At 69.9% G+C, this 57072-nt stretch carries 51 protein-coding genes, 3 tRNA genes and 1 pseudogene (2 of these 55 cut by a window edge); 36 read left to right on the top strand and 19 right to left on the bottom strand.

Features of this window, described 5'->3' with window-relative positions; all coding sequences use genetic code 11:
- A protein-coding gene (locus tag HD594_RS01360; protein WP_184749228.1) for a helix-turn-helix domain-containing protein crosses the window boundary here: on the bottom strand, window positions 1-1505 show its 5' portion. Its footprint begins 232 nt before the window's first position; the window shows 1505 of its 1737 coding nt (coding positions 1-1505); it begins with the start codon at window positions 1503-1505; its stop codon lies off the left edge, out of view.
- Window positions 1506-1764: 259 nt separating this feature from the next.
- Between HD594_RS01360 and HD594_RS01355 the strand changes: the two genes are divergently transcribed.
- Entirely contained in the window at window positions 1765-2427 is a 663-nt protein-coding gene (locus tag HD594_RS01355; RefSeq protein ID WP_184749227.1) for a winged helix-turn-helix transcriptional regulator, read from the top strand.
- Between the two features lie 61 nt (window positions 2428-2488).
- Here the strand turns inward: HD594_RS01355 and HD594_RS01350 are convergent, their stop codons facing one another.
- Window positions 2489-3292, bottom strand: coding sequence for an MBL fold metallo-hydrolase (locus HD594_RS01350; protein ID WP_184749226.1), 804 nt, complete (start codon window positions 3290-3292; stop codon window positions 2489-2491).
- A 220-nt stretch (window positions 3293-3512) separates the two neighbouring features.
- Between HD594_RS01350 and HD594_RS01345 the strand changes: the two genes are divergently transcribed.
- Together HD594_RS01345 and HD594_RS01340 are read left to right on the top strand one after the other, a co-directional pair.
- Window positions 3513-3938, top strand: a complete 426-nt coding sequence (locus tag HD594_RS01345) for a PAS domain-containing protein (protein WP_184749225.1) — start codon at window positions 3513-3515, stop codon at window positions 3936-3938.
- Window positions 3939-4226: 288 nt separating this feature from the next.
- Window positions 4227-5654 (top strand): MFS transporter, encoded by a 1428-nt coding sequence (locus HD594_RS01340; RefSeq protein WP_184749224.1) that lies wholly within the window; start codon window positions 4227-4229, stop codon window positions 5652-5654.
- Between the two features lie 76 nt (window positions 5655-5730).
- Here HD594_RS01340 and HD594_RS01335 read toward each other — a convergent pair whose 3' ends face one another.
- The 3 genes and pseudogenes from HD594_RS01335 to HD594_RS01325 form a co-directional block, all read right to left on the bottom strand.
- On the bottom strand, window positions 5731-6480 hold the full coding sequence (locus HD594_RS01335; RefSeq protein WP_184749223.1) for an ABC transporter permease: 750 nt from the start codon (window positions 6478-6480) through the stop codon (window positions 5731-5733).
- 23 nt (window positions 6481-6503) lie between these two features.
- A pseudogene (locus tag HD594_RS01330) lies at window positions 6504-6719 on the bottom strand (tautomerase family protein); the annotation flags it as partial.
- 21 nt (window positions 6720-6740) lie between these two features.
- Window positions 6741-7613 carry a siderophore-interacting protein gene (locus tag HD594_RS01325; protein ID WP_184749221.1) on the bottom strand — a complete coding sequence of 291 codons (873 nt, stop codon included), beginning with the start codon at window positions 7611-7613 and terminating at the stop codon, window positions 6741-6743.
- A 224-nt stretch (window positions 7614-7837) separates the two neighbouring features.
- Here HD594_RS01325 and HD594_RS01320 point away from each other — a divergent pair, with 224 nt between their 5' ends.
- From HD594_RS01320 to HD594_RS01305, 4 genes are all read left to right on the top strand, one after another.
- Complete coding sequence (locus HD594_RS01320; RefSeq protein WP_184749220.1) at window positions 7838-8737, top strand: amidohydrolase family protein; 900 nt, start codon at window positions 7838-7840, stop codon at window positions 8735-8737.
- Window positions 8738-8742: 5 nt separating this feature from the next.
- Window positions 8743-10440: a thiamine pyrophosphate-binding protein gene (locus tag HD594_RS01315; RefSeq protein ID WP_184749219.1), complete on the top strand. Its 1698-nt coding sequence runs from the start codon at window positions 8743-8745 to the stop codon at window positions 10438-10440.
- 125 nt (window positions 10441-10565) lie between these two features.
- On the top strand, window positions 10566-11603 hold the full coding sequence (locus tag HD594_RS01310) for an Ldh family oxidoreductase (protein WP_184749218.1): 1038 nt from the start codon (window positions 10566-10568) through the stop codon (window positions 11601-11603).
- Between the two features lie 3 nt (window positions 11604-11606).
- Window positions 11607-12548 (top strand): NADP-dependent oxidoreductase, encoded by a 942-nt coding sequence (locus tag HD594_RS01305; protein WP_184749217.1) that lies wholly within the window; start codon window positions 11607-11609, stop codon window positions 12546-12548.
- A 64-nt stretch (window positions 12549-12612) separates the two neighbouring features.
- Here HD594_RS01305 and HD594_RS01300 read toward each other — a convergent pair whose 3' ends face one another.
- Window positions 12613-13050: a cupin domain-containing protein gene (locus tag HD594_RS01300; protein WP_184749216.1), complete on the bottom strand. Its 438-nt coding sequence runs from the start codon at window positions 13048-13050 to the stop codon at window positions 12613-12615.
- Window positions 13047-15848 carry an alpha-L-rhamnosidase gene (locus tag HD594_RS01295; RefSeq protein WP_184749215.1) on the bottom strand — a complete coding sequence of 934 codons (2802 nt, stop codon included), beginning with the start codon at window positions 15846-15848 and terminating at the stop codon, window positions 13047-13049. Before HD594_RS01295 ends, HD594_RS01300 begins: the two co-directional genes overlap by 4 nt.
- A gap of 127 nt (window positions 15849-15975) precedes the next feature.
- Between HD594_RS01295 and HD594_RS01290 the strand changes: the two genes are divergently transcribed.
- On the top strand, window positions 15976-16560 hold the full coding sequence (locus HD594_RS01290) for a carboxymuconolactone decarboxylase family protein (RefSeq protein ID WP_184749214.1): 585 nt from the start codon (window positions 15976-15978) through the stop codon (window positions 16558-16560).
- Between the two features lie 110 nt (window positions 16561-16670).
- On the opposite strand, the gene HD594_RS01285 is transcribed toward HD594_RS01290, so the two are convergent.
- The gene (locus HD594_RS01285; RefSeq protein ID WP_184749213.1) at window positions 16671-17579 is read right to left on the bottom strand and encodes a LysR family transcriptional regulator; all 909 of its coding nucleotides are present in this window, start codon (window positions 17577-17579) and stop codon (window positions 16671-16673) included.
- Between the two features lie 280 nt (window positions 17580-17859).
- Between HD594_RS01285 and HD594_RS01280 the strand changes: the two genes are divergently transcribed.
- Genes HD594_RS01280 through HD594_RS01265 form a run of 4 tightly spaced genes read left to right on the top strand, consistent with a single transcriptional unit; the run spans window position 17860 to window position 23335 of the window.
- Window positions 17860-19380 carry an ABC transporter substrate-binding protein gene (locus HD594_RS01280; RefSeq protein WP_184749212.1) on the top strand — a complete coding sequence of 507 codons (1521 nt, stop codon included), beginning with the start codon at window positions 17860-17862 and terminating at the stop codon, window positions 19378-19380.
- A 57-nt stretch (window positions 19381-19437) separates the two neighbouring features.
- Window positions 19438-20382, top strand: coding sequence for an ABC transporter permease (locus HD594_RS01275; RefSeq protein WP_184749211.1), 945 nt, complete (start codon window positions 19438-19440; stop codon window positions 20380-20382).
- Window positions 20379-22463 carry a dipeptide/oligopeptide/nickel ABC transporter permease/ATP-binding protein gene (locus tag HD594_RS01270; RefSeq protein ID WP_184749210.1) on the top strand — a complete coding sequence of 695 codons (2085 nt, stop codon included), beginning with the start codon at window positions 20379-20381 and terminating at the stop codon, window positions 22461-22463. Before HD594_RS01275 ends, HD594_RS01270 begins: the two co-directional genes overlap by 4 nt.
- Window positions 22460-23335, top strand: coding sequence for an ATP-binding cassette domain-containing protein (locus tag HD594_RS01265; RefSeq protein ID WP_184749209.1), 876 nt, complete (start codon window positions 22460-22462; stop codon window positions 23333-23335). The genes HD594_RS01270 and HD594_RS01265 overlap by 4 nt, the downstream gene beginning before the upstream one ends.
- 95 nt (window positions 23336-23430) lie before the next feature.
- Here HD594_RS01265 and HD594_RS01260 read toward each other — a convergent pair whose 3' ends face one another.
- Window positions 23431-24999 carry an arylsulfatase gene (locus HD594_RS01260; RefSeq protein WP_246413793.1) on the bottom strand — a complete coding sequence of 523 codons (1569 nt, stop codon included), beginning with the start codon at window positions 24997-24999 and terminating at the stop codon, window positions 23431-23433.
- A gap of 225 nt (window positions 25000-25224) precedes the next feature.
- Between HD594_RS01260 and HD594_RS01255 the strand changes: the two genes are divergently transcribed.
- From HD594_RS01255 to HD594_RS01215, 9 genes are all read left to right on the top strand, one after another.
- On the top strand, window positions 25225-25701 hold the full coding sequence (locus HD594_RS01255; protein WP_184749207.1) for a MarR family winged helix-turn-helix transcriptional regulator: 477 nt from the start codon (window positions 25225-25227) through the stop codon (window positions 25699-25701).
- Between the two features lie 13 nt (window positions 25702-25714).
- Window positions 25715-26656 (top strand): VOC family protein, encoded by a 942-nt coding sequence (locus HD594_RS01250; protein WP_184749206.1) that lies wholly within the window; start codon window positions 25715-25717, stop codon window positions 26654-26656.
- Window positions 26653-28128, top strand: coding sequence for an NAD-dependent succinate-semialdehyde dehydrogenase (locus HD594_RS01245; protein ID WP_184749205.1), 1476 nt, complete (start codon window positions 26653-26655; stop codon window positions 28126-28128). The genes HD594_RS01250 and HD594_RS01245 overlap by 4 nt, the downstream gene beginning before the upstream one ends.
- A 25-nt stretch (window positions 28129-28153) precedes the next feature.
- Complete coding sequence (locus tag HD594_RS01240; RefSeq protein ID WP_184749204.1) at window positions 28154-28975, top strand: fumarylacetoacetate hydrolase family protein; 822 nt, start codon at window positions 28154-28156, stop codon at window positions 28973-28975.
- The gene (locus HD594_RS01235) at window positions 28972-29442 is read left to right on the top strand and encodes a VOC family protein (RefSeq protein ID WP_184749203.1); all 471 of its coding nucleotides are present in this window, start codon (window positions 28972-28974) and stop codon (window positions 29440-29442) included. Before HD594_RS01240 ends, HD594_RS01235 begins: the two co-directional genes overlap by 4 nt.
- A gap of 71 nt (window positions 29443-29513) precedes the next feature.
- A complete protein-coding gene (locus HD594_RS01230; RefSeq protein ID WP_184749202.1) occupies window positions 29514-30302 on the top strand; it encodes an alpha/beta fold hydrolase in 789 nt (262 codons plus the stop codon).
- A gap of 1 nt (window position 30303) precedes the next feature.
- The gene (locus HD594_RS01225) at window positions 30304-30771 is read left to right on the top strand and encodes a GlcG/HbpS family heme-binding protein (protein ID WP_184749201.1); all 468 of its coding nucleotides are present in this window, start codon (window positions 30304-30306) and stop codon (window positions 30769-30771) included.
- Window positions 30772-30785: 14 nt separating this feature from the next.
- Window positions 30786-31841 carry a hypothetical protein gene (locus tag HD594_RS01220; protein ID WP_184749200.1) on the top strand — a complete coding sequence of 352 codons (1056 nt, stop codon included), beginning with the start codon at window positions 30786-30788 and terminating at the stop codon, window positions 31839-31841.
- Window positions 31838-32125: a putative quinol monooxygenase gene (locus tag HD594_RS01215; RefSeq protein WP_184749199.1), complete on the top strand. Its 288-nt coding sequence runs from the start codon at window positions 31838-31840 to the stop codon at window positions 32123-32125. The genes HD594_RS01220 and HD594_RS01215 overlap by 4 nt, the downstream gene beginning before the upstream one ends.
- A 92-nt stretch (window positions 32126-32217) precedes the next feature.
- On the opposite strand, the gene HD594_RS01210 is transcribed toward HD594_RS01215, so the two are convergent.
- Genes HD594_RS01210 through HD594_RS01195 form a run of 4 tightly spaced genes read right to left on the bottom strand, consistent with a single transcriptional unit; the run spans window position 32218 to window position 36625 of the window.
- On the bottom strand, window positions 32218-33456 hold the full coding sequence (locus HD594_RS01210) for an MFS transporter (RefSeq protein WP_184752420.1): 1239 nt from the start codon (window positions 33454-33456) through the stop codon (window positions 32218-32220).
- Between the two features lie 53 nt (window positions 33457-33509).
- Window positions 33510-33956 (bottom strand): flavodoxin family protein, encoded by a 447-nt coding sequence (locus HD594_RS01205; RefSeq protein ID WP_184749198.1) that lies wholly within the window; start codon window positions 33954-33956, stop codon window positions 33510-33512.
- A gap of 18 nt (window positions 33957-33974) precedes the next feature.
- Window positions 33975-35177 (bottom strand): L-2-hydroxyglutarate oxidase, encoded by a 1203-nt coding sequence (gene lhgO / locus HD594_RS01200; RefSeq protein WP_184749197.1) that lies wholly within the window; start codon window positions 35175-35177, stop codon window positions 33975-33977.
- Window positions 35177-36625, bottom strand: coding sequence for an aldehyde dehydrogenase family protein (locus tag HD594_RS01195; RefSeq protein WP_184749196.1), 1449 nt, complete (start codon window positions 36623-36625; stop codon window positions 35177-35179). Before HD594_RS01195 ends, lhgO begins: the two co-directional genes overlap by 1 nt.
- Window positions 36626-36870: 245 nt before the next feature.
- On the opposite strand from HD594_RS01195, the gene HD594_RS01190 reads away from it, so the two are divergent.
- Window positions 36871-38046, top strand: a complete 1176-nt coding sequence (locus HD594_RS01190) for a tyrosine-type recombinase/integrase (RefSeq protein ID WP_271171240.1) — start codon at window positions 36871-36873, stop codon at window positions 38044-38046.
- A gap of 118 nt (window positions 38047-38164) precedes the next feature.
- Here the strand turns inward: HD594_RS01190 and HD594_RS01185 are convergent.
- The 3 genes from HD594_RS01185 to HD594_RS01175 form a co-directional block, all read right to left on the bottom strand.
- A tRNA-Phe gene (locus HD594_RS01185) sits at window positions 38165-38237 on the bottom strand.
- A 65-nt stretch (window positions 38238-38302) separates the two neighbouring features.
- A tRNA-Asp gene (locus HD594_RS01180) sits at window positions 38303-38376 on the bottom strand.
- Between the two features lie 30 nt (window positions 38377-38406).
- A tRNA-Glu gene (locus tag HD594_RS01175) sits at window positions 38407-38479 on the bottom strand.
- A 221-nt stretch (window positions 38480-38700) separates the two neighbouring features.
- On the opposite strand from HD594_RS01175, the gene HD594_RS01170 reads away from it, so the two are divergent.
- Entirely contained in the window at window positions 38701-40098 is a 1398-nt protein-coding gene (locus HD594_RS01170; protein WP_271171239.1) for a M23 family metallopeptidase, read from the top strand.
- A gap of 24 nt (window positions 40099-40122) precedes the next feature.
- Here the strand turns inward: HD594_RS01170 and HD594_RS01165 are convergent, their stop codons facing one another.
- Both HD594_RS01165 and ppa read right to left on the bottom strand, forming a co-directional pair.
- Window positions 40123-41472, bottom strand: coding sequence for a DUF2254 domain-containing protein (locus HD594_RS01165; protein ID WP_184749193.1), 1350 nt, complete (start codon window positions 41470-41472; stop codon window positions 40123-40125).
- 9 nt (window positions 41473-41481) lie between these two features.
- On the bottom strand, window positions 41482-42015 hold the full coding sequence (gene ppa / locus HD594_RS01160; protein ID WP_184749192.1) for an inorganic diphosphatase: 534 nt from the start codon (window positions 42013-42015) through the stop codon (window positions 41482-41484).
- Window positions 42016-42088: 73 nt separating this feature from the next.
- On the opposite strand from ppa, the gene tilS reads away from it, so the two are divergent.
- The 13 genes from tilS (at window position 42089) to HD594_RS01095 (ending at window position 56688) form a co-directional block, all read left to right on the top strand.
- Window positions 42089-43114 carry a tRNA lysidine(34) synthetase TilS gene (gene tilS / locus HD594_RS01155; protein WP_184749191.1) on the top strand — a complete coding sequence of 342 codons (1026 nt, stop codon included), beginning with the start codon at window positions 42089-42091 and terminating at the stop codon, window positions 43112-43114.
- 9 nt (window positions 43115-43123) lie between these two features.
- A complete protein-coding gene (hpt, locus tag HD594_RS01150) occupies window positions 43124-43675 on the top strand; it encodes a hypoxanthine phosphoribosyltransferase (protein ID WP_184749190.1) in 552 nt (183 codons plus the stop codon).
- Between the two features lie 142 nt (window positions 43676-43817).
- Complete coding sequence (gene ftsH, locus HD594_RS01145) at window positions 43818-45827, top strand: ATP-dependent zinc metalloprotease FtsH (RefSeq protein WP_184749189.1); 2010 nt, start codon at window positions 43818-43820, stop codon at window positions 45825-45827.
- A 9-nt stretch (window positions 45828-45836) separates the two neighbouring features.
- A complete protein-coding gene (gene folE, locus HD594_RS01140) occupies window positions 45837-46427 on the top strand; it encodes a GTP cyclohydrolase I (RefSeq protein WP_184749188.1) in 591 nt (196 codons plus the stop codon).
- The gene (gene folP, locus HD594_RS01135) at window positions 46424-47260 is read left to right on the top strand and encodes a dihydropteroate synthase (protein WP_184749187.1); all 837 of its coding nucleotides are present in this window, start codon (window positions 46424-46426) and stop codon (window positions 47258-47260) included. Before folE ends, folP begins: the two co-directional genes overlap by 4 nt.
- Window positions 47233-47619 carry a dihydroneopterin aldolase gene (folB, locus tag HD594_RS01130; protein ID WP_184749186.1) on the top strand — a complete coding sequence of 129 codons (387 nt, stop codon included), beginning with the start codon at window positions 47233-47235 and terminating at the stop codon, window positions 47617-47619. Before folP ends, folB begins: the two co-directional genes overlap by 28 nt.
- Complete coding sequence (gene folK / locus HD594_RS01125) at window positions 47616-48149, top strand: 2-amino-4-hydroxy-6-hydroxymethyldihydropteridine diphosphokinase (protein ID WP_184749185.1); 534 nt, start codon at window positions 47616-47618, stop codon at window positions 48147-48149. Before folB ends, folK begins: the two co-directional genes overlap by 4 nt.
- The gene (locus HD594_RS01120; protein ID WP_184749184.1) at window positions 48146-48640 is read left to right on the top strand and encodes a DUF3180 domain-containing protein; all 495 of its coding nucleotides are present in this window, start codon (window positions 48146-48148) and stop codon (window positions 48638-48640) included. Before folK ends, HD594_RS01120 begins: the two co-directional genes overlap by 4 nt.
- Window positions 48585-49172, top strand: a complete 588-nt coding sequence (locus HD594_RS01115; protein WP_184749183.1) for a PH domain-containing protein — start codon at window positions 48585-48587, stop codon at window positions 49170-49172. Before HD594_RS01120 ends, HD594_RS01115 begins: the two co-directional genes overlap by 56 nt.
- The gene (locus HD594_RS01110; RefSeq protein ID WP_271171238.1) at window positions 49169-50782 is read left to right on the top strand and encodes a PH domain-containing protein; all 1614 of its coding nucleotides are present in this window, start codon (window positions 49169-49171) and stop codon (window positions 50780-50782) included. Before HD594_RS01115 ends, HD594_RS01110 begins: the two co-directional genes overlap by 4 nt.
- A gap of 106 nt (window positions 50783-50888) precedes the next feature.
- Window positions 50889-51596 (top strand): DUF2520 domain-containing protein, encoded by a 708-nt coding sequence (locus HD594_RS01105; protein ID WP_184749182.1) that lies wholly within the window; start codon window positions 50889-50891, stop codon window positions 51594-51596.
- 77 nt (window positions 51597-51673) lie between these two features.
- Complete coding sequence (lysS, locus tag HD594_RS01100; protein ID WP_184749181.1) at window positions 51674-53197, top strand: lysine--tRNA ligase; 1524 nt, start codon at window positions 51674-51676, stop codon at window positions 53195-53197.
- Window positions 53198-53319: 122 nt separating this feature from the next.
- Complete coding sequence (locus HD594_RS01095; RefSeq protein ID WP_184749180.1) at window positions 53320-56688, top strand: ExeM/NucH family extracellular endonuclease; 3369 nt, start codon at window positions 53320-53322, stop codon at window positions 56686-56688.
- Between the two features lie 60 nt (window positions 56689-56748).
- Here the strand turns inward: HD594_RS01095 and HD594_RS01090 are convergent, their stop codons facing one another.
- A protein-coding gene (locus HD594_RS01090; RefSeq protein WP_184749179.1) for a DUF4192 family protein crosses the window boundary here: on the bottom strand, window positions 56749-57072 show its end. Its footprint extends 840 nt past the window's final position; 324 of the gene's 1164 nt are visible here — the last part of the coding sequence; the start codon falls outside the window, past its right edge; its stop codon occupies window positions 56749-56751.

Raw genomic sequence — 57072 nt, 5'->3', positions numbered from 1 at the left:
TCGAGGTCGTATCTCGACAGCGGTTCGAGTGCGCGGATCTGTGTGCGGACCGCGGGAATGAGTTCGCCGATGGTCACATTCAGAGGAAGCACATCGCGGACGTCCGCATAGACCGCGAGTGACACGGCGTCGGCGGAGTCGTAGGTCTCGGTCCAGTGCATCGCCTGCCGAGCGTGGGCGATGGCCTGACGGATCTGCGCGGTGGTCTGAGCGACGCTTCCCATCCCGATGGACGCGGTCATCCCGACATCGCCGGCCAGTCGCCGAGTGGACTGCAGGATCTTGGCGGGAAGCTCGCTGCTGACACGGCCTCCCGGAGCATCGACGAGCACCATGCCCCAGGTGGAGTGCAGAAGCACGACCGAGCGAGACCCGGCGGCGGCGGCGAGTGCGTCCTGCAGCATGCGGCTCGCGGCATCCCAGTCCCCGCGAACGCTGTGCACGCGGATCAGAATCGGACAAACCGGGCCCTCGAGGCCGAGTTCCTCGACGATCCGCGCGGCCTCCGCGTCATCCTGCGTGTAGCGCAGACGCGTCGCGAGTGTGGAGCCGACGGAGTTGAGGTCCACGGCCTCGAGGAGGACGCCGAGCTGCATCGCGAGCGCGCTGAGCCGGTCGAAGTCGTCCGCCCGGAATCGAGCGCCCCGGTAGCACGACAGGATGCCGCGCGACGCGCCCATGCCAAGCGCGACCGACGCGCGCTCCATTCCCGCGCAGTGCTGATCGATGCTCGCCTGCGCAGAAGCGCGCGCGTGGGTCGACCACACGCGGTGCGCTCCGTGCTCCGACCGGAACGCGAACATGATCGGCGCCGCACCGCTCTCACGACGGCTCATGTACTCGAGCATGCAGACGTCGACCTCGAGGATGTCCAGCAGCCGGCGGGCGGCGAACTCGAGCGCGGGAACCAACGCGGTCCGGGACGCGGTGGGGAAGTCCTGGAGGAAGTGCGAGCTCGCCGACTGGCGGTCGAGATTGGCGACGGTCTCCGCCCGCACCAGCCCTGAGGCGAGCAGCCGACCCACCTCGACCGCGATCGCAAGCTCGTCGTCGCCGAAGGCGTTCTCCTTCTTGGAGTAGAGGGCGAACACGCCGCGCAGCTGGTTCTGCTCGTCGGCGATCGGTGCGGCAAGAACTGAGTTGAACTCCGCTTCATCGATGGTGTCGACGCCGAGGTAGCGTGGGTCGTCCTGCGGACGGCGATCGATGATCACCGACTTCTGGCGCAGCGCCACCCAACCTGCGATTCCTTCGCCCAGACGCAGGCGGATCTCATCTACGCCGGTCTGCTGAGGCACGGCACTCGCCACTCGCAGCACGAGGCGTTCCTGCTCGTCGTCCCACAGGTACACGAAGACAGCGCCGGTGTCGGTCGCGGAGGCTACGAGTCGAACAGCCTCGTCGGCGAGTTCCACGGGTTCGCGCCCTTGGGCGAACAGCAGCACGAGCTGCGAAAGCACTGCGGCCCGTCGCTCGGCCAGGTGGCCGCGGGTGACGTCAGGCATGGTGGTTCCCTCCGGGTGCCTCCGGGTGCAGGCATGACGGCGAATCTAGGTCGCCGCCCACGAATGGACGTGTGCGCATCACACCGGAGCACAACTGGGTATGTGCGACATGCACATGCTACTCCTCGGTTCATCGTGAGAGTCTCGAAGACCAGGCTCCGCAAACGAATCAACAGCCCGAAAGCTCGCCCGAGAGAAGGCTCGTATGAACGGATCACGAGACGTCGTTCCTCGCCTGGCCGGGACCCCGGACGGCTGGGTGCCGCCGACCGAGTACGGCCCCGTGTCGGTCGGAGCGCGTCTGATCGGCGACCGCTGGACGATGCTCATCGTCCGCGAGATCCTCACCGGGGCTTCCGGCTTCAACGCCATCCATCGCGGGCTTCCCGCGCTCTCTCGCACACTGCTGTCCTCTCGACTGAGGTATCTCGAGCGCATTGGCGTCGTTTCACGGCATGGCAGCCGGTCGCCCGGGAGCCGCAGCGAGTACCGCCTCACCGCGTCCGGGCTCGCTCTTCGCCCCGTGCTCGAAGCATTGGGCGTGTGGGCGCGGGATTGGCAATTGGCCCCGACCGCCGACGGCGAGGTGAACGTCGCCACCCTGATGTGGCAGATGCAGCAGGGAATCCAGCCCGAGCTCCTGCCCTTGCGGGAACTCACGCTGGCGTTCCAGTTCCCTGACTCGCATCCGTCCCACGCGTGGATCCACGTGGGCCCGGAGGGCCCGCGGGCGTCCATCGGCGCACCGGAACACCAGCCGGATCTCACGGTGATCGTGGAGCCCGAGGTCTTGAACGAGCTGTGGTGGGGCCGGCGCGCGTGCGCCGATGCCATCATGCGTGGCGATGTCGGGTTCGAGGGGCCGGCGCAGCTGGCCGCCTCGTATCCTGGCTGGTTCCGTCCGGCCTCGTTGTCTGCGTGAGTATCTCCTCCCCAGCTATGCGGCTGCAGAGGAGATACTCACGGGATCAGCACGTCCGGGGTCAGAAGGTCAGTGTCTCGCCATCGGCCGGGATGAGCACCCGGTGCGACAGGCCGACGCCCTCGAGGTACTCGCGCAGCTCGGCGCGCGTGGTGGTCGCGTGCGCGACGGCATCCATGTGGCTGGCGATCACGACGGCGTCGGGCGCCGCTTCGCACACCTTCACGACGTCCTCGGGCGACATGATGATGCCGTCGTCGATACCGGGGAGCTTGGCGTTGCCGGCGTTGACGACGATGATGTCGGGCTGGTACTCGGTGATGTTCGCCTCGACGTACTCGTTCCAGTTCGTGTCGCCGGCGATGTAGAGCGTCTTCTCCCCCGGGGAGGTGAGGACGACACCCATCACCTCACGGAGGATGTCGTAGGCGGCCTGGATCGCGAAGTCCGAGCCGTGCTGACCGGGGACCTTGTGCAGCTTGACGCCCTTGAACTCGGGGTTTCCGGTGAGCACGCCGACGTTGTTGAACGTCTTGCCCTCGACGACGGCGAACCAGACCTCGCCGGTCGCCTCGACGATGAGGACCTCGCCGGCCTTGACGCGGTCGCGGTCGGCGCCGTGCTGGGTGAAGATCGGGATGTCGCTGTCGAGCTCGGCGACGGCGGTGGTGTCCCAGTGGTCGGGGTGAAGGTGGGTGAGGATCACGCCGTCGACGTTGACGATCTCGTTCATCGGGACGGTCAGCGGCGCGGTCGGGCCGGGGAACGCCGTGGTCGCGTTGGGCTCCAGCCACGGATCGACGAGGATCTTTGCTTCGCCGATCTCGAGGACGAGCGTCGCGTTGCGGATCTGACGGATCTTCATTTGGTGCTCCTCAATTGCGTGTCAAGGGTGGGGCGGGTCGGGCCGGTCCCATGTGGACGCCACGCGTCAGGCCCGGTGACGACATTCCAGCCCCCGCAGCGCGCTGCGTGGAAGTGCATGATCTGTACTGCGTGAGGGGGTACAGATTCGCGACTGGAATGGCTGGTGCGCCTCGGGGAGTGTGGGATCACCACGAACCTCGAACGGAAAAGGAACCACCATGGAGACGACCACTGTGAACTCGGCCGAGCTCGGCCGGATCTTCAACGCCCTTCCTGAGTCCTACGTGGTCGTCGACCCGGCGGGCGTCATCGTCGCCGCGACGGACTCGTTCCTCGCCGCGACCGGTGCCACGCGCGAGCGGGTTCTCGGCATCGACATCACGGTCGCCTTCCCCGACAACCCCGACGACCCGGATGCGAACGGCACGACGGTGCTGCGCAACGCCATCAACGGCGTCGTGTCCTCGGGTGAGGACGCAGAAATCCCGCCGCAGCGGTACGACATGGAGCAGCCCGACGGTTCGTTTGACACGCGCTACTGGAAGCCCACCTTCCTCCCCGTGTTCGCCGCCGACGGTTCGGTGGAGTTCGTCCTGCATGGCGCTGTGGACGTGACGGCTCAGGTCGTCGCCGACCAGGAATGACCGAGGGCGCCGGACCGGCGCTGCCACGCCGCGACCGCCGCGACGAGCGTCCCGATTCGGCGGAGCCGCGGCGCCGAGAGCAGGCTGCTCGGTCGCGGCGGACGGGGCGCCGCGGTGCGGCGTGGTGGCACTTTCCCGAGAACGCAACCTGGGTTCTGTAGTCTCGATTTCCCAGGGAGGGAATACCCCTGGGGGGTATTGTCTTCTACTCGTTGCGCCCGGATTCGACGGGCGCTGGTGAGCAGGTGATCGCCTGGATCCACACCGCCGACGAGGAGAAGTCATCCGATGACGCCCGAGAGCACGCCCCGTGGGGTACTCATCCCCCTGCTCGTAATCGCCACTGCACAGTTGATGCTGGTGCTCGACGATTCGATCGTGAACATCGCGCTGCCGAGCATCCAGACCGAGTTCGCCGTGGACCCCGTGCACCTGCCGTGGGTGGTGAACGCGTACATCGTCGCGTTCGGCGCGCTTCTGCTTCTGGGCGGTCGTGTGGGGGATGTGTGGGGACGGCGGCGGACCCTTCAGATCGGCATCGCCGTATTCGTCCTCGCATCGCTCGTCGGCGGGCTCGCCCAGGGGACCGAGGTGCTCGTGGCCGCGCGGGCGGCGCAGGGAATCGGTGCCGCAATGGCCGCTCCGAATGCGCTGGCGCTGATCGCGACGACCTTCGCCGACCGCAGGACCCGCGACTCCGCGCTGTCGCTGTATGGCGCGATGTCCGGTCTCGGGATCGTGGTCGGGTTGCTGCTCGGCGGTGTGCTCACCGGGACGCTCGGCTGGCGTTGGGTCTTCTTCATCAACATCCCGATCGGGCTTATCGTGCTTCTGGGCAGCCGCACCTTGGCCACGCCCGATCGCCAGGGCGGGCGCCTCGGGTTCCTCGACGCCGTGTGGGGGACCGCCGGCATGCTCGCACTGGTCTATGCGATCACCCGCTTCGGTGAGAACGGCTTCGGCGACCCGGTCGCCTACGCGCTGGTCGCAGGGGCCGGGGTGCTGCTGACCTTCTTCGTGCTGACTCAGCGGGCGAGTCACACGCCGCTGGTCCCGCTGAGCCTGTTCCGTGACCGCAATCGGGTCGGCGCCTACCTGACGATGCTGGGACTCGCGATCGGCCCGATGGGCGCCTTCTACGTCATCACGCTGTACCTGCAGCAAGTGCTGGAGTACAGCCCGCTGCGCACAGGCCTGTCGTGGCTGCCGTTCGCGGCCGGCCTGGTGGTCGGCGCGGGGGCGGCCCCGAAGCTGCTCGCTCAGCTCGCGCCCCGGGTCGTCGCGGCGGCCGGTGCGCTGATCGCCGCCGGGTCGGTGCTGTGGTTCTCGTCAATCTCGACGACAACCGGCTACTGGCTGCACCTCGCCCCGGCGATGATACTGCTCGGGCTCGGGTTCGGCCTGGGAGCGATCACCCTCACCCAAGCCGCGGTGTCGCACGTGAATGCGGACAAGGCCGGCATCGCGTCGGCCCTACTCAACTCGGCGCAGCAGATCGGCGTGGCGCTCGGCCTGGCGATCCTCGCCGGCGTCGCCGCGGGTGTGACGGCGCAGACGCAGGAGGTCGGCGGCGAGGCGCTCGTCACCGGCTACGGCGCGGCGCTGCTGGTCGGCGCGGTCATCCTCGCGGCCTCGGCCGTCGTCGCCGCGATGGCGCTCGACAAGACTCCCTGGCACGTCGACGAGCCCGCGGTGAGCGCACTGTCCCAGAGCTGAGGAGCGGCATCGCGTTGTCGGCGCCCGTTGGGTTCGCCAGCGACTTCCACGAAGACATCGAGACGGTGGGCCGCCGCTAGCTCGGCGGCCCGGGTTTCGTCGTCACGGCGCCGAACCACAGCGCGACCATGACCGCCGTCACGGAGCCCGCGGCGAGGATGGACGCGAGGACGACGATCTGAAAGCGGCCCGCTTCGAGAGGCGAGATGCCGCCGAAGATCGCGCCCACGAACGCGCCCGGGAGGACGACGAGACCGGTCGTCTTCGTCTGGTCGACCGACGGGACGAGCGCGTCGCGGACCGCCCGTCGAGCCAGATCCAGTGTCGACCTGCGCGGAGGGGCACCGAGAGCCAGCCAGCCCTCGACGTGGTCCCAGTGATCGTGGACCGAGGTGGTGAGGTTCCTTCCGGTCAGGGTCGCGATGCTCATCGCGTTGCCGATGATGATCGCGCCGATCGCCAGCGCGTACCGGGAGGTGAGCGCGAGCGCGCCCGAGGCGAAGACTGTCACCGCGGCCACGAGCACGCCGGCCGCGATCGACGTGGACATCGCCGCGACGTGCCGCCCGCTCCACCCCACCCGCGCGGTCGCGACGGCCGAGGCGACGGTGAACATCACGAGCAGCGCGGCGGCGATCAGGACCGGGCTGCCGATGATCCCGGTGAGGATGACACTGATCACGGCCAACTGGACCGCGCCGCGCGCGATGGCCGCGGCCGGCGCCCAGCGGTGCGGAACACGGAACACCGCCAGCACCGCCGTGGCGACCGCGGCGAGGACGGCGACGCCGAGCAGGCTCGGCACCAGGTCGGCAAGAATCGCCATCGCCTCGAGCGGTGCCGGGGGAGTCAGCCGGCGGCCGCCTCGCGTGCGGCCTTCTTGTCTGCCAGTGTCGTGCCGCCGTTGGCCCAGTGGGTTCCCTCGACCTGTGTCACGATGACGCTGACGGCCTCCGGTCGCGCGCCGATCGCACGCACGGTGGCATCGGTCAGCTCGGTGACTAGAGTCCGGACCTGGTCGTCGGTGCGGCCTGCGCCGATCGATATCTGGATGAGAGGCATCCTGTTTCTCCTTCTGGCGGGGTCTCAGTCGGGGTCGGACGGATCGACCGGTGAATGGTGGTCGAACGCGGTGGCTCCGTTCTTCCAGTAGCCGCTGAGCGCCACCTGCTCCGGGGGCAGTTCGAGCGTCCGTCGCAGGTGCCGGCGCACGGGCACCAGAGCGGATGCCTCGCCCGCTGCGAACACGTACGTGCTGTCGTCGATGGCGGCGGCGTCGATCGCGGCGAGCAGGCCGGCGGCGTCGCCCGCCGTGACGTGGGCGACGCGGACATCCTGGCGTCCCGATGTGGACGACAGGTACTCCGCAACCCATCCGCCGTCGTCGCCGGTGACCGCGATCACGTCGACCCCCGCGGCGGAGGGCACCTCGGCGGCCCACCGCGTCGCGGACGGCAGCGCCGTCTCGTCGCATACGAGCAGAACCCTGCTCACACCTTGCGGCGCGCGCTTGGAGCCGCGCGGGCCGACGACCACGAGCTCCTGGCTCGGCGATGCGTGCGTCGCCCAGGCCGACGCGGGTCCCGGCGACGGATGCAGGAAGAAGTCGATGTCCACCGCGATGCCCGGGCCGTCCCAGTCCGCAGCCGGCAGTGGTGTGAAGTCGCGGGCGTGCGTGGGACGGTCGGGGCGGACGATGCCGTCCTCGCCGGAACCGACCGGTTCGGGGGCGACGAGCTCGCCGGTGGCCGGGTCCGGGAAGAAGACGCGGATGTGGTCCGAGGGACCGGCGCTGACGAAGTCGGCGAAGTCGGGCCCGGTGACCCGCACCCGCGTGATCGCGGGGGCGACCTGGGCGACATCGACGACCTGTGCGCGGCGGGCCGTGAACCGGTTGCGTCCGCCCTCGCGGCGGAATGGGCTGTCGACGGCGGAGTCGCCTCGGAATGGCGTGGTCATAGTGTCTCCCTGGCCCTCGCGTGTCTTGGGGCTCGGTTCCCACCCAATCACGCGACGCCGGCCGGAACCGTGCACGATCCGTCAACCTAAACGTGCGCTCGCGACCCTGGCCGGGCCCCGGTCGGCGGGATACCTTCGCTTGCACTGGAGCCGAGTGGCTCAGCCGGAGACGGTCGCCGCAGACCGGGGGCCGGCTTGCAGCAACACGAACGTGAGGAAGAGCTTTGTTCATCGTCGATTCGCAGATCCACCTCTGGAAGGAAGAGACGCCGGACCGCCCCTGGGTCCCCGGCGCTCGTGAGCGCATCCGTCTCAACGGCCACCGCGAGGAGGCCTTCCTCGCGGAAGAGGCCGTGTCCCTGATGGATGAGGCCGGCGTCAACCGCGCCCTGATCCTGCCGCCGTCGTGGGAGGGCGACCGCATCGACTACGCCCTGGAGGCTGCCGAGCAGTACAACGGGCGGTTCGGCATCATGGCGCGCATCCCGCAGAACGACCCCGAAGAGGGCGAGCGGCTGCTGCACGAGATCAAGGACAATCCGCACATCCTCGGCACTCGCCTGACGTTCCACCGTCCGCAGGACCGCAACTGGATGATCGACGGCACCAACGACTGGTATTGGCCGATCGCCGAGAAGCTCGGCATCCCGACGATGGTCCACGCTCCGATCTGGAAGCGCGAGCTCGGCCAGATCGCGGAGAAGCACCCCGACCTGAAGATCATCATCGACCACATGGGCATCATGGCCCGCTGCGTGGACGACGCCATCGGCTACTGGGTGCAGGAGACCGCCGACCTGCACGTGTACCCGAACATCTCGGTCAAGGTCTCGGCGATCCCCGGCTACTCGACGGCGCCGTTCCCGAACCTCAACATCGAGAAGTACGTCCGCGAGGTCGTCGACAAGATGGGTCCGGAGCGCGCGCACTGGGGCACGGACATCACACGCCTGCTCGGCCACGGCCTGACCTGGACCGACACGATCGAGCAGTTCACGAAGTACTTCAGCTTCTCTGCCGAGGAACTCGAGTGGATCATGGGGAGGGGCATCTGCAAGGTGCTCGACTGGGACATCCCCGAGACGGAGAAGGTCGCGGCAGGCGCGGCGGCCGCGGAGAACTGACACCCATGACGCAGACGTACGACGGCGGTGAGCTTCTCATCGATGCGCTCACCGACCTCGGCGTCGACGTCGTCTTCTGCTCGTCGGGGTCCGAATGGGCCCCGGCATGGGAGGCGTTCGCTCGTCGCCAGGAGGCCGGTGAACCCGCTCCCCGCTACATCGATCTGACGCACGAGACCGTAGCCGGCGGCATGGCCACCGGCTACGGTCTCGTGACCCGCCGCACCCAGGCGGTGCTGCTCCACGCCACCCCGGGCCTGCTGCAGGGCGCGATGGCCGTGCACGGCGCGCTGCTCGCCGGCGTTCCGATGGTCGTCGCCTCGTCCGAGTCGACGACCTACGGCGACGGACCTGGGCAGGACCCCGGTGGCCAGTGGTACCGCAACCTCTCGATCGTCGGCGGCACGCATCCGGTCGCCCAGCCCTGGACCAAGTGGTCGCAGCAGGTCGGCTCGGTCGACGTGCTCTACGAGCTGGTCAAGCGCACCGGCGAGCTCGCCGCGCGCCAGCCGGCGGGCCCCACCTACCTCAACGTGCCCCTCGAGATCCTGCTCGAAGAGACCGAGCGCCCGGTGCGCAAGGACGTCGTCGCGCGAGGACGCCGCATCAGCGCCCCCGAGGACGTCGCCGCGGTGGCCGAGCTGCTCGCCACCGCCGAGCGCCCGATCGTGATCACCGAGACCGCGGGCCGCGAAGAGGGCGGCTACGACGCGCTCATCGACCTGTGCGAGAGCCTCGGAATCGGCGTCATCGAGCCGAGCTCGGCGGTGTGCGCGAACTTCCCCAAGGACAGTGCGCTGCATCTCGGCGGGGAACTCGACCCGTACGTCGACGAGGCGGATCTGATCCTGCTCGTCAACTGCCGTGCGCCGTACTATCCGCCCAGCCGCAAGCCGGCGAAGGCGAAGACGGTCGTCATCGACGAAGTGCCCCAGCGGCCGCACGTGGTGTACCAGGTGCTCAACGCCGATCACTATCTCGAGGGCGCCCTGCCCGAGACCCTCGCTCAGCTGCGCGAGGCGACCCTCGCACTGACGGATCAGTCCGCGATCGCGACCCGGTCCGCGTACTTCGCCAGCGCGCACGGACGGTGGGCCACGGCAACCGCGGATGCCGAGGCGCGGGCCGCGGCATCCGATCGCATCGACCCGGTGCTGCTGGCCACGAAGCTGCGCGAGATCGTTCGAGCCGAGGGCGCGACCGTCGTCGACGAGACGATCACCCACAGCCGTCTCGTGCAGCGTCACGTCGGCTGGGACCGCCCCGACTCGTACTTCTACGTCCAGGGCGGCCTCGGGCAGGGCATCGCGGTGGCGCTGGGCGTGAAGCTCGCCGTCCAGGATGGCATCGTGATCTTCACGGTCGGCGACGGCGCGTTCCTGTACAACCCGATCGTGCAGTCGCTCATGGCCGCGAAGGACCTCGGACTGCCGGTGCTCATCGTCATCTTCAACAACAAGAAGTACCTGTCGATGAAGATGAACCACCTGCGCTTCTACCCGCAGGGCGCCGCGGTGCAGACCGAGAACCACCTGGGCGTGGACCTGTCGACACAGCCGGAACTCAGCGCCTTCGCCGCTCCGTTCGACATGTACCACGCCGCCGTGGACGACCCCGCCGAGCTCGATCGCGTGCTCGGCGAGGCGCTCGCCGCGGTCACGTCCGGGACGACCGCCGTGCTCAACGTGGCGGTCTCCCGCTGAGACCCGGGGCGGGCCGGGCGTGCTTCCGGCCCGCCCCGCACCACCCCGTCACTTCCCGAACCGAAACCCGGGCGCTGACCGAGCGAAGCAAGACCAAGCGCCCCCGCCCCCGAAAGGCCCATCTCATGCCCGTCAAGATCTCACCCTCGGCCTTCGAGGACTTCGCCCGCGACATCTTCGTCGCCAAGGGCCTGTCGCCCGAGGACTCGGCGGCGCTCGCGCACTCGTTCGTCTGGGCGAGCCTGCGCGGCATCGACTCGCACGGCATCGCCCGCGTGCCCCGCTACGTGGAGATGTTCGAGAACGGCATCGCGAACCCCGCCGCGACCATCACGGTCGACGACACCCGACCCGGCACCGCGGTGGTCGACGCCGACTTCGCTCCGGGTCCCATCGCGCTCACCCGCGCGGCCGAGCTCGCCGTCGAGAAGGCGAAGACGCAGGGCGTCGCGATCGTCTCGGTGCGCAACACCGTGCACACCGGCGCCATCGGCTACTACCCGTCGCTCATCGCCGAGCAGGGCCTGGTCGGCATCGGCATCGCCGCGGGTTCGCCCATGATGTCGTACACCGGCGCGGTCGGCGCCTCCGTCGCCACGAGCCCGCTTGCGATCGGCGTTCCGGCCGGCGAAGGTCGACCGACGGTGCTGCTCGACATGGCGACCTCGCTCATCGCGATGGGCAAGATCGCGCAGGCCAAGCGCACCGGCACGCCGCTGCCCGAGGGGTCGGCGACCACCGCCGACGGCACCCCGACCACCGATCCCGAGCTCGCCAAGGTCCCCACGCCGCTCGGCGGCGCGAAGGGGTCTGGCCTGTCGCTCATGTTCGAGCTGATCACGAGCGTCCTCGTCACCGCTCCGATCCTCACCCCGTACCACGCGGGCACCAAGAAGCACCGCCAGAACGCGACGCTCATCGTCGTCGACCCGGCCGCGTTCGGCGACGTGACCGACTTCGTGGCGAACGTCGACGCGACGGTCGACACCATCCACGACCTGCCCAAGGCCGAGGGCGTCGACGCGATCCTCGTCCCCGGCGAGCGCAGCTCGGCGGCCGCCACGGCGCGTGCGGAGGCGGGCATCCCGGTGGGCGACAAGCTGTGGACCGAGCTCGTCGAGGTCGCCGGCGCCCTCGGTGTCACCCTCCCGGAAGCGGCCTGAGCCATGGTGCGTCGCTGGGAGCTTCCCGCCTACGACGGGATCGACGCGCTGGAGCTGGCCGAGGGCGACCTCGCCGCGCCCGAGGCCGGTGAGGTCGCGATCCGCGTCACCGCGATCGGCGTCAACCCGTCCGATGCGAAGTCGCTCGCGGGTGGCTGGAACGCCGACCCGTCGAAGCTGCCCCTGCCGGTCGGACAGGAGGCGGCCGGGGTCATCACCGCGGTCGGCCCCGACACGGCGATCGCATCCGGGCCCGTCCGCGTCGGTGACCGGGTGGTCGCCTTCAAGATCGCCGGCGCCTTCGCCGATGCGGTCGTCGTGCCCGCGAAGGATGTGTTCGCGATCCCCGCGGGGCTGGACGACCACACCGCGGCCGGCATCCTGCACGTCGGGGTCGTCGCCGCCGAGCTGCTCGCCCTCGCCGGCGCGACCGCCGGCGACACGCTGCTGGTGCACGGGGCATCCGGGTCGGTCGGCGTCCTGGCCGTGCAGCTCGCGCGCCGCGCGGGCATCCGGGTGATCGGCACGGCCTCCGAGGCGAACCAGGACAAGGTGCGCGCGTTCGGCGCGGACGCGGTCGTCTACGGCGACGGCCTCGCCGATCGCGTGCGCGCGCTCGCCCCCGACGGAGTGCAGGCCGCCATCGACGCCGCCGGCACGCCCGAGGCGCTCGCGGTCTCGCTGGAGCTGGTCGGCGACCCGTCCCGCGTCGCGACGCTTGCGCCCGGCAAGCCCGCGCAGGAAGCCGGCGTGAAGATCTCGGCCGGCATGCGCCCCGAGAGCATCGCGTTCCGCGAGCCGGAGCGCGCGGTGATCCTGGCGCTGGCCGCCGAGCGCTCGCTGACCCTGCCGATCGCCGCGACCTTCGACCTCACCCAGGCGAAGGACGCGCTGCGCCTGGTGGCCACCGGCCACCCCGGCGGCAAGGTGGTGCTGACCGCCTGACACGCGCACAGAACACGAGGGAGGGAGGCCGGAGCCGGCATCCCTCCCTCGTCGTCGGTGCAACTCAGCGGCCGCCCATGGCGTCCTCGGCGGTCAGGTGCTCGACGGTCTTGCCCGTGTCGCCGAACGTGCGGGTCACGTAGGCCTGCGGATAGATCCACAGGATCCGCATCGGGGTGTCGCCGGTGTTCTGATAGCGGTGGAAGACATCCGCCTTGACGTATGCCGTGTCGTCCTTGACGAGCTGGCGGCGCAGGATGCCGTCGGCGACGTCCTTGCCGGCCTCGTGCACCTCGACGAAGCCCTCGCCCTCGAGGATCAGCACCTGCTCGTCGCAGTTGTGGGAGTGCAGCGGTGCGCCGGCGCCCACCGGGTACACGCTGATGCCGGTTGCCAGATCGTTCTCGCCGCCGCTGGTCTCGGTGGTGATGAGCGGCCACGTCTTGACGGCGCCGCCGCGGTCGAGCACCTCGATCTCGTCGAAGATGCGGATCGTCGTCATGGGGTACCTCCTGGGTTCGGATGGGTGGTCGCCAGCGCGGCCGAGACGGCGGCGAGCGCCGCGTCGTCCGCGAAGATCAGGGCGTCGCGGATGCTGCGCCCCGGCGTGTACAGGGCGTTGGCCCGCACGCCGGCGGCGAGGAACCGGTTCGGCTGCGCGGCGAGGGCCGCGTGGAAGGCGCGGTACGCGGCGGGGTCGTCCGCGAGGTCGGCCATCGACGACTCCAGGTCCACCGGGGCCGGGTCGGATGCCGGCGCCTCGGGGCACAACCACTCGTGCGTGCCGGAGCCGACCTCGGTGCGGCGACCGTCGGGCAGGGCGACGACGGCGGTGGTGTTCGGCGGCACCTCGGCAAACACGCGCACACCGTCTGTGGCGCGCTCCCAGCCGGCGGACGCGTGCCCGTACGGCGTCAGGTGCCGTGCCTGCGCGTGGGAGAGCCGCCGCAGCGGCGTCGGTGCGATCCGGATGCGACGGTAGCCGGGCTCGTCGGGTTCGAGCCCGGCCACCGTCGTGTGGAGCCATTCGGCGACCGCGCCGAACGCCACGTGATTGAACGAGATCATCGCCCCGGGGTTTAGCGAGCCGTCCTCGCGCAGTCCGTCCCAGCGCTCCCACACCGTCGTCGCCCCCACCGTCACCGGGTACAGCCACGAGGGCGACTCGGTCTGGAACAGCAGCCGTTCGGCGGTGTCGAGGTGCCCGGCGGCCGTGAGCGCCTGCATCAGGACAGCGGTGCCCACAAGCCCCGTGGCGATGTGGTGTCCGTCGCGGCGCACGGCGAACGCGAGCCGGTCGCCGACGAGCCGCCGCAGCTCGGCATCCTCGATCAGGTCGAAGGCGATCGCGACGGCGTACGCGGTCTGGGTGTCGCACATCATGCGCCCGGAGGGGGTCACGAACGCGTCGGTGAACGCCAGGCGGGCGGATGCCGCGGCCGCCGCGAACCGGGCGGCGTCGGCGTCCTCGCCGAGCGTCTCCGCGATGTCGGCGGTCAGCTGCGCGGTGCGGGCGAGGTAGGCGGTGGCGACGACGTCGCTGTCGGTGCGCGTGCGCGACGGCGCGTTCGGCGGCGCGTTCGGGTCGAGCCAGTCGCCGAGCTGGCGTCCGCTGGTCCACAGCCCCTCGTCGTCGGCTTCGGCGAGGACGACCTCGAGCCACGCGCGCATGCCCGGGTAGAACTCGGCGAGGAGTTCGCGGTCTCCGCTGCTGCGCGCCAGCACATCAGGGACGATCGCGATCGCATCGCCCCAGGCGGCCATCGGGCCGCGGTCGGCGAAGTCGGGCAGCACGTCGGGCGCGAACAGCGGCACGACACCGCCCAGGCGATCCTGCTCGATCCGCAGGTCGCGCAGCCACGAGCGCAGGAACGCGTGCGTGTCGAACAGGAACTGCGCCGTCGGCGCGAACAGCTGCGTGTCGCCGGTCCAGCCCAGTCGCTCGTCGCGCTGCGGGCAGTCCTGCGGCACGGCCAGGTAGTTGCCGCGCTCGGTCCACACGACGTTCTCGTGAAGCCGGTTCAGCAGGTCGTCGGACGACGAGAACCACCCGGTGCGCTCGAGGTCGCTGCCGAGGATGACCGCTTCGACGGCATCCGCATCGAACTCTCCCGGCCACCCGTCGATGTCGGCGTAGCGGAAGCCGTGGAAGGTGAACCGCGGCTCGAACTCCTCGACGCCGTCCCCCGCCAGGGTGAACGAGTCGGTCGCCTTGGCGCTCTTGAGGGGGCGGAGGGCCAGCTCGCCGTCCTGCAGCACCTCGGCGTGCCGGACGGTGATCGTGGTGCCCGCGGCGCCGCTCACCCGCAGCCGCAGTCGGCCGACGAGGTTCTGCCCGAAGTCCAGCAGGATGCGGCCGCTCGGGGTCCGCGTCACCGACTGCGCCGTGCGCGACCCGGTGCGTCGGACCGGCGGTGCGTCGCGGGCCTCGAGTCCTCGCAGCGGCTCGCCGGTGACGACGGCGGGCGCCCAGGCCGAGTCGTCGAAGCCGGAGCGGTCCCACCCGTGGGGGGTGAGGCGCGCGTCGACGTGCTCGCCGTCGTAGACCCCGCTGGAGAGGATCGGTCCGGCCGCGGCACGCCACGACGGGTCGGTGGCGACGACCTCGCGCGACCCGTCGGCGTATTCCAGCACCAGCTGCCCGGCGAAGCGCGGCTGATCGCCGTAGAAGCGCTTGGGGGCGGTGAGCACCTGATACCCCTCGGTGTACCACCCGCCGGCGAGCAGCGCGCCCAGCGCGTGCGGGCCGGCCGCGAGGATGTCGGTGACGTCGGCGGTCTCGTAGACGAGGCGCTCTCGATAGCTCGTCCATCCCGGGGTCATCACGGCGTCGCCGACGGGCGCGCCGTCGAGGACGAGGTCGACCACCCCGAGGGCCGTCCAGTGCAGCGTCGCGCGCGCCAGACCGGCGCCGACCGTGAACTCGCGCCGGAGCAGGGCCGGCTGGGCGATCCCGCGGGGATCGGCGAGGGCGATGGGGCGCGCGGTCCACTCGGCTGCGAACGCGGCCCACACCTGGAGAGGCGAGCTCCATGGGGTCACCGTGCCCTTCGTCGAGGCGGCGCGCACCTCGACGTGCGCGCGCTCGCCGGCCGCGAGCGGTGCGAAGGGCCAGTCTGCGAGGACGCTGGCGCGGCCGTCGATGCGGCGCACCTCATCGCCGCGGCGCAGTTCCGCCCACTGTTGAATCCATCCAGGGTCGTCCGACGCGACCGTCCAGGACAGTCGCGGGGTGGCGACGGCGACGGCGGCGGAGTCCGAGCGCAGCTCGGCGGTGAGCGTGGCGATACGTGCGGGCACGTTCCCACGCTAGGCGGGGCGATCCTTCACGGGGTGCACGCTAACGTTGCGACGCCGACCCTCGTGGACGCGCGTCGGCGCACCTAGTGTCTCGGACGTATCGAACATGCGTCATATGGAGGCACACATGCGACTCGACGTCACGCCGTACGAAGACATGACCGAGCGCCAGCGGGAGCTCGCCGACCGCATCATCGCCAAGCGCGGCAAGATCGGCGGGCCGTTCAAGGTGTGGCTGCACAGCCCGGACCTGTGCGACCGCACCGAGTCCCTCGGGGCGTTCGTGCGCTTCGACTGCAGCATGCCCGAGCGGATCCGCGAGTACAGCCTGCTCGTGGCGGCGCGCTACTTCGATGCTCAGTTCTCGTGGAACGCCCACGTCCAGAAGGCGATCGAGACCGGCGTCCCGGCCGAGGCGATCCAGGCGCTCGCGAGGTGGGGAGAGCCGGACTTCGGCGACGACGCCGAGCTGAAGGCCTTCCACGACTTCGCCGTCGAGCTGCTGACGACTCACTTCGTCTCGGACGAGACGTTCGCGCGGCTCAAGGAGCTGTTCACCGACCAGCAGCTCGTCGACGCGATCGGCCTGCTCGGCAACTACACGATGCTGTCGATGTGCCTGAACACGTTCCAGGTCGACCTGCAGCCGAACAAGGTCCCCCCGTTCCCCGACGTTCGCGGCTACGCGAAGGTCGAACCCGCGGAGGCCTGACGATGATCGTCATCCTGCCCGAGCGACGTCAGGAGCAGGCGGAAGACTCGTGGTGCTGCGAGGACCTGTCGTGCGACTACTGCCAGGGCCCCGAAACCGACTGACGACGGTCACACCTCGGTCGACTCGTTGGCGCGGCGGAACCAGTCGGTCATGAAGTCAAGGAAGACCTTCACGCGCTCCGGCGTGCGTCCACCAGGCCCGTGAACAGCGTAGAGCGACCGGGCGGGTGGTGCGTGCTCGGGCAGCAGCTCGATGAGTGAGCCCTCTGCGAGCCGCTTCATCGCGGGGCGTCGCGGAATCAGCGCGATGCCGCAGCCGGCCTCGACGAGCTTCTCGATGACGAGGTACGAGTTCGCGACCACGGCAGGGTTCTGCACCTTGTGGTGGATCGTGTCCGAGCCGGAGCCGAGCCGCCACACCGGGTCGTTCGGATGCAGGATGCAGTCGAAGTCGGCCAGCTCGGCCACCGATGCGGGACGCCCCTTGCGGCGGACGTAATCCTCGGAGGCCACCAGCAGGAAGGGCAGCTCGGACACTCGGCGGATCAGCACGTTCGAGTCGCGGAGATCCCTCGTGTGGAAGGCAACATCGTAGCCGCGGTCGAGAAAGTCGTAGTTTCGATCCGACATGCCGCCGAGCTCGAACTTGACCGTGATCTTGGGATGATCGCGGGCGAAGGCGGCGATGGCGGTGCCGAGATCGAGCGTGCCGATCCACTTCGGGCAGATCACCGAGATCGGACCCTCCGGCGCGTCCTGCGAGTGGGACAGTGCGTGGTCCTCGGCGTCGATCTCGTCAAGGATCCGCTCGGCGAACTCGGCGTACTGATGGCCTGCGTCGGTGAGGCTCACCGAACGGGCGGTGCGGTTGACCAGCCGCACTCCCACCTGGCGTTCGAGGTCCGCGACGTGGCGCGATACGAGCGACCCCGAGATGTTCAGTTCGCGGGCTGCGCCGCTGAAGCTCGACGACTTCGCCACTGTGACGAACGTCCGCATGACGACCAGGCGGTCCATCCGATGCCTCCTCCACACCGACGAGGACGGCGCCGGCACCGCCTTCCAGCCTAGCCCGAGGCGGATCGACGCGTTGGATGCGAGGATGCCGCGAGCGTCTGATCCCAGGAGCACGAGCGTGCACCATTAGCTTGCGCTTCCGGAGATATCTGGATTCCGAGCCGATATGTACCGTGATGGCACAGCAACACCGGTGGCTCGCCGAAATGCGACCGAGACCACCACATGAACACGCAGGGCCCGACGGACGGGTCCGAACGCAAGGAGGCGTCAGCGCATCATGAAGTTCACTGCACTGAGGGCGACGATCCCGCTGGGGATCGCTGCTCTCGTTCTCACCGGTTGCACCCAGAGCGGCGATCCGACACCGACCGACTCGGGCTCGGAGGCATCGGGCACTCTTCGCCTGAACTTCGGGGCCTTCCCCGAAACCTGGGCGCCCGGCTACGAATTCGAGGGCGGTCCGATGCGGATCGTCTACGAGAACCTCATCACGCGCGACGACGCCGGGGATCTCGCTCCCGGGCTCGCCGAGTCGTGGGAGCTGAGCGAAGACTCGACGTCCTTGACCCTCAACCTGCAGCAGGGCGTGACGTTCCACGACGGCGAGCCGTTCAACGCCGAGGCCGTCGCAGTGAACATCGACACCGTCAAGAACACGCCTGGTCCATTCGGTGCGCAGCTCGCCGTGATCGAGTCGGTCGAAACTCCCGATGAGAGCACGGTGGTCCTGAACTTCACAGGACCGACTCCCTCAATGCCGACGACGCTGTCGACGCGGGTGCTCCCGATCGCGAGCCCCGCGGCGATCGAGGATGGGAGCATCGCAACGGACCCGATCGGCACCGCGCCCTGGGCGTACGACGCCGACGGCTCGACCGCCGGCACGGTGATGAGCTTCACGCAGTTCGAGGACTACTGGGGCGATGAGCCCGGATTCGCAAACGTGGAGCTCTACGCGATCCCGGACGATGAGGCCGCGGCCGCTGCCGTGATCAACGGCGAGATCGACGTCACCGACACCGAGGAAGAAGTCCTTCCCCGCTACGACGGCACCGTCGTCGAGACTTTCCAGTACCCGGCGATCCGCAACAACGTCATGTTCTTCGATCGGGGTCCCGGCGGCCTGTTCGCGGACGTCGAAGTCCGCCAGGCGATCTGCTACTCCCTCGACGTGCAGCAGATGGTCGACGTGAACGGCGGGGAGGCCGCGACGCAGCACTTCCTCGAGGGCTCGCAGGGCTACAACCCGGACATCACCGGCTACCCGACCGACGTCGACGAAGCCACGTCGCTGTGGGAGTCGGCCGGAAGCCCGACGATCGACGGTGAGATGATCGCGGCGCCGTTCACCACGACGCAGTCGACCATCTACATGGACCAGGCGAGCCAGCTGCCCGGGTTCGGCATCGCCGTGACGACGGTTCCGCCGCCCGAGTGGTTCCAGGGATGGAACAGCGGCACCTACCCGATCGGGCTCGGCTCCAACGACGAACTGACGCCGTTCGAGTGGTACAAGGCCTGGTTCGCTGCCGACGCGGGCGGCAACCCGTCGGGCGTCGAGAGCGATGAGCTCAAGGCAGCCGCCGACGCCGCGATCGCCGCCGGCGACAGCGAGGAGGCCGACGCCCTGTGGGCGGACGTGACCAAGATCATCGCGGACGAGGCGCTCACCTGTGCCCACGCTCGCGGCTTCGAGGTCATCGCCTACAACGCCGACACCGTCGCGAACGTGTCCGCTCCGTCGTACCCGTTCGAGGCGAACAACCTCAACCTCCGAGAGATCACTCCCGCGGGCTGACCCGAACACACGGATACTAGTGACGAACATGCAGTACACGGCGGGGCGGGAGGACTGATGGGCAAGCTCATCGCCTTCCGCCTCGCCCTCGTGGTCCCCCAGCTCATCCTGGTCGCCCTGGTCGTCTTCCTGATGACCTACCTCGTGCCCGGCAGCCCCGCGGCGGCGATCCTCGGCACGTCGGCCAATCCTGAGCGCATCGCTCAGGTCGAGGCTCAGCTCGGCCTGGATCAGCCCTTCTTCACCCGCATGATCACCTGGTTCGCTGCCGCGTTCCAAGGAGACCTCGGGACGTCGTACGCCATCGGCCGGCCGGTCACCGACATGATCCTCGAGCGGATGCCGGCGACGCTGTCGCTGGTATTCGGCGGCCTCGTCGTCGCCGTGCTCATCGGCCTGGCGCTCGGGCTGCTCGGCGGCACTCGCCCCGGGTCGACGACCGACCGCACGACGACCACCATCACGGCGATCACGGTCGCCATCCCCGAGTTCTGGCTCGGTATCGTCCTGCTGCTGGTCTTCTCGGTGCAGTTGAGGTGGGTGCCCGTCATCGCCTACGTGCCGTTCGAGGTGGATCCGGTCCGCTGGGCGCAGGGACTCATCCTCCCCTCGATCGCACTCGGAGTCGGATCCGCCGCGTTGATCGCGCGGTCGATGCGCACGTCGATGGCCGAGACGCTGTCCGCCCGCTGGGTGGACACGCTGACGGCGACCGGCATGTCGCGCGGACGGGTGATCTTCCGCTACGGCCTCAAGAACGCACTGATCCCCGTGCTGGCTTCGACGGGCCTCACGGTCAGCATCCTCATCGGCGCAAGCTTCGTCGTGGGGCAGGTGTTCGCGTTCCCCGGCATCGGCGACCTCATGCTCCGCAGCGTCATCGGCAAGGACTTCCCCGTCGTACAAGGCGGAGTTCTCATGATCGCCCTGATCGTGATCCTCGTGAACTTCGTCCTGGACATCTGCTATGGCCTGCTCAACCCGAAGGCGCGCCCCCAATGACCGACACCTACACCATCAATCTCACTCGCGTGGGCAAGCCCCAGAAGGGGCAGAAATCGCCGTCCAGCGCACGCCGCATCTTCGATCGAGTTCGCCGGCAGCCGCTCACCGTCGCTGCCTTCTGGACGATCGTGTTCCTCGCCGTCGTTGCGATCTTCGCTCCGGTTCTCGCGCCCTACGACCCCAACCAGTCCGACTACGCCGACCTGCTCTCCGGTCCGACGGCGGCGCACTGGCTGGGGACGAATGACCTGGGTCAAGATGAGCTCAGCCGCCTCATCTTCGGCACACGGGTCGCCCTCGTCGTCGCGCTCGGTTCGGTTGTGATCGCCGCGCTGCTGGGCGTGCCGCTCGGCCTCCTCCTCGGGTATCGCGGCGGATGGACCGACCGGCTGGGGTCTCGCCTCGTCGACGTCGCCCAGGCGCTCCCGGGCATCCTGGTCGCGCTCGCGGTGATCGCGATCCTCGGAAGGAGCCTGTGGACGCTGATGCTCGCGATCGGGCTCATCTTCACGATGGGCTTCGCCCGCCTCACGCGCGCGGTCACGCTCTCGGAGCGCCACAAGCTCTACGTCGAGTCCGCGTACGTCGCGGGTATGAAGGAGCGGGTGATCATCTTCCGGCAGGTGCTGCCGAATCTGATCGGCCCGATCATCATCCAGGCCGCCGTCTTCTTCGGCTCGGCCATCATGATCGAATCCGGCCTCAGCTTCCTCGGCGTCGGCCTGGACCGTGACACGCCCACCTGGGGTGGCATGCTCAGTGGCGCGGTGGAGCATCAGGCACAGCAGCCGTTCCTCGTCTTCCCTCCGGGCATCGCGATCGTGATCACCGTGCTGGCGTTCAACTTCTTCGGCGACGGGCTCAACGACGCGATCACGGGCGGCGTCCGGAAGTCACCGCGCAAGCGCCTGACGACGGCCGAGCTGCCCGGGATGAGCAACGCCCCGACGGCGGCGTCCGCGACGTTGCCCGGTCAGACATACTCAATGGGCGCACAGAGCGCCGATGATGCGGCGCCCGATGCGGCCAGCCCGTTCCCGCAGAAGGTGAAGGAGATCGAGACGCCCACGGGCGCCACCGAGGTTCTCCCCGAACCGGTTCCCGGGGCTGTGCTGGACGTGCGCGGGCTGTCGGTGGCGCTCGAGAGGCCTGAAGGGGATGTCGTCCCACTGGTCTCGGGAGCGCATCTGGCCATCGGCCAGGGGGAGATCGTGGGACTGCTCGGTGAGTCGGGCTCCGGCAAGTCGATGTTCGCCAAGGCGGTCATGGGGCTCCTGCCACCGCGCACGCGACTGTCGGCAGGCTCGATCCTGTTCGACGGTACGCAGCTGGCATTCCAGTCGCAGACGATGCTTCGCACAGTCCGCGGTGCTGGGATCGGCGTGGTGTTCCAGGACCCGCTGTCGGCGCTCTCCCCGGTGCACACCGTCGGCAAGCAGCTCATCGAGCCGTTGCGCGAGCACAAGGGCATGTCGAAGCCGGAGGCGCGGGAACGCGCTGTCGAGCTGCTCGACCGGGTCGGAGTCACGAACCCGCGCGAGCGTCTCGACCACTATCCGCATCAGTTCTCGGGCGGCATGGCGCAGCGTGTCGCCATTGCGATGGCCCTCGCCGCCGATCCGAAGCTGCTGATCGCCGACGAGGCGACCTCGGCGCTCGATGTGACCACACAGGCTCAGGTCCTCGACCTGATCATGGACCTGCGCGACGAGTACGGCATGGGGGTTCTGATGATCACCCACGACCTCGGTGTCGTAGCCGAGACCTGCGACCGTGCCGCGATCATGTACGCGGGTGAGATCGTCGAAGTCGGCACGACGACCGACCTGTTCCACAACCCACGCCATCCGTACACGTCCGCGCTGCTGGCGGCCAACCCGGCCTCCGAGGCCCAGGTGGACCGCCTGCCGACGATCTCCGGGCGGGTGCCGCTCGCGGGGGAGTGGCCGAAGGGCTGCCATTTCGCCAACCGGTGCGCATTCGCCACCGACGCCTGCACATCCTCGCCCGTACCCCTCGTCGACTCGGTCCGCTGCGTCCGCGTCGACGAACTGACCCTCGAGGCGGTGGCGCGATGACCGATTCCTCTCAGAAGCCGCTCTTGGCGGTGAAGGACCTGGCGGTCGAGTACGAGGCCGGCGGTGGACTGCCGTGGAAGCGCAGGGTGTCGCGGGCGATCGACGGAGTGAGCTTCGAGATCTTCTCAGGCGAGACTCTCGGCCTCGTCGGCGAGTCGGGGTCGGGAAAGAGCACGACCGGACGCGCGATTCTCCGCCTCAGTCCGGCCGCCGCGGGGTCGATCGACTTCGACGGCACGGAAGTGACCGAGATGGGCCGCCACACGCCGCTGTCCTATCGACGGCACGTGCAGGCGATCTTCCAGGACCCCAGTTCGTCGCTGAACCCGCGGCACGTCGTCGGCCGCTGCGTCGACGACACGCTGCGCACGCACGGCGTCGCCGATCCGACCGAGCGCCGGTCCCGAGCGATGGAGGTCTTCAACCAAGTCGGACTGTCGACCGACCACATGAACAGATTCCCCGCTGAGCTGTCGGGAGGCCAGCAGCAGCGTGTGGCGATCGCGCGGGCACTCGTGCTCCGCCCGAAGCTGGTCGTGTGCGACGAGGCGGTGAGCGCCCTCGACCTGTCCACGCAAGGCCAGATCATCAACCTGCTGGCGGATCTCCAGAAGGCCACCGGCGTGAGCTATCTGTTCATCGCACACGACCTCGGCATCGTCCGGCACATCTCCGACCGCATCGCCGTGATGCAGCGCGGGCGCTTGGTCGAGGTCGGGGACGCCGAGGAGGTCTTCACCCACCCTCGTCACACCTACACGCGCAAGCTGCTCGGAGCCACTCCCGCTTCCAAGCCCGAAGGCCGCGAAGAGCGTCGTGCTCGCCGCGCTGCCTTCCGGCAGATCCACGAGGCCGAGACGGCGCTGGCATAGCACCCGAAGCACGCTGGGGACGGCGACGGGCTCCGATCACGATGATCGGAGCCCGTCGCCGTCCGGTCTCGTCAGACGTGCGGCACTCTCTTTGGCTAGGACTTCGCCTGCCAGCGAGGCAGTCCACGCTCCTCGTACATGTCCTGAAGACGCGGGAACGGAATGACCCCGTGCGCGTCCGCCCACTCGTGCCACCTGGCGGCGAGGGACTCCACGATCTCGGGATACCGGGTCGAGAGGTCGTCGAGCTCGGCGCGGTCGGCCTCCATGTCGTACAGCTCCCACGCGGAACCGTGCTCGCGCGTGAGCTTCCATCGACCGTCGCGGACCGCGCCGTTGCCGATGTGCTCCCAGAACAATGGCCGCTCCGGGGACGGGCCGCCGCGGAGCGCGTCCAGGACGTCGACGCCCGCGATCTCGTCGGGGGCCGTCGCGCCGACCGCCGAAGCGATCGTGGGGAGCAGGTCGATGACATGCATCGGAGAGTGCAGGACCTCGCCCGACGATATGCCGCCCGCCGGCCACGAGACGATGAGGGGAGCGGCGATGCCGCCCTCGTGCACCCACTTCTTGTACATCCGGAAAGGCGTGTTGGACAGATTCGCCCAGGGTCGGCCATAGCTGGTGAACGTGTGCTCCGGTCCCGGTTCGATGTCCGGGGCGTTCCCGATCGTCACATCGTCGCCCTGGCGCGTGACCTTGGGCGTCACGTGCGGAGACAGGAATCTTCCCACCTGCAGTTCCTCGGCCTCGGCGCCGTTGTCGGAGAGGAAGAGCACGAGCGTGTTCTCGAGCTCACCCCGCGACTCGAGATCGTCGAGGATCCTCCCGATCCCACGATCCATGGCGGTCACCTGCGCCGCGAAGACCTCCATGCGGCGCTGTTGCCAATCCGGGTCGTCGGTGGCGCTCCAGGCCGGTTCTTGCGGGTCGCGCGGGGACGGTCTGAAGGGTGCGGGGAACAGATCGAGTTCGGCCTGGCGCGCCTCGCGGGCTTCGCGGGCGGCATCCCAGCCGACGTGGTAGCGCCCGCGGTGCACAGCGATGTCGTCGTCCGGCGCCTGCAGCGGCCAGTGCGGTGCCGTGTAGGCGAGGTAGAGGAAGTACGGGCGGTTCTCGCGACCTGCCCAGTCGATGACCTCGAGGGCATGGTCGCTCAGCGCGTCCGTGAGGTAGAACGCATCGTCGGCGGGCGCCTCGATGGGATCCTCGTTGCGGTAGAACGCGCGGGGGTTGAAGTAGCTCGTTCCTCCGCCCAGGATCCCGTAGAAGTCCTCGAACCCGCGCCGAGTCGGCCACGTCTCATTCGGCTCGGACACATCCGCCGACAGGTGCCACTTGCCGGTGAGGCTGGTGAGATAGCCCTGCTCGGCAAGAACACCGGCGAGTGTCGGGACGGCCGGATCAAGCGACCCGCGATAGCCGACCGTGCGCGTGAGCACCCCGATGCCCACATCGTGGGAGTAGCGACCGGTCATCAGCGAGGCGCGGGTCGGACTGCACCGCGGCGTCGTGTAAAAGCTCGACATACGGATGCCGTGCGCGGCGAGGCGGTCGAGATTCGGGGTCGGGATCTCGCTGCCGTAGCAGCCGGCGTCCGAGAATCCGAGATCGTCGGCGAGGATGAGCAGCACGTTGGGGCGATCGGCGGGTGGGGGCGTCAACTCTGCCTCCGGTGAGTGAGCGGGGAACATGGCCCTCCAGCCTGGCGCAGGACGCCGTCCGATGGGTGCACGCGGAGGTTGCGGATGCCTCATCGTCCACGGCGCCCACGCGTGCACAGGACGCAAACAATGCCGACCGCGGCGGTAGCGACGAATCGGTTGTCGCTAGGAAGGGAGGCGCCTATGGTTATGAATGCATAACTACTTAGGCCAAGGAGGACTGTGGTGGACGAGGGCGCCGAGGTGGTGTTCGTCGAACTGGCGACAGTCGTCAATGACGTCGTCCGTGAGATGCGGGTGCGCAGCAGCGCGAACGGCCCGGCGATCCCGCTCACCCAGAACCAGAGCCAGATCATGAGCTGCGTCCACAGTGCACCTGGCTCGACGCCCTCGCAGATCGCGGCCCGCACGGGACTGCAGCGAGCGAACGTCAGCACCGCGCTGCGCGACCTGCGCGACCGCGACTACATCGAGTCGGAGCCCGACGCACACGATCGGCGCGCCGTACGCATCTACGCGACGGCCCGCGCCGACGAGACTCTCGCCGGGCTGAGAGCCGGATGGGCCGGCGTACTCGCCGAGGCCTGGCACGACGATCCCGAAACGCTGGCGAGCGTCACCGAGACCCTCGCGCTCCTGCGCAACCGACTGATGGCGATCGTCCCTCAGCCCTCCTCCGCTCCCGTTCCCACCGCACGCTGAAAGGGACATCGACATGTCGATCGAGCGCATCGAGTCCGTGACGTACGGCGTCGAGGACGTCGACGAATGCGCCCGCTTCTTCTCGGACTTCGGACTGACCCTCCAGGAGCAGAGCCCCGAGCGCGCCGTCCTCACGACCCAGGTCGGCCAGACCGTCGTGCTGCGGCCGATCGACGACCCGGACCTGCCGCCCTCGGTCGAGCCGGGCAGCCCCGGGATCCGCGAGGTCGTGTGGGGCGTCGACTCCCAGGCCTCCCTCGAGGCGCTGGTGGCGGACCTGAGCACCGACCGCGAGGTCGCGATCGATGCCGATGGGGTTGCCCACACGCTCGACGAGACCGGGTACGGCGTCGCGCTTGCCGTGACGAAGCCCGAGGACATGAACTTCGACGTCCGCAGGTACAACAGCCGCGGACGTGTCGAGCGGTGGAACGAATCCCACACCGCGATCCCGCAGATCCGCCCGATTCGCATCTGCCATGTGGCGCTGAACATCCCGAAGGAGGGGCGCTGGGAGGCCGTGCACTTTTACCTCGACCGGCTGAACTTCCGCGCCACCGACATCGTCAAGCCGATGGGGGTGTTCATGCAGATCGAAGGCGACGACGACCAGCACAACTTCCTGCTCTGCCACCGCCCCGACCGCGCCGGCACCAACCACACCTCGTACGAGGTATCGGGGTTCGACGACGTCATCGAGGGCGGCAACCACATGATCGAGAAGGGCTGGCGCGAAGCGCGCCGGCTGGGTCGCCACACCGTCGGCTCGAACGTGTTCCGCTTCATCCACTGCCCGGCAGGCGGGCGGGTGGAGTACGCCGCCGACATGGACCGCGTCGACGACACGTACGGCCCGAACGTGCACGAGACCACCCCGCCGCATCACATCTGGGTGCTCGAGACCAATCGCGATGCCCGCGTGCCCAACACCTCGGAAGGATCAGCACTCGCATGACCATCATCACCGAACCCACTTCCCGCGCCGCCGAGGCGTACGCGGGCGCCCGCCTGGGACTGTTCATCGACGGCGAGTGGCGCGAGGCCGCGGACGGCCGCACCTTCGATGTCTTCAACCCCGCCACCGAAGAGGTGATCGGTCACGTCCCGCGCGCCGGAGCGCCCGACATCGACGACGCGCTCGCCGCGGCGGAGCGCGCCTTCCCGCTGTGGCGCGACACCTCGGCGTTCGAGAAGAGCCGCATCCTGCTGAAGACCGTAGAGCTGCTGCGTGAGCGCGCCGAGGCGATCGGCGAGCTCATGGCCATCGAGCAGGGCAAGCCGCTCAAGGACGCGATCAACGAGGTCAAGCGCGTCTCGGGAACCCTCGAGTGGTGCGCGCAGGAGACCCGCCGACTGTACGGCCGCATCATCCCCACCGACGTCGACACCGATCTCACGGTCCGTTACGAACCCGTCGGCGTCGTCGGCGCGATCGTGCCGTGGAACTTCCCCGCCGGTTCGCCGATGCGCAAGATGTCGGCCGCGATCGCCGCCGGCTGCGCGCTAGTGATCAAAGCGTCCGAGGAGGTGCCTGCGACCGCGTGCGCGCTCGCACAGGCGTTCCACGACGCCGGGCTGCCGAAGGGCGTGCTGAACCTCGTGTTCGGTCGCGGCGCCGAGACCAGCGAGCGCCTCATCGACGCCCCGCAGACCCGCCTCATCGCGTTCACCGGCTCGGTCCCGGTCGGCAAGATCCTCAACGCCCGCGCCGGCGCGCTGATGAAGCCCACGATCATGGAGCTCGGCGGTCACGCCCCCGTGATCATCGCTGCCGATGCCGACCCGATCCAGGCCGCCCGCCGCACGTCGGCCGCCAAGTGGGCGAACGCGGGACAGGTGTGCACTTCGCCGTCGCGCATCTTCGTGCACGAGTCCATCGCCGAGGAGTTCATCGCCGAGATGGTGCGCCTGGCCGAGGCGCACACCGTCGGCGACCCGCTCGATCCCGACACCACGCTGGGATCGCTCATCAACGCCAAACGCGTCGCGGCGACCGATCACCTCGTGCAGGATGCGGTCGCGCACGGCGCCACGGTCGCCGCCGGGGGCCGGAAGGTCGGCGACCGGGGCCACTTCTACGCGCCCACGGTGCTGACGAACGTGCCGCTGGACGCCGAGGTCATGAGCGAGGAGCCCTTCGGCCCCATCGCCCCGATCACGACGTTCACCGACCTCGACGAGGCGATGCGCATCGCGAACTCGCTGCCGTTCGGTCTCGCCGCCTACGGCTTCACTGAGTCGGCGTCGACTGCGAACGTCATGGCACGCGGCTTCGAGGCCGGCATCCTCTCGATCAACCACTGCGGTGGATCAGTCACCGAGGCTCCGTCCGGCGGGTTCAAGGAGTCCGGCATCGGCAGGGAGTCGGGTCCCGAGGGCGTGCAGGCCTACGTCGTCACCAAGCGCGTCAGTCACAAGTTGCGCTGATCCCAGAGACGAGAGGAGAGAGCGAATGCGGTACGCACGGTGCGTGGCCGACGGTCGCGAGTTCTACGCGATCGTCGAAGGCGACGAGGCCGTCGAGATCTCGGACGCCCCGTGGCTCGCGCACGAGCGCGGCCGGCGGCATCCGATCTCCTCGGTCTCGTGGCTACCCCCCGTGCTGCCGCCGACGTTCTATGCGGCGGGGTTCAACTACAAGGCCCACAACCGGCACCACGAGGAGCTCGGCTACGATCCCGTCAAGGTCGGCGACCACCCCGAGGTCGGCTACCGGGCGCAGTCGGCGCTCGCCGCGCACGGCGATGCGATCGTCAAGCCCGACGGCGTCGAGGGCCGGTTCGAGACCGAGGCGGAAGTGGTCGCGGTGATCGGCACGACCCTCAAGCACGCCACCCGCCACGAGGCGAAGGCCGCGGTCTTCGGCTGGACGATCGGCAACGACGTCTCGGCCCGCACGTGGCAGCACGCCGACCGCACGTTCTATCGGGCGAAGAACGCCGATACGTTCAAGCCGATGGGCCCGTGGATCGAGACCGACGTCGACCCGATGGCCTCGACCACGACTGTGCGCCGCAACGGCGTCGTCGACGCGGTCTTCGCCACCGGCGACATGATCTTCGATCCGTACGACTTCATCGTCGAGATGACGAAGTACATCACTCTGCGTCCGGGCGACGTTCTCTGGATGGGCGCGGACGGCAACACCCCGATGGGCGTGGGCGATGTCATCGACATCGAGATCACGGGCATCGGGACACTCACCAACACCGTGGCGGCCGAAGGTCGCCGCACCGACACCCTCGTCGGCATCCAGAAAGGACACGGACGATGACCACCGTCGATTCCACCGCACCCGACACCGACGCCGGCCCCCGGCACGTCGAGAAGGGCTTCAGCCTGCCCGAACCCAAGTTCGACGAGCAGGGCCGCAGCATCGAGCCGAAGTACATCCACCACGTCAACTTCCCCACCACCAACGTCGACCGCACCGTCGAGTGGTACACGAAGGTCTTCGGGCTCAAGCGCGTCATGCCGAAGTCCAACTCGCGCGTCGTGCTCATGACCAAGGGCCGCTTCGACCTGCACTTCACCCCCGTCGAGGAGATGGACCGCATGGCGCCGTACCACTACGCCATCGAGGTCGAGGACTGGGACGGCTTCATGGGGCACCTCGACAGCCTCGGCATCCGCCACACCCGCGAAGTGGAGCGGCCCGAGAACCAGTCGAAGTTCTGCTACATCCACGATCCCGACCACACGATGATCGAGATCGTGTTCCACGGGCGGCGTCCCGCCTAGGACCCCCTCCCCCCCCCAACACACCCGACCCGGGTGCGACCAGTCGCGCCCGGAGACAGCAAGGACGCTTCATGCCCACAGTGGACAACAACGGCACATCCATCTACTACGAGGTGCACGGCGCGGGGTCGCCGGTCGTGTTCGTGCACGGCTCGGGTGGCCACCACGCCGCCTGGTGGCAGCAGGTGGTGGCGCTGCGAGACACCCACACCGTCGTCACGCTCGACTTGCGCGGCTTCGGCAACTCCGACTCCGACGAGACCTACGACAGCCTTAGCTTCCCGGGTGACATCGTCGCGGTGCTCGAGGACGCAGACCTCACCGACGCGGTGCTGGTGGGGCAGTCGATCGGTGCCGCGGCGGCGCTGAAGGCCGCGCTGCGGGTTCCCGAGCGCATCCGCGGCGTCATCCTCGCCCACTCGCTCGGCGGCATCGACGCCCCCGAGGTCACGCCCCTGGTGAAGGCCGATCGCGCCGAGGCTGAGAAGCTGCCGGTCATCGACCGCCTGCTGACCAAGGAGTTCCGCGCAGAGCAGCCCGCGAAGACGTTCCTGTTCACGCAGCAGGGCACGTTCAACAAGGCGCGGATGCAGGACCTGCGCAACCTCGCCACCGACGGTCCGACCGTCGCGGACCTTGAGGCCGTGGGCGTGCGCGTCGCGTTCCTCGCGGGGGAGAAGGACGCGGTCATCAGTCCGGCGACGGTCACCAAGGCGCACGAACTCGTCGCAGGATCCCTGCTCGAGATCGTTCCCGGCGCGCCGCACTCGATGTACTGGGAAGCCCCCGAACTGTTCAACACCGCCGTAGCGAAGCTCGTCGACGCGCTGGAGCGTGTCGAGGTTCTGGAAAGGAACTGAGATGCCGAAGAACGTCATGCAGGAGGACGCCGAGAAGATCATGGCCGTGGCGGAGCGCGAGGCGCTGCGCATCGGCAAGGGCCTGTCGATCGCGGTCGTCGACTCGGGCGGCTTCATCGTCAGCATCCGCCGCTTCGACGGCGCCCGTCCGATGACGCCGATGATCGCCCTGTCGAAGGCATATACCTCGGCGGTCATGCAGCGCCCGAGCGCCATGCTCAAGCCGTGGTCGAACTCGGACCCGGCTTTCTTCAGCCAGGTCTCGACGATGGGCCACTTCCCGATCGTCGCGACCGGCGGCGGGGTGACCCTCAAGCGCGACGGCGAGTTCGTCGGCGGCGTGGGGGTCTCTGGCGGCACGCCCGGCGAAGACGAGGAACTCGCCCAGGCGATCCTGACCGAACTGGGCTACGACACTGATTTCGCCGAGTGGGCGGGCGCCAAGGGCGCCGCCGCCGGCAAGGACTGAGAGGACGGCCGACGATGGCCAACTACTTCGCATACCGGATCGACAACCACGGCGACAACGTCCGCCCGTCCGACATCCAACGCGCACGCAAGGAGTTGCGTGCCGGCGAGATCACCGCGGACGAGCTGCGCGAGATCGAGGACGCGGCGATCATCGACTGGATCAAGGCCCAGCGTCACCTGACGCTGTCGTGCTTGACCGACGGCGGCTTCCGCTACGGCGACTATCGCAGCCCCGTCCTGCACTCGGTGGCCGGCTTCACGCGCGACCCCGAGCGCATGGGACCGGGCGGCTTCGGGACGTGGATCGTCGATGCGCCGCTGAAGCTGAAGAAGCCGATCGCCTCGGACGACGCCGCCTTCCTGCTGGAGCAGACGCAGCTGCCGGTGAAGGTCAAGCTGCCCTCGGCCGCGCACCTCGCGGCGCAGTGCTACGACGAGCTCAAGACCGTGCGCGCCTACCCCGGCGCGGCGGCGCTGGGCGACGCGATCGCCGAACTGCTCCGCGACGAGATCGAGCACCTGCTCGAGATCGGCGTGCAGTTCATCCAGCTCGACAACCCCGACTACTCGGCGCACCTCGTGGGCCGCGGCGGCGAGCTCCTCACCTTCGACGAGGCGGTTCAAATCGACAACGCCGTGGTCGCGGGACTCCAGAAGGAGGAGTCGCAGAAGGTGGGTCTCACCGTCGGCTGGGGCGACGACCTCGACGGGGCGGTCGACTACGACCGTGTGGCCGTGCTGTTCGCCACCGACTACGACAAGTTCATCGTGCCGTTCCACAACGAGGCCGCCGTCGCGCAGGATCTGCCGCGGCACGTGCCCGACGACAAGCAGGTCGGCATCGGCATCGTGGACGCGACCGTCGCCGAGCTCGAGGACATCGACACCGTCGTCAAGCGCATCGAGGACGTCGTCGAGGTGCACGACTACGACCGCATCGCGCTCCTCCCGCAGAAGGGGTTCCAGCAGGCGCACTACATCCCCGCCGCTCTGACGGCCGAGGAGCAGCGCAAGAAGCTCGAGCACGTCGAGACCTTCGCCACCATGATCTGGGGCAACGAGGCATGAGCGGCCCCGTCACCGTCGTCGCCCGCCTGCACCCCGACCCCGCGTCGGCGGAGCAGGCGGCCGCGGCCGTGCGGGCGGCCGTGCCCGGCATCCTGGCCGAGGACGGCTGCGAGCAGTACGAGCCGCACCGCGCCGACGATGGCACGTTCGTCATCGTCGAGCGGTGGTCTTCCCGCGAGGCGCTCGCCGCCCACAACACCGGCGCCGCCGTGCAGGTGCTGCGCGACGGCGTGAAAGGTCTGATGGCGGCGCCGACCGAGGTCACGGTGGCCGAGGCGCTGTAATCGCCTGCACGAACGCAGGAGAATCGAGCGGATGCGGCCGCTGTCGGCCGCAAGGCAGGCGGCTCTCGTGCATTGCTGCATCCCTACGGCGCTCACCGGTGGTGCGGCACGTAGCGGGGGACGAACACCGCGAAGCCGACCGCGCCCGCCAGTCCCGCGACGCCGATCACGGCGGTCGCGACCGGAAGAGACACCGCCGCCGTCACCCCGGCGATGAGCAGCGGTGCCGCGGCCGCTCCAGCATCCGTCAGCGTGCGCCATGACCCCAGGAACGGCGCCGGGTTGCCCGGCGGGGCGACGTCGGCGCCGAGCGTCATCAGGATGCCGCTCGAGAGGCCGTTCCCGACGCCGACGACGATTGCGGCCGCGATGAACCAGGACATGGCGTTCGACAGGTCGTGCGTGAATGCCAGGCCGAGGAACGCGCCGCCCATGAGGATCATCGACGGCATCGACGCCCACAGCCGTCCCCAGCGGTCCATGATCTGGCCGCTGGAGTAGAACAGGGCGAACTCCAGGGCGCCGGTGATTCCCACCACCAGCGCGATCGTCTCGGCGTTCAGCCCCAGCGAGACCCCCCAGATCGGGAGGAGGTAGACGCGCGCCTGCCGGAGTCCCGAGAGCGCCGCTGTGGACGTGCCCAGCCTGAACAGCACGCCGCGGTGCGCCCACATGGTGCGGAACACGCCGTCGGGCGCTGCGCGGTGCGTCGTGCCGGACCCGGCTGCGCGCGCGGGCGTCGAGCCGGACCCGGGGAGTGACCCCTCGGCGCGCAGCTCATCTTCGGGATCGCGGCCGACGAGCACCAGGATCACGAGCGCGACGAGCGAGGCGATGAAGAACCAGACGGCCGAGGTCTCGGTGCCGGCGGCAGCGACGAGCGCGGCGGCGGCGAACGGACCCGCGAACATCCCGAGCCGGAATGAGCCGCCGAGCACCGACAATGCCCGGGCGCGGTACCGAAGCGGCACGCGCGTGGTCATGAACGCGTGCCGCGCGAGCCCGAACGCCGAGGCGCACAGGCCGATGCCGAATACCGAGACGCCCAGCAGCGCGACGGTTGGCGAGAGCAGCACGCCGATGCCGCCGAACAGCGCCAGCGCGCCGGCGATCGCCATCGACCGGCGCTCGCCGATGCGGGCCACGAGCCAGCCTGCCGGGATATTGCCGATCAGCCGGGCGATGACGATGATCGAGGCGATCAGGGCCGCCTGGGCGACATCGGCGCCGAGCGATGAGGCGATGACGGGCAGCAGCGGCAGCAGCGCGCCCTCGCCGAGCCCGAACAGCAGCGTCGGGCCGTAGATCATCGGGGCGAACCGCAGCAGCATGCGCCGCGTGCCCGGATCCAGCGCCTCCCCGGACGTGGTGGTGCCCCCCGTCCTCACGCGCCGATCGCCGCGAGCACTTCGCGGGCCCACGTGACGCCGAGCTTGCCGGGGTCCTGCCGTGACAGCTCGTCGTGCTCACCGAACGGCCCGACGCGCTCAGCGCCGAGGCCGGTGAGGAGCTCGTCGAACTGCTTGGATCCCCGGTTGTACTTCTCTCCGTAGGACGTGTCGCCGAGCCCGAACATCGCGTACCGGACCCCGGAGAGGTTCGGATGCAGGTCGATCAGGTCGTCGTGAAGGAACTGCGCGAAGCCGGGCAGCTCGCCTCCGCCGTGCGTGGCACACGCGATGAGGAAGAGCGGTCCCGGCTCGAACACGTCGGTGGCGGCATCCGCCATGTTCACGGCCTCGACCTCGTGACCGGTCAGGCTTTTGCGAAGGGCGAAAGCGACCTCCTCGGCGTGACCGGACTCGGTGCCGTACAGTGCGACGATCTTCATAGGGGGATTCTCACCCGCTCAGACAGAGGTGCGGGCCAGGTAGTGCTCGATGACGTATTCGGCGATGGCGATGGAACTCGTCGCCGCGGGTGAAGGGGCGTTGCGCAGCACGGTGACGGGGCCGACCTGGTCGACGGCGAAGTCGTCGAGCAGCTCGCCAGCTCGTCCCCAGGCCTGGGCACGCACACCCGCACCGCTCTTGTGCTCGAGGTCGGTCATGGTCAGCTCGGGGACGAAGCGTCGCGCCTTCTGGAAGTACAGCGGCTTGATGAGCGATCCCGAGATCTCGTCGACGCCCATGCGCCAGTGCTGCTTCGCGAGCGGCCACGCCCCGGGCCACCGCAGCGACTCCCACGTGTCCTTCACCGACCACTGCAGCCAGCTGTAGCCCTCGCGGCGCAAGGCCGGCACGGCGTTGGGTCCCACGTGCACGTTGTCGTACACGCCGCGCGTGAAGTGCACGCCGAGGAACGGGAACCGCGGGTCCGGCACCGGGTAGATCATGCCGCTGACGAGGTCTGTGCGCGAGGACTTGAGCTCCCAGTACTCGCCGCGGAACGGCAGGATCTTCGGTGACGGGTCGGCCCCGACGAACCGGGCGACGACGTCGGACTGCAACCCTGCGCACACGATCACACGCTCGAACACGTCCTCGGACACCGGCGTCGTGACGCGCACGCGGCCGTTCTCGTGACGGATGCCGGTGACCTCGTGCCCGAGGCGGATCGCGCCGCCCGCAGCGCGGACGTCCTGCGCCATCGCCTCGGTGATCGTGGCGTAGTCCACGACCGCCGTGCGGGGGGAGTGGACCGCGGCGACGCCGGCGACGTGCGGCTCGATCTCGCGCAGCCGCGCGACGTCGTCGATGCGATCCAGGTCGGGCACCCCGTTCTCGATCGAGCGTCGCTCGATCTCGGCGAGCGCGGAAAGCTCGGTCTCGTCGACGGCCACGACGAGCTTGCCGACCTCGCGGTAGGGCAGGCCCTTCTCTTCGCAGAACTCGCGGATCGACACCCGGCCGGCCGCGCACAGTGTCGCCTTGAGCGAGCCGGGCTTGTAGTAGAGCCCGGCGTGGACGACGCCGGAATTGTGGCCGGTCTGGTGCTGAGCGAGGCGGGCCTCCTTCTCGAGCACCGTCACCTGGTCGCCGCGCTGCGTGAGCGCGCGGGCGAGCGCGATGCCGACGATGCCGCCGCCGATGATCCCGGTGGTGCCCGCCATCAGTGGGTCCGCACCGCGGCGGTCTTCACGCGCGTGTAGAACCGCAGCGCTTCCTGGCCCTGCTCTTTGAACGGCGAACCCGACTCCTTGAACCCGCCGAAGGCCTGGTGGATATCCCACCCGCTCGTGGGCTGATTCACCGACACCTGCCCGGTGTCGACGGCCTCGACGAAGCGGAATGCCGCCTCGAGGCTGCGCGTGAACACGGCGCTGGACAGGCCGTACGCCGAGTCGTTGACCGCCGTGATCGCCTCGTCGAGCGAGTCGACCACGATCATGCTCAGCACCGGGCCGAAGACCTCTTCGCGCCACAGGCTGTTGTCGCGGTCGACGGTGACGAAGATCGGCTCGACGAAGCATCCGCTCTCGAGCATGTCGGCCGGGACGTCGGCGCGCCCGATCACCTCGGCACCCTCGGCGAGCCCGGCCTCAACGCGAGCACGGATGTCGGCCTGAGCGCCGCGGCTGACGACCGGACCCATATCGGTGCCGTCGGCCCCGCCTGCACCGACGCGCAGCCTCGAGATCGCGTCGGTGAGGCGGACACGCACCTCGTCGGCGATCTGTCGCTCGACGATGAGGCGGCTGGTCGCGGTGCAGCGCTGACCGCTCTGGCCGAAGCTGCCGGCCATGAGGATCGGCACCGCGAGGTCGAGGTCGGCGTCGGCGAGCACGACGGCGGCGTTCTTGCCGCCCATCTCGGTCTGAACGCGGATGCCGCGTCCCGCGAGCCGCCGCTGCAGCGCGAGCCCGACCGAGGTCGAGCCGGTGAAGGAGACCGCCGCGATGCGGGGGTCGTCCACGAGCGCGTCGCCGATCTCGGAGCCGCGGCCCGTGACGGTTCCCAGGGCGCCTGCGGGCAGGCCCGCGCGCTGGAGGATCTCGGCGAGGCGCAGCGTGATGAGCGGGGTCTCGGTCGCCGGCTTGATGACCACAGCGTTGCCGGAGATGAGCGCCGGCGCGAGCTTGCGCGCCGGGGTGAGGAGCGGGTCGTTCCAGGGCGTGATGAGGACGACGATGCCGACCGGCTCGCGCGTCTGCATCGCGAACGTGCCGGGCCGCGCGTCGGGGATCAGCTCGCCGAACGCCTGGCGTCCCAGCGCCCCGTAGTACTCGAAGAACTCGGCGGTCTTGCCCACCTCGCCGGTCGCCTCGGCCGTGGTCTTGCCCATCTCGGCGACGATGAGCTCGACGAGGTCGCCGGCTTCGGCGCGGATGAGGGCGGCGGCGTCGAGCAGCACGCGACCGCGCGCGAGCGGGCCGGCGGCTCGCCAAGCGCGGGCGCCGGCATCGGCGGCGTCGAACACGGCGCCGAGATCATCGGACGTGAGGGCGGGGACGGTCCCCACCAGTGACCCGTCGGCGGGGTTGGTGACCTGGATGAGGCGATCCGGTGCCGCATCGACGAACTCACCCCCGATCAGATTCGGCAGTGTGCTCGTCGCCATCGTCGACCTCCGTGACTCGCTGTTCCCGCGCGGGCACGCGGAACCACTTCAAGCTTCGAGGGAGCCATGCGGCGTGACAATGTGCGATCGCGCAACCGTATCTTTACCGGTGCTCATCGGCTGCGCCGGTCGAGAGCGGTCGGCGTCGGCGGGCGCCCCTCGTCCGACTCTCCCGCGGTCGATCGTTCAGCCGCACCGTCCATCGCATCATGCGTAACTCAGCACAACTTCTGCATAATCAAGTTGTGGGAAGTGTCGAGTCGTATGAGTCCAAGGCTGGCCGTCGCTATCGCGTTCGATACCGCCGCCCGGACAACAAGCAGACCGACAAGCGAGGATTCCGCACGAAGCGGGAGGCGGAAGCATTCCTCGCGACCGTCGAGGCGTCCAAGCTCCGCGGCGAGTGGGTCGATCCCGCACGGTCGCGCGTACGGTTCGGTGATGTGGCTGAGGCCTGGTACGACGGCAAGATCAGTGTCAAGGCGACGACCCGGTCGGGATACCGGAATTCGCTCGACAAGCACGTGCTGCCGAAGTGGGGGAGTACGCGCGTGGCCGACATCGACCATGCCGCGGTGCAGGCCTGGGTCGCGACGCTGTCCAAGTCGCTGTCGCCGTCGTCTACCCGGCAGATCTACCTCGTGCTGTCCGGCGTCCTCGCCTACGCGGTACGCGACGGACGTCTCGGGCGGAACGTGGCAGCGGAGATCGCCCTGCCGCGCGTGGTCGCTTCAGATCGCCACTATCTAAACCACTCGCAGGTGCATCTGCTCGCCGAGGAGGTCGGCGAGTGGGCGACACTCATCCGCTTCCTCGCCTACACGGGGCTGCGCTGGGGCGAGGCGACCGCGCTTCGCCCGGAGGATGTCGACCTCGATGCGCGGTTCGTCAGAGTGAGGCGTGCCGTCGCCGACGTCCGGGGAAACCTCGTGTGGGGAACGCCGAAGACGCATGAGCAGCGCACCGTGCCGTACCCGTCGCTGCTCGACGAGAGCATCGCCGAGCATGTCGCAGCCGGCCGCGATACCGGTCTCCTCTTCTGCGGGCCCACCGGAGCGCCCCTTCGCGGTGGAAACTTCCGTCGCCGCGTCTTCAGTCCTGCCGTGGAGAGACTGTCATCGCGACTGGACGAAGACTTCCCGCAGGTCACTCCGCACGACCTGCGCCACACCGCGGCCAGCCTCGCGATGTCAGCCGGCGCGAACGTCAAGCTCCTCCAACGGATGCTGGGGCACGCGTCGGCGGCGATGACCCTCGACGTGTATGCGGACCTCTTCCCGGAGGACCTGACATCCGTCTCAGCCGCCCTCGATCGCGCTGCTCGTGATTCGTTCGTGGGCAAATCGTGGGCAGACGCCGCTGACGCGAGTGTGGAGGACTCCGCGGATGACTCGTCGGACGGGTCGGAAGATGCCCGCTAACGGAGCGCACGCCGGGCGTCGAGATCCTCGCGATCCCAGTGTTTCCAAGGAAAAACGAAACCCCCGCGATGTAGAAGCTACGCGAGGGTTCCTGGGGTGACTGTAACGATCACCCTTGTGGCTCCGACCGGCATCGATCCGGTGACCTTTCGATTTTCAGTCGAACGCTCTACCAACTGAGCTACAGAGCCGCGCGGCATCCGAAGCTGCCGCGTCCTAAACGAAAAGCCCTCCGAGAAGGGCTTGTCGCTCGGAGCGACCCTGACGGGACTTGAACCCGCGACCTCCGCCGTGACAGGGCGGCACGCTAACCAACTGCGCTACAGGGCCATGCTTGTGAAATTGTGTTGCCGGCGTGAGTGACCCCAACGGGATTCGAACCCGTGCTACCGCCGTGAAAGGGCGGCGTCCTAGGCCGCTAAACGATGGGGCCGGATGAACCCGGTGGGCTCTCGCCTGCCGACGATCAAGCATAAGAGATTTCCGGCGCCACGCCAAATCGGGGCCGGGGCCCTCTGGTGCACGCGTCGGAAAGAGCGGACACTAGGCGGTGTGCGCCCCGACGCTGGGACGGGAGCGCGCGCGACTCAATCCGTGGCAGATGCGACCAATGTTGCTAATGTGAAAGACGTTGTCGCGCGAAGGGAGGGGTCTGTGAGCGTTGAGCCCGACCCCGACGCGTGCGGCTGCGCCCCCACGCAGCGCGATCGACCGACCCTGCGCCCGACGCTGACCCGCCGCGCGACGCTCGGTCTGGGCGTCCTCGGCGTCGCCGCCACGGCGGCGATCGCGAGCCCGCTCGTGCCGGCCGCGTTCGCCGACGACTACCCCACGTGGGACGACGTGCAGAAGGCCAAGGCGAACGAGGCGGCCAAGGCCACCGAGGTCACCAGGATCCAGTCGCTGATCGAATCGCTCAAGGCCGAGGTCGCCGCCAAGCAGGCCGCGGCCGAGAAGGCGTCCGACGAGTTCTACGTCGCCCAGCAGGAGTACTTCGACGCCTCCTACCGTGCCGACCAGATCCAGGAGCAGGCCGACGAGCAGGCCGCCGCCGCACTGGACGCCGCCAACAAGGCGGGCCGCGTCGCGGCGCAGCTCTATCGCAGCGGCGGCGACGACACGTCGCTCGAGCTCTTCTTCGCCGGATCGGCGTCGTCGGCCGACGACCTGCTGACGCGTCTGGGCACGATGGACCGGCTGCTCGAGCGCAACCAGGACATCTACGCCGAGGCGATCACGGCGCGCGACTCGGCGCAGAGCCTCAGCGATCAGGCCGTGGTCGCGCGCAACGAGCGCGACCGGCTCCAGAAGGTCGCCGAGGAGAAGATGATCGCGGCGCAGAAGGCCGCCGACGAGGCTCAGGCCGCCCTCGACGCGCAGAATGCGAACCTCGCCACGCTCGAGGCCCAGCTGGCCGCGCTGCAGGACACGACCGCGAAGACGATCGCCGACTACCAGGAGGGCGTCCGCGTCCGCGAGGAGGCGGCCCGCAAGGCCCGGGAAGAGGCCGCACGGAAGGCCCGCGAAGAGGCCGCGCGGCTCGCGGCGGCTGCGGCTGCGGCTTCGTCCGGCGGCAGCAGCAGCGGCGGTTCGAGCAGCAGCGGGTCGAGCGGCGGCGGCGGCAAGGTCGTCAACTCCGGGTGGGCGCGTCCGTCGTCGGGCCGGCACACCTCGGGCTACGGCCCGCGCAGCGTCCAGTGCGGCCCGAGCTACTGCGCCAGCAGCTTCCACTACGGCGTCGACCTCGCCTCCGGGTGCGGCGCGGGCATCTACGCGGCGCACGCCGGAACCGTCGTGTACGCCGGCGCCAACGGCGGCTACGGCAACTACATCAAGATCGACCACGGCAACGGAATCGCCACCGGCTACGCCCACATCCAGTGGGGCGGCCTCTACGTCGGCTACGGCCAGCGGGTCAGTGCCGGTCAGCTCATCGCGGCGGAGGGGCGCACGGGCAACTCGTTCGGATGCCACCTGCACTACGAGGTGTACCAGAACGGCTATCCCATCAACCCGGTGCCGTTCATGGCCGCACGCGGCGTCTCGGTCTGACGCGACCGGTCATCGCCCGCGTCGTCAGGCGCGTCCGAGCGTGGCCCGTGCACGCGCGCCCAGGTCGGCGAACCGGGCGCGCTCGACCTCGTCGTAGTCCTCGCGGGCGACGGATGCCTCCAGCCGCTCGAGCTGGCCGAGCAGGACGTCCCGCTCGGACGGTCGTCGTGCTCGCCAGGCAACGTCGTCGATGACGGCGAACAGGCGCGCCGCGACGTCGGGGTCGCCTGCGCCGTACCGGCGGATCTGCTGCAGCCCGACCTCGGCGAAGTCCGCGAAGCCGCCGCCCGCAGGAATCAGCCGCGCGGCTCCGTCGGCATCCGCCCACGCGGCGGGCCGCTCGTCGCGCTCGGCCAGATCGCCCAGCACCGCGGCGATGTGCCCGAGGGCGTGGACGGCGGTGGTGGGGTCGTTGACGCCCGGCGACAGCGCCTTGGCCGCGACATCGGCGAGCTGCCGCAGGCCGAACCCGACGTCCTGCGGCGGCGTGCGCTCGTACGCGGCCGAGAAGCATTCCGCGAGCGACTCCGCGAGCCGCTCCGAGGTCTCGGCGTCCGGGCGCACCATCGGGTCCGACGGCCACCACTCGATGAGCGGGGTGCCCTCGACGACGTTCTCGCCCACGGTCCGCAGCTCTCGCACGACGGCATCGGCCTCTGCGGCGACCCGCACGAGCGCTTCGCGGTCGACGCCCGTGATGAACCCGGACGTCGGGGCCGGCACCGTCCGGGCATGCCCGGGACGCGCGGGGGCGGCCGCCGGTGCGCCGGGGGCGTCGTCGGCCATGAGGGCGATCGTCTCGGACGCCTCGCGGTGCACGTCGCGCATCATCGTCTCGACGCGCAGCTGCCGCGCCAGGTGGGCGAGGAAGAACGTCAGCACGATGACGCTCGAAAGCGTGAGGACGGATGCCGCCGTCAGCGCGAGCCGCGGCACGAACTCGTCGGCATCCTCCGTCGCGTCCTCGACCGTGCGGAGCACCGTTAGGGCGTAGGCGAACGTGCCGAGGAACATCGCCAGCGTCGCGTGCACCATCCGGTCCGACGCGAACATGCGCAGCAGCCGCGGCGACGCCTGGCTGGAGGCCAGCTGCAGCGCCACCACCGTCAGCGAGAACGTCAGCGAGGCGGCGGTGATGAGCGAGCCGGCGATCGCCGACAGCACCGCGCGGGCGGCATCCACTCCGCCCGAGAAGACGAACGTCCCCACCCACGAGGGCAGGGACGCGTCGACGGCCCGGTCGATCACCGGCAGCGCGACCCCGAGGATCACGCCGGCGATGACCGCCACGAGCGGCAGCGGCCACAGGCGGGACGCGATCGCCTCGGTGATCGAGGCGAGTCGCCGCCTGACTGCGCCGCCGGGCCGGGTCATGGCCGAAGGCTACCGCGTGGTGGGCGCCTCGCCCTCACCCTGGGTCTCGGTCTGGCCCTCGTGCTCCTCGAAGCGCGTGAAGGACTCCGCCACGAGGCGCTCGGCCTCGGTGACGTCGCCCCACTCGTCGACCTTGACCCACTTGCCGGGCTCGAGGTCCTTGTAGTGCTCGAAGAAGTGGGCGATCTCCTTCTGCGTGTACTCGGCGATGTCGTCGACGTCCTGGATGTGGGCCCAGCGCGGGTCCTTCGCGAGCACCGCGACCAGCTTGTCGTCGCCGCCGGCCTCGTCGCTCATCTTCAGCACGCCGACGGGGCGCACCTTGACGACGACGCCGGGCGCGATGTCGTAGTCGAGCAGCACCAGCACGTCGAGCGGGTCGCCGTCCTCGCCCAGGGTGTTCTCGAAGAAGCCGTAGTTCGCGGGGTAGCCCATCGGCGTGTAGAGGATGCGGTCGAGGAAGACCCGGCCGGTGCCGTGGTCGACCTCGTACTTGATGCGGCTGCCGCGCGGGATCTCGATGACGGCGTCGTACGCGCCCATGCTGGTGCTCCTTCGAAGTCTGTGGGGATGCCGCACACCAGCCTAGTCGCGGGGGAGCCGATACCTTGAGGGCGTGGACGAGCGCAGGCCGGGGCTGGACCCCTCCGTCGCCGAGGTGCGGCGCGCGGTGCGCCCGGCGCTGCGGGGGCTCGGCGCCGGCTCGGCAGTCGTCGTGGGGCTCAGCGGCGGGGCGGATTCGCTGGCGCTCGCCGCGGCTGTTGCCTTCGAGGGCCCGAAGGCGGGCGTGCGGGCGCTGGCGGTCGTCGTCGACCACGGACTCCAGATCGGGTCGGCGGATGTCGCGGCCGCGGCGGCCGCGGCGGCACGCGGCCTCGGGCTCGACGCACGCGTCACGAGGGTCGAGGTCGCCGGCGCGGGCGGACCCGAGGCGGCGGCGCGCACGGCGCGGTACGGGGTGCTGCGCGCGGCGGCTGCGGAGGCGGGCGCCGCGGCGGTGCTCGTCGCGCACACGCTGGACGACCAGGCCGAGACGGTGCTGCTCGGCCTCGCGCGGGGAGCCGGAGCGGCGAGTCTGCAGGGCATGTCGCCGGCATCCGACCTCGACGGCGTCGCGCTGCTGCGTCCGCTGCTCGACGTGCGGCGGGCCACGACCCGCGCAGCCTGCGCCGCGCAGGGGCTCGAGCCGTGGGAGGACCCGCACAACGCCGATATCGCGTACGCACGCGTGCGGGTGCGCGAGCGCGTGCTGCCGGTGCTCGAGGCCGAGCTCGGGCCGGGGATCGCCGGCGCGCTCGCGCGCACCGCGGCGCAGCTGCGCGAAGACGCCGAGGCGTTCGACGAGATGATCGACGAGACGATCGAGGACATCGTCGAGCATGCCGAAGCGGGCATCTCGGTCTCGGTCGCGGCGCTGGCGGCCAATCCGGCGGCGCTGCGCAACCGCATCATCAGGCACGTCGTCGCCGCAGAGTTCGGTCAGAGCCTGACACGGGGGCAGACGATCGAGGTCGCGCGGCTCGTCACCGACTGGTCGGGCCAGGGCCCGATCGACCTCCCCGGATGCCGCGCCCGCCGCACGGGCGGCCGGATCGAGTTCGCGGCGGCCGCCGCCGGTGGCGACGCGCGTCCGACTGAATAGACTCGGGTCATGCGCGCGACCGACATCGAAAGCGACATCACCGAGGTCCTCGTCACCGAGGAGCAGATCCGCGACAAGCTCGACGAGATCGCCGCGCAGGTCGAGGCGGACTACGCCGGCAAGGACCTGCTGCTGGTCGGCGTCCTCAAGGGCGCGATCATGGTGATGGCCGACTTCTCGCGGTCGCTGAAGAGCCTCGTGCCGATGGACTGGATGGCGGTGTCGTCCTACGGCGCCGGGACGAAGTCCAGCGGCGTCGTCCAGATCCGCAAGGACCTCGACACCGACCTGCACGGCAAGCACGTGCTGATCGTCGAGGACATCATCGACTCGGGGCTCACCCTCAGCTGGCTGCTCGAGAACTTCGCGTCGCGCGGCGCCGAGGCCGTCGACGTGTTCGCGCTCCTGCGCAAGCCCGAGGCGGCGAAGGTGGTCGTGCCCTGCAAGTACGTCGGCTTCGACATCCCCACCGACTTCGTGGTCGGCTACGGCCTGGACTACGCCGAGAAGTACCGCAATCTGCGCGACGTCGCCGTGCTCGCGCCGCACGTGTACTCCTGACGCGCGCGCCGTCACCCCCTGTACGCCGTGGGCGAATGCACAGGGGGTGCCTAGGTTGCGCGGTATACCCTGAAACCCACCGCCGGCAGGCTGGATCGCCGCGGTGCCGCCGACGAAGGGACAGGGCGTTCGCGCCCACACAATGGACGTCAAGAAGATCACCCGCAATCCGCTGCTTTATGTGCTGCTGATCGCGGTCTTCCTCATCGTGGGATTCATGCTCATCTCGAGCCTGAACGGCGCCAAGCAGATCTCCACGCAGGAGGGTCTCGAGCTGCTCGAGGGCAGCACCGTCACCGAGGTGCTCAACACCGACGGCGACCAGCGCGTCGACATGACGCTGTCCGAGCCCTACGACGGCGCGACCGAGGTGCAGTTCTACTACGTCGACGCCCGTGCCGCCGAGGTCGTGGACGCCGTGACGGCCGCCGCCCCCGAGGACGGCTTCGACGACGCCGTGCCGCGCGCGACGTGGTTCGACGGCTTCCTGTCGCTCATGCTCCCGATCCTGCTGCTGGGCCTGCTCTTCTGGTTCCTGCTGTCGAACGTCCAGGGTGGCGGCAGCAAGGTCATGCAGTTCGGCAAGTCCCGCGCGAAGCTCGTGACGAAGGAGATGCCGCAGGTCACGTTCCAGGACGTCGCCGGCTCCGACGAGGCGATCGAGGAGCTCGAGGAGATCAAGGACTTCCTCAAGGACCCGGCCAAGTTCCAGGCCGTCGGCGCCCGCATCCCCAAGGGCGTGCTGCTGTACGGACCTCCCGGAACCGGAAAGACGCTGCTGGCCCGCGCCGTCGCGGGCGAGGCCGGCACGCCGTTCTACTCGATCTCGGGCTCGGACTTCGTCGAGATGTTCGTCGGCGTCGGCGCGAGCCGCGTGCGCGACCTGTTCAACCAGGCCAAGGAATCCGCCCCCGCGATCATCTTCATCGACGAGATCGACGCCGTCGGCCGGCACCGCGGCGCGGGCCTCGGCGGCGGGCACGACGAGCGCGAGCAGACCCTGAACCAGATGCTCGTCGAGATGGACGGCTTCGACCCCAAGGCGAACGTCATCGTCATCGCGGCGACGAACCGTCCCGACATCCTCGACCCGGCGCTCCTGCGCCCCGGACGCTTCGACCGCCAGATCGGCGTGGACGCACCCGACCTGAAGGGTCGCGAGAAGATCCTCGAGGTGCACGGCCGCGGCAAGCCGCTCGCCGACAGCGTCGACCTCGAGGTCGTCGCCCGCAAGACGCCGGGCTTCACCGGCGCCGACCTCGCGAACGTCCTCAACGAGGCGGCGCTGCTGACGGCGCGCTCCAACGCGCAGCTCATCGACAACCGGGCCCTCGACGAGGCGATCGACCGCGTCATCGCCGGTCCTCAGCGTCGCACGCGCGTCATGAAGGACAAGGAGAAGCTCATCACGGCCTACCACGAGGGCGGTCACGCGCTCGCGGCGGCGGCGATGAACCACACCGACCCCGTGACGAAGGTGACGATCCTGCCGCGCGGCAAGGCCCTCGGCTACACCATGGTGCTGCCGCTGGACGACAAGTACTCCATCACCCGCAACGAGCTGCAGGACCAGCTCACCTACGCGATGGGCGGCCGCGTCGCCGAGGAGATCGTCTTCCACGACCCCACCACCGGCGCCTCGAACGACATCGAGAAGGCGACCAGCATCGCCCGCAAGATGGTCACCGAGTACGGCATGACCACCGATGTCGGCCCGGTCAAGCTCGGGCAGTCCTCCGGCGAGGTGTTCATGGGCCGCGACATGGGTCACGGCCGCGACTTCTCCGAGCGCGTCGCCGAGCGCGTGGACGTCCAGATGCGCGCGCTCATCGAGCAGGCGCACGACGAGGCGTACAAGGTGATCAGCGACAACCGCGACATCCTCGACAAGCTCGCTTTGGCGCTCCTCGAGAAGGAGACGCTCGACCACAACGAGCTCGCCGAGATCTTCACCGACGTCAAGAAGCTGCCGCCGCGCCCGCAGTGGCTCTCGAGCGAGGACCGCCCCGTCTCGACGCTGCCGCCGATCGAGGTGCCGCGCCCGGCCGACCAGCCCGCCGGCATCGCGGCGTCGGCCGAGGCCGAGCAGACCGCCGCGGAGAAGGCGCCCCAGCGCCGCCCCACAGGGCAGGCACGTCCCGCGACCGCGTAGGCTCGGCCTGTGGCCGTTGATCGCGAGCGCGTCGCCGCACTGGTGCGACAACTCCTGGAGGCGATCGGGGAGGACCCCGATCGCGCTGGGCTCCGTCAGACGCCTCAGCGCGTCGCCGACGCCTATGCGGAGTTCTTCTCCGGCGTGGGGGCGGATGCCGCCGCGCCGCTGGGGTCGACCATCTCGGTCTCGAGCGGGCCCGCGCCGGACACCCTGCCCTCGGGCGCGGTGATGCTGCGCGACATCCGGTTCCGCTCGGTGTGCGAGCACCACCTGCTCCCGTTCCGGGGCACCGCGCACGTCGCGTATCTTCCCGGCGAGCAGATCGTGGGTCTGGGGTCCCTGCCCAAGGTCGTCGACGTGCTGGCGTCGCGCCCGCAGGTGCAGGAGCGTCTCGGGGAGCAGATCGCCGACGCCATCGCCGACGCGCTGGACACGCGCGGCGTGCTGGTCGTGCTCGACGCCGCCCACGAGTGCCTCACGATGCGCGGCGGACGCCAGCCCGACGCCACCACCGTCACGATCGCCGCCCGCGGCGAACTCGCCGAGCCGGCGGCGCGCGCCGAGCTCATGGCCCTGCTGGGAGGACAGCGAGCATGACCCTTCTGATGGGCGTCGTCAACGTCACGCCCGACTCGTTCAGCGACGGGGGCCGGTACCTCGATCACGACGCCGCGATCGCCCACGGGCTGCGGCTGCGGCTCGAGGGGGCCCAGATCCTCGACATCGGCGGCGAGTCCACCCGGCCGGGAGCCGAGCGCGTCGCTCCCGAGGTCGAACGCGAGCGCGTCCTCCCGGTCGTGCGCGCCCTCGCCGAGGCGGGCGCCGCCGTCAGCATCGACACCATGAACGCGTCGACCGCCGTCGCCGCGCTCGAAGCCGGCGCCCGCATCGTCAACGACGTGTCGGGGGGCCTCGCCGACCCCGACCTGCTGACCGCCGTCGCTCCCTACGGCGCCGACGTCGTGCTGTCGCACTGGCGCGGGCATTCCGCCGACATGTACGCACGCGCGACGTACTCCGACATCGTCTGCGACGTCGCCACCGAGCTGTCGGCCCGCATCGACGAGGCCGCGGCCGCCGGCATCCCCCCGGCCCGCATCATCGTCGACCCGGGCATCGGGTTCGGCAAGCGCGGGCAGCAGAACTGGACGCTGCTGCGCCGCCTGGACCGCCTCGGGCAGCTGGGCGTGCGGGTCCTCGTCGGCACGAGCCGCAAGCGCTTCCTGACCGAGACCCTCGATCCCGAGGACCCCACGACCGTCGAGCAGCAGCGCCGTGACCTCGCCACCGCCGTCACGACGGTCCTGGCCGCGCAGGCGGGCGCGTGGGCGGTGCGCGTGCACGACGTCGCCGCCTCCCGCGACGCCCTGGCCATCCAGCACGCGTGGGAGGGGGAGAGCCGTTGGGTCACTCCGACGAGATCACGCTGACCGGGCTGACCGTCTTCGGGCGCCACGGCGTCTTCGCCCACGAGCGGCGTGACGGTCAGGAGTTCGTGGTGGACGTGACAATGCGCCTGGACATGCGTCGCGCGGCCGAGACCGACGATGTCGCCGACACGGTGCACTACGGCGAGATCGCCGAGCGCATCGCGGCGGTGATCGGCGGCCGACCCGTCGCGCTCATCGAGACGCTCGCCGCCCGCATCGCCGACGAGGTGCTCGCCGAGCCCCTGATCCACTCGGTGCGGGTGACCGTGCACAAGCCGCACGCACCCATCGCCCTCGCGTTCGACGACGTCGCCGTGACGATCGAGCGACGCAGGCCGTCCGACGAGGCGGCGGCGTGAACCGGCGCCTCGCCGACGGCATCGAAGCACCGGAGCCGCGCGAGCCCCGCCCGGCGGTGCAGGCGGTCATCGCCCTCGGGGCGAACCTGGGCGACCGGCGCGCCACGTTCGCGTCGGCCGTCGAAGCGCTTCGTCGCCTGCCGCTCACGACCGACGTCGTCGTCGCCGAGCCGGTCGAGTCGGTCGCGGTCACCCTGGAGGGGCCGGATGCCGACAAGCCGACGTATCTGAACTCGGTGGCGCTGGTGACCACGCGCCTGGCGCCCTCGGTGCTCCTCGGCTATCTGCACGCCATCGAGGCGCGGCACGGCCGGGAGCGGGCCGAGCGCTGGGGCGATCGCACCCTCGATCTCGACCTGATCGCCTACGGCGACACCCGCAGCGAGGATCCCCGCCTGATGCTGCCGCATCCGCGCGCCGCCGAACGCGACTTCGTCCTCGTGCCGTGGCTGGCGATCGACCCCGACGCGGTGCTGCCGGGCGCGGGCCGCGTCGACGACCTGCTCGCGCGCCCCGGGGACGCCTCGTGAAGCGCACCGGTCCCGGGGTGCTCATCGTCGCGGCGGTCATCGGGGTCGCCGCCGGGTACGCCCTCGACCAGATCCTCACGGCCGCCGGCCGCCCGACCTTCACCCCGGCGATCACGCTGCCGGTCCTGCTCATCGCGCTCGGGGCGGCCGTGGTCTCCCTCGCCTGGCCGATCCATCGCGCCGCGAGAGGGTCCGCGCCCGCGCGCATCGACCCCTTCCGGGCTGTGCGCATCGCCATGCTCGCGAAGGCGTCGAGCATCGTCGGGGCGGGCGTCGGCGGCCTCGGCCTGGGGCTCGCGCTGTTCCTGCTGAGCCGTCCGGTGCCGCCCTCGGTAGGCTCGATCGCGGCGGTCCTGGCCACCGCGGCAGCGGGCGGCGTCCTGATCGCCGCCGCGCTCGTCGCGGAGCACCTGTGCACGATCCGGAAGGACGACGATGACGAACAGCCCGGCGGCGCCGGAACCGGACCCGAGCCCCAGCTCCACGACTGACGCGGGCGCGGACGAGGCGACCTTCTCGAAGCTGATCGAGCCGCGATCCGCTGCGCGTCTGGCCATCGAGCCGGGCGCCTGGCACCAGATCTCGCCCAAGTACGTGTGGGTCCAGCTGATCTCGAACGGCGCGGTGCTGATCGTCGTCGTCGCGGTCACGCTCGCGCTGTGGCTGCTGTGGCAGCAGTGGTGGGCGCTGATCGCGGGCGGCATCGTCTCGGTGATCCTGGTGTGGACGATCGCGATCACACCGCGCCAGGCACGGTCGATCGGGTACCGGCTGCGCGAGGACGACCTGGTGTTCCGGCGGGGCATCCTGTGGCAGCGCATCGTCGCGGTGCCGTACGGACGGATGCAGCTGATCGACATCACCCACGGCCCGCTCGACCGCGGCTTCGGGATCGCCCAGCTGAAGTTCGTCACCGCCGCCGCGGCCACCGGCGTCACGATCCCGGGGCTCCCGCAGGCGACGGCCGAGACGCTGCGCGACCATCTGGTCGCCGTCGCCGAGACCCGGCGGACGGGACTGTGAGCGACGCCGCCGTCCCCGAGCCGGCGGTGCCGCCGTCGGACCTGGTGCGCTCGCCCCTCAGCGACGGGGAGTGGCACCGGATGCATCCGCTCACGCCGCTCATGCGGGGCGGGCTGTTCCTGCTCGTGGTCGGCGGCATCATCGTGGCGAACATGCGCGATCGGCTCGTCGCCGTCTTCCTGCCGTGGCTGCTGCCGGACTCGTCGGAGGACTTCTCCGACTTCGGCGGCGGCGACGACCCGGTCGACTTCGTGATCGCCAACAACCTCTACCTGGTGGCCCTCGTGGTCGTGCTCGGCGTCCTGGCGGTGCTGGTGAGCGGTTTCTACCTGTCGTGGCGGTTCCACTCCTTCCGCATCACGGGCGACGACGTCGAGGTGCGCCGCGGCATCCTCAATCGCACGCAGCGCCGCGCGCCGCTGGACCGCGTGCAGGGCGTGAACCTCACGCGCCCGATGATCGCGCGCATCTTCGGGATGGCGAAGCTCGAAGTGGTCGGCGCGGGCGCCGACGCGAACGTGAAGCTGGAGTACCTGTCGACCGCCAACGCCGAGGCGGTGCGGGCCGACATCCTGCGGCTCGCCTCCGGGCGGCGGCTCGGATCGTCGGCGGCCGGGTCGGGCGACGGTTCGGCCGCGCCCGCCGCGGGGCTCGGGCGGACGGTCGGCCGAGGCGTCACGGGTCTGATCGCGGGCGACGAGCCCGAGGTCGAAGAACCGGAATCCGTCGTCCACATCCCGGTGGGCCGCATCATCGGCTCGCACATCCTCAGCACCTCGACGCTGTGGCTGATCGCCGCGCTGACGGCGATCGTGATCGGGGTCGTCAACAGCACCCCGTGGCTGCTGTTCGGCTTCGTCCCGGCGATCATCGGCTTCGCCGCGTTCTGGTTCCGCTCGATCACGCGCTCGCTGCGGTACTCGATCGCCCCGACGCCCGACGGCGTGCGCATCACGTTCGGTCTGCTCACGACCATCACCGAGATCGTCCCGCCCGGCCGCGTGCACGCCATCGAGGTCTCGCAGTCGATCCTGTGGCGGCCGGCCGGCTGGTGGACGGTCACGGTCAACCGGCTCTCCGGCAGCGCCGGGGGCGACGGCAACTCCGAGCAGTTCGCCACGGTGCTCCCCGTCGGCACGCGCGACGACGTCGAGCAGGTGCTGCGGCTGCTGCTGCCCGACCTCCCCGAGAGCGCGTGGCCCGAGGTCTTCCGCCACGGGATCCTGGGTCCCCAGACCGACGACCCGTACACGAACACCCCGGGGCGGGCGCGGCTGCTCCGGCCGCTGTCGTGGCGCCGCAACGGGCTGCTCGCGACGCCCGACGCCCTGCTCCTGCGCCGCGGTGTCGTGTGGCGTCAGCTCAGCGTCCTGCCGCTCGCGCGTCTGCAGTCGATCGGGGTGTCGCAGGGGCCGCTCGCCCGGGCGATCCGCGTCGCCGGCATCCGCGCCCACACGATCCCGGGCCGGGTCTCGACCACGATCGGGGCGATCGACCGGGACGCCGCGCTGCGCGTGTTCGCCGACGTCGAGTCGGGGGTGCTGGCGGCCGCGGCGGCCGATCACACGCATCGGTGGGCGGGCGAAGCCGGCGAAGACGCCGGTCGCTGACCGTCCGCGCACCCGGCCCGCGTCGCCCACGGGCGCATCGCCGACGAGATCCACCACGTCCACGAGGGCGTCGGAGGCGCGCCGGGCGGTTCGGTAGCATCGACGGATGCTTCGGACCGCCCGCCTCGGCGTGGGGATCATCGGCGCGGGACGCGTCGGCCCCGTCATCGGCGCCGCCCTCGCCGGCGCCGGGCATGCGCTGACGGGCATCACGGCAGGATCCGATCGGGATCGCGTCGAGGCCGTGCTGCCCGGCGTACCGGTGCTCGCCGCCGATGAGATCCTGCGACGCAGCGAACTCGTCGTGATCGCCGTGCCCACGGAGCAGCTCGAGGGCCTCGTCGGCGGACTCGCCGAGGTCGGCGCGTGGCAGCCGGGTCAGCTCGTCGTCCACACCGACGCCGCCTTCGGGACGGGCGTCCTCGCGCCCGCGGCCGCCCGTGGCGCCATTCCCCTGGCGATCCATCCCGCGATCGCGTTCACGGGGACGAGCATGGACCTGCGCCAGCTCACGAACGCGTTCGCCGCCGTGACCGCCCCGGGACCGGTGCTGCCGATCGCCCAGGCGCTGGCGGTCGAACTCGGCTGCGAGCCGATCGTGGTCGCCGAAGAGGACCGTGCGGCGTATGCCGAGGCCATCGCGACCGCGACGGCGTTCTCGCGCTCGATCGTCGGTCAGGCCGCCGGTCTGCTGGCCCGGGCCGGCATCCCGGAGCCCGGTCTGTACCTGTCGTCGCTGGTCCACTCGACGGTCGATCACGCGCTCGCCGAAGCCGGCGGCGCGACCGGCGAGGTGCCGCCCGTCGACCAGTAGCCGGCTGAACCCTCTTCAGGGTCTCGCACGCACGCGCCGGTAGACTTGATCGGTCTGTCCCGAGGAGCCCTGACACGATGACCGATTCCGCCGCGCCCGCGCCCGCCAACGAGCCGACCGAAGACGACGTCTTCGAGCAGAAGGCCGTGCGCCTGGCCAAGCGCGAGCAGCTGATCGCCGAGCGGGCGGATGCCGCAGGCGGCGCGTACCCGGTGACGCTCCCCGTCACCGACACGATCCCCGAACTGCGCGAGCGCTACGGCGACCTCGAGGCCGGGGCAGAGACCGGCGTGACCGCCGCCGTGGCGGGCCGTGTCGTGTTCAGCCGCAACACCGGCAAGCTGTGCTTCGCGAGCCTGCAGTCCGGCGACGGCAGCCGCATCCAGGCGATGGTGTCGCTCGCGAACGTGGGCGAGGAGTCGCTGCGGGCCTGGAAGGAGCTCGTCGACCTGGGCGACCACGTCTACGTCACCGGCGGGGTCATCTCCAGCCGTCGCGGGGAGCTGTCGATCATGGTCACGGACTGGCAGATCGCGTCGAAGGCGATCCTGCCGCTGCCGAACATGTACGCCGAGCTGAGCGAGGAGAGCCGCGTGCGCTCGCGCTTCCTCGACCTCATCGTGCGCGACCAGGCCCGCGAGACGGTCGTCGCGCGCTCGAAGGTCAACGCGAGCCTGCGGACGACCTTCGCCTCCCGCGGCTTCATCGAGGTCGAGACCCCGATGCTCCAGGTGCAGCACGGCGGAGCATCCGCTCGTCCCTTCGTGACGCGCTCCAACGCGTTCGACGCCGACCTGTTCCTGCGCATCGCTCCGGAGCTCTACCTCAAGCGCGCCGTCGTGGGCGGCATCGACCGCGTGTTCGAGATCAACCGGAACTTCCGCAACGAGGGCGCCGACTCGACCCACAGCCCCGAGTTCGCGATGCTCGAGGCGTACCAGGCCTACACCGACTACAACGGCATCGCCGACCTGACGCAGGCCCTGATCCAGGATGCGGCCGTCGCGGTCGCCGGTTCGACCACCGTCACGTGGGCGGACGGCACCGAGTACGACCTCGGCGGCGACTGGGAGCGGCTGTCGATGTACGAGTCGCTGTCGGCCGCCGCCGGGCGCGAGATCACGCCCGAGACGCCGCTGGACGAGCTCCGCGACATCGCCCAGGCGGAGGGCGTAGAAGAGCCGCCGCACGTCATCCACGGCAAGCTCGTCGAAGAGCTGTGGGAGCACTTCGTCAAGGGCGGCCTGACCCGACCGACGTTCGTCATGGACTTCCCGCTCGACACCAGCCCGCTGGTGCGCGAGCACCGCTCGATCCCGGGCGTCGTGGAGAAGTGGGACCTGTACGTCCGCGGCTTCGAGCTGGCCACCGGCTACTCCGAGCTGGTCGACCCGGTGATCCAGCGCGAGCGCTTCGTCGAGCAGGCCAAGCTCGCGGCGCGCGGCGACGTCGAGGCCATGCGCATCGACGAGGAGTTCCTGCGCGCCCTCGAGCACGGCATGCCGCCCACCGGCGGCATGGGCATGGGCATCGACCGCCTGCTGATGGCGATCACGGGCCTCGGCATCCGCGAGACGATCCTCTTCCCGCTGGTGAAGTAGCGCGACGCGGATTCCTGGCCCCCGTCGGGAAATCCAGAATTCACCTGCCGTTACCTCGCAGGCATTGGGTGGGGTCGGCAGGGGCCGGTAGCGTCGGCGCGAGCCACTACCGAGGAGAGTTCGTGCCCGTGAATCGTCGTGCCACCGCCGTCGCCGCAACCGCCTTCGTCTCGCTCGCGCTGATCGGCGTGCCTCCGGCGCAGGCGGCGACGGGCGATCCCGTGCTGATCAACGAAGTGCTGATGAGCACGGACAGTACGGACGTGGAGTACCTCGAGCTGTACGGCACCCCCGGCGCGTCGCTCGCGGGGCTCAGCATCCTCGACGTCGAAGGCGACATCGAATCGCCCCAGGGGCGTATCGACCGCCGCCTCGACCTGCCGTCGGACGCGGTGCTCGGCCCGAACGGCTACTACCTCATCGCGAACACCCTCACGGCCGACACCTACGGCGTGGCTCCCGACCTGGAGATCGCGAACAACTTCTTCGAGAACAGCACATCGACCGTCGCGCTGGTGCAGACCGCGTCGCTGGGCACGAAGGCCGTCGGCGATCTCGTCGATGACACGATCACGGTCGTCGACGGCTTCGCGAGCACCGACGGCGGCGCGGGCGACGCCGGCTACTTCGGTCTGCCCGTCCTCGGGCCGGACGGCTCGTACTTCCCCGCCGGATGGGGCCGGGTCGTCGCCGGCGTCGACACCGACACCGCAGCCGACTGGGAACTGCTCGACTTCAGCCTCGACTCGCCGCCCAACACCCCCACGGCGGCCGCCCCGCTGCTCGTGATCAACGCGGCGCTCGTGTCGACAGACGGCTCGGACGCCGAGTATGTCGAGCTGTACGGCACGCCGGGCACGAGCCTGGAGGGTCTCGCGATCGTCGACATCGAGAGCGACGACATCTCGAGCAACGGCCAGATCCAGCACTACTTCGAACTCCCCGCCGGCGCCGCGATCGGCGACAACGGCTTCTACCTGCTCGCGAACGAGATCGCCGCGAACGCGTTCGGCATCGTGCCGAACGCTTCGCTGCCGTCCAACGCGCTGGAGAACTCCTCGCTCACGATCGGACTCGTCGTCGTGGACGACCTCGGTGCGGGCTACCTCGACACGCTTCCCGCGGACGCACCCGCGATCGACGCCGTCGGGATCACCGACGGCGGGCTGACGGACAGCTTCTTCTTCGGTGCTCCGGTGGTGGGTCCGGACGGGCCGTACCTTCCGGCGGGCGTTCGGCGTGTCGCCACCGGTGTCGACACCGACACCGTCGCCGACTGGGAGTTCCTGACCTTCCGTCCGATCACCGATGACATCAACGTGCCGACCGCCGGAACCGGCGACACCGGGGAGACGATCGAGGTCTTCATCCACGACGTCCAGGGCGACACCGACACTTCGCCGCTCGTGGGCCGATCGGTCACCGTCGAGGGTGTCGTCGTCGGCGACAACGAGGGCGCCTACCCCACGCTGCGCGGCTTCTTCGTGCAGGAGGAGGACGCGGAGGCGGACAGCGACCCCACAACGTCCGAGGGGATCTTCGTCTACAACTTCAGCAATGACAGCGTGTCGCTCGGTGACCTGGTGCAGGTCACCGGAGCGGTGTCGGAGTTCAACGGCCTGACGGAGATCACCGCCGACGTGATCACCGTCGTCGAGTCCGGCGTCGACCTGCCGACGCCGGCCACGATCGAGTTCCCGCTCGCGTCCGTCGACGCGATGGAGGCCTACGAGGGCATGGCGGGAACGCTGCCGCAGGAACTCGTCATGTCGGAGTACTTCAACTACGACCGCTTCGGCGAGGTCGTCGTCGCGCTGCCGTCACTCGCGGACACCGACCGTGTCATGAACCCCACGGCCGTGTACGCGCCCGACGACCCCGCCGCCGCCGAGCTGCGCGACCTCAACCTGCGCAGCCGCATCACGATCGACGACGGGAACTCGTCCCAGAACCCCGACGTGAACATCCACCCGGTCAACCGTGAGCCGTTCAGCCTCGAGAACTCGTTCCGCGGCGGCGACACGGTGACCGGCCTCACGGGTCCCATCACCTACTCGTTCGGGCTCTACCGCATCCTGCCCTACGGCGACGGTGACGGGTACGACACCTACGTCAGGACCGAAGCCCCGGCCGAGCCCGAGGACGTCGGCGGCGACCTGCGCGTCGCGTCGCTGAACGCGCTGAACTACTTCGTCTCGCTCGACACCGCCGACACGTGCGGACCCACCGAGGACCAGGACTGCCGGGGCGCCGACGATCGCGAGGAGTTCGAGCGCCAGCACGCCAAGCTCATCAACGCGCTCGTCGGCCTCGACGCGGACGTGGTCGGACTGGTCGAGATCGAGAACACGCCCGGGGTCGAGGCGCTCGCCACGATCGTCGACGGCGAGGACGGTCCGGACGGCGACGGCAGCGGCCTGCCGGGACTGAACGACCTCCTCGGCGAGGGCACGTACGACTACGTCGCCGCAGGCGACGACTCGGTCGTCGGCACCGATGCGATCAAGGTCGGCGTGATCTACCGCACCGCGGCGGTCACTCCGTACGGGGCATCGGCCAGCCTCGACACCCCCGGGTTCCTCGACCCGCTCGACTCGGGCGTGAACAAGAACCGCGCGGCCGTCGCCCAGTCGTTCGTCGAGAACGCCAGCGGCGAGGTGTTCTCGGTGGCCGTCAACCACCTGAAGTCGAAGGGCTCGGAGTGCGGCGAGGCCGGCGAGGGAGGCCTCACCGGCAGCTGCAACGACACGCGCACCGCGGCCGCCGGTGCGCTCGCGGACTGGATCGCGGGCGACCCGACGGGCAGCGGCGACGCCGACTGGCTGATCCTCGGCGACCTCAACTCCTACGACAAGGAGGCCCCGATCGTCGTGCTGCAGGACGCGGGCTTCACCGACCTCGTCGGCGCCTACCAGGGTGAGTACGCCTACAGCTACGTCTTCGACGGCGAGGTCGGCTACCTCGACTACGTCATGTCGAGCGAGACGGCCACGGCGCAGGTGACCGGCGCCACCGAGTGGCACATCAACGCCGACGAGCCCGACATCCTCGACTACGACACCGGTTTCAAGTCGAGCGTCCAGGACACGTTCTTCGACCCCACGACGCCGTTCCGCGCGTCGGACCACGACGCGGCACTGATCGGGCTCGATCTCGACGGCGGCCTGGGCGAGTTCGACGTCACCGCCGACCCGGGCTCGCTGTGGCCGCCGAACCACAAGATGCGCTCGATCTCGCTCACGGTGGATCCGGACGACCTCGCCGTCGCGGCCGTGTCGGCGGTTTCGTCGGAGGCAGACTGCTGCCTCGGCGACGACGACCTCCCGAACGACATCGGCATCGCCGACGGCGAACTCTCGGTGCGTGCCGAGCGCTATGCCACGCAAGGACGCACGTACACGGTCACGGCCGCGGTCACAGACGGTGTGCAGGTCGTCGTCGTCGACGATGTCGAGATCCTCGTGCCCCACTCGCGGGGCAGAGCCCGCTGAGTGACTCCGGCGACTCGGTGCCCGCGTGGCATCGAGTCGCCGGACGTCCCGACGGGATCCTCACCTGCTCGCCCGCCTCGCCCCGCGGTCGAACGTCCACTCCGGCAGATGGCCGGCGCCGACGAACGACAGCACGATCTCGGCGAGGCCGTGCTCCGGCTCGAGATCGCGGGCGAGGCCCGCGTAGTGCGCGGCGTGGGTCGATCGGCCGAGCGCCCATGACAGCCACGCGCACATGGCGAGCAGCCCCGCGCGCTCACCCGCGGGTGTCCGCGCCGCCAGCGCACGAACCAGGGCCAGCGCCGACTCCAGCCGCGCGGGATCGGGCCGCGAGCCGTCCCCCCACATCCGCATGGCGAGATGCGCGGGGTACTCCTCGCCCTG

The organism is Microbacterium thalassium, from assembly GCF_014208045.1.
Taxonomy (GTDB): Bacteria; Actinomycetota; Actinomycetes; order Actinomycetales; family Microbacteriaceae; genus Microbacterium; species Microbacterium thalassium.
Note: the sequence above shows the minus strand (reverse complement) of the source record. Positions and strands in the feature narration are given on the sequence as shown.

What these genes read in the sequence shown, in the direction of transcription:
- HD594_RS01350 (WP_184749226.1), bottom strand. Translation starts at nt 3,292, where the DNA reads ATGAAGATCCGTCAGATCCGCAACGCGACGCTCGTCCTCGAGATCGGC.
- HD594_RS01345 (WP_184749225.1), top strand. Translation starts at nt 3,513, where the DNA reads ATGGAGACGACCACTGTGAACTCGGCCGAGCTCGGCCGGATCTTCAAC.
- HD594_RS01340 (WP_184749224.1), top strand. Translation starts at nt 4,227, where the DNA reads ATGACGCCCGAGAGCACGCCCCGTGGGGTACTCATCCCCCTGCTCGTA.
- HD594_RS01335 (WP_184749223.1), bottom strand. Translation starts at nt 6,480, where the DNA reads ATGGCGATTCTTGCCGACCTGGTGCCGAGCCTGCTCGGCGTCGCCGTC.
- HD594_RS01325 (WP_184749221.1), bottom strand. Translation starts at nt 7,613, where the DNA reads ATGACCACGCCATTCCGAGGCGACTCCGCCGTCGACAGCCCATTCCGC.
- HD594_RS01315 (WP_184749219.1), top strand. Translation starts at nt 8,743, where the DNA reads ATGACGCAGACGTACGACGGCGGTGAGCTTCTCATCGATGCGCTCACC.
- HD594_RS01310 (WP_184749218.1), top strand. Translation starts at nt 10,566, where the DNA reads ATGCCCGTCAAGATCTCACCCTCGGCCTTCGAGGACTTCGCCCGCGAC.
- HD594_RS01305 (WP_184749217.1), top strand. Translation starts at nt 11,607, where the DNA reads ATGGTGCGTCGCTGGGAGCTTCCCGCCTACGACGGGATCGACGCGCTG.
- HD594_RS01300 (WP_184749216.1), bottom strand. Translation starts at nt 13,050, where the DNA reads ATGACGACGATCCGCATCTTCGACGAGATCGAGGTGCTCGACCGCGGC.
- HD594_RS01290 (WP_184749214.1), top strand. Translation starts at nt 15,976, where the DNA reads ATGCGACTCGACGTCACGCCGTACGAAGACATGACCGAGCGCCAGCGG.
- HD594_RS01285 (WP_184749213.1), bottom strand. Translation starts at nt 17,579, where the DNA reads ATGGACCGCCTGGTCGTCATGCGGACGTTCGTCACAGTGGCGAAGTCG.
- HD594_RS01280 (WP_184749212.1), top strand. Translation starts at nt 17,860, where the DNA reads ATGAAGTTCACTGCACTGAGGGCGACGATCCCGCTGGGGATCGCTGCT.
- HD594_RS01275 (WP_184749211.1), top strand. Translation starts at nt 19,438, where the DNA reads ATGGGCAAGCTCATCGCCTTCCGCCTCGCCCTCGTGGTCCCCCAGCTC.
- HD594_RS01270 (WP_184749210.1), top strand. Translation starts at nt 20,379, where the DNA reads ATGACCGACACCTACACCATCAATCTCACTCGCGTGGGCAAGCCCCAG.
- HD594_RS01265 (WP_184749209.1), top strand. Translation starts at nt 22,460, where the DNA reads ATGACCGATTCCTCTCAGAAGCCGCTCTTGGCGGTGAAGGACCTGGCG.
- HD594_RS01250 (WP_184749206.1), top strand. Translation starts at nt 25,715, where the DNA reads ATGTCGATCGAGCGCATCGAGTCCGTGACGTACGGCGTCGAGGACGTC.
- HD594_RS01245 (WP_184749205.1), top strand. Translation starts at nt 26,653, where the DNA reads ATGACCATCATCACCGAACCCACTTCCCGCGCCGCCGAGGCGTACGCG.
- HD594_RS01240 (WP_184749204.1), top strand. Translation starts at nt 28,154, where the DNA reads ATGCGGTACGCACGGTGCGTGGCCGACGGTCGCGAGTTCTACGCGATC.
- HD594_RS01235 (WP_184749203.1), top strand. Translation starts at nt 28,972, where the DNA reads ATGACCACCGTCGATTCCACCGCACCCGACACCGACGCCGGCCCCCGG.
- HD594_RS01230 (WP_184749202.1), top strand. Translation starts at nt 29,514, where the DNA reads ATGCCCACAGTGGACAACAACGGCACATCCATCTACTACGAGGTGCAC.
- HD594_RS01225 (WP_184749201.1), top strand. Translation starts at nt 30,304, where the DNA reads ATGCCGAAGAACGTCATGCAGGAGGACGCCGAGAAGATCATGGCCGTG.
- HD594_RS01220 (WP_184749200.1), top strand. Translation starts at nt 30,786, where the DNA reads ATGGCCAACTACTTCGCATACCGGATCGACAACCACGGCGACAACGTC.
- HD594_RS01215 (WP_184749199.1), top strand. Translation starts at nt 31,838, where the DNA reads ATGAGCGGCCCCGTCACCGTCGTCGCCCGCCTGCACCCCGACCCCGCG.
- HD594_RS01210 (WP_184752420.1), bottom strand. Translation starts at nt 33,456, where the DNA reads ATGCTGCTGCGGTTCGCCCCGATGATCTACGGCCCGACGCTGCTGTTC.
- HD594_RS01205 (WP_184749198.1), bottom strand. Translation starts at nt 33,956, where the DNA reads ATGAAGATCGTCGCACTGTACGGCACCGAGTCCGGTCACGCCGAGGAG.
- lhgO (WP_184749197.1), bottom strand. Translation starts at nt 35,177, where the DNA reads ATGGCGGGCACCACCGGGATCATCGGCGGCGGCATCGTCGGCATCGCG.
- HD594_RS01195 (WP_184749196.1), bottom strand. Translation starts at nt 36,625, where the DNA reads ATGGCGACGAGCACACTGCCGAATCTGATCGGGGGTGAGTTCGTCGAT.
- HD594_RS01165 (WP_184749193.1), bottom strand. Translation starts at nt 41,472, where the DNA reads ATGACCCGGCCCGGCGGCGCAGTCAGGCGGCGACTCGCCTCGATCACC.
- ppa (WP_184749192.1), bottom strand. Translation starts at nt 42,015, where the DNA reads ATGGGCGCGTACGACGCCGTCATCGAGATCCCGCGCGGCAGCCGCATC.
- hpt (WP_184749190.1), top strand. Translation starts at nt 43,124, where the DNA reads ATGCGCGCGACCGACATCGAAAGCGACATCACCGAGGTCCTCGTCACC.
- ftsH (WP_184749189.1), top strand. Translation starts at nt 43,818, where the DNA reads ATGGACGTCAAGAAGATCACCCGCAATCCGCTGCTTTATGTGCTGCTG.
- folP (WP_184749187.1), top strand. Translation starts at nt 46,424, where the DNA reads ATGACCCTTCTGATGGGCGTCGTCAACGTCACGCCCGACTCGTTCAGC.
- HD594_RS01115 (WP_184749183.1), top strand. Translation starts at nt 48,585, where the DNA reads ATGACGAACAGCCCGGCGGCGCCGGAACCGGACCCGAGCCCCAGCTCC.
- HD594_RS01105 (WP_184749182.1), top strand. Translation starts at nt 50,889, where the DNA reads ATGCTTCGGACCGCCCGCCTCGGCGTGGGGATCATCGGCGCGGGACGC.
- lysS (WP_184749181.1), top strand. Translation starts at nt 51,674, where the DNA reads ATGACCGATTCCGCCGCGCCCGCGCCCGCCAACGAGCCGACCGAAGAC.